At 67.3% G+C, this 57671-nt stretch carries 43 protein-coding genes and 2 riboswitches (2 of these 45 cut by a window edge); of the genes, 20 read left to right on the top strand and 23 right to left on the bottom strand.

The annotated features are described in order from the left end of the window. Both EGK76_RS01990 and EGK76_RS01985 read right to left on the bottom strand, forming a co-directional pair. Positions 1-395: the 5' portion of an O-succinylhomoserine (thiol)-lyase gene (locus EGK76_RS01990; RefSeq protein WP_123831471.1), read on the bottom strand. 847 nt of this gene lie to the left of the window's left edge; 395 of the gene's 1242 nt are visible here — the first part of the coding sequence; its start codon is at positions 393-395; the stop codon falls past the left edge of the window. Continuing rightward, a complete protein-coding gene (locus EGK76_RS01985; protein ID WP_123831469.1) occupies positions 392-1447 on the bottom strand; it encodes a homoserine O-succinyltransferase in 1056 nt (351 codons plus the stop codon). The genes EGK76_RS01990 and EGK76_RS01985 overlap by 4 nt, the downstream gene beginning before the upstream one ends. Positions 1448-1548: 101 nt before the next feature. Further along, positions 1549-1677, bottom strand: a riboswitch (SAM riboswitch). Positions 1678-2125: 448 nt separating this feature from the next. On the opposite strand from EGK76_RS01985, the gene EGK76_RS01980 reads away from it, so the two are divergent. From EGK76_RS01980 to EGK76_RS01960, 5 genes are all read left to right on the top strand, one after another. Further along, positions 2126-3028: a M23 family metallopeptidase gene (locus EGK76_RS01980; RefSeq protein ID WP_158613429.1), complete on the top strand. Its 903-nt coding sequence runs from the start codon at positions 2126-2128 to the stop codon at positions 3026-3028. 71 nt (positions 3029-3099) lie between these two features. Beyond that, positions 3100-4704, top strand: a complete 1605-nt coding sequence (locus tag EGK76_RS01975) for a peptide chain release factor 3 (protein ID WP_096299596.1) — start codon at positions 3100-3102, stop codon at positions 4702-4704. Positions 4705-4771: 67 nt separating this feature from the next. Beyond that, the gene (locus tag EGK76_RS01970) at positions 4772-5425 is read left to right on the top strand and encodes a hemolysin III family protein (RefSeq protein WP_096299598.1); all 654 of its coding nucleotides are present in this window, start codon (positions 4772-4774) and stop codon (positions 5423-5425) included. Positions 5426-5483: 58 nt separating this feature from the next. Next, positions 5484-5864 (top strand): hypothetical protein, encoded by a 381-nt coding sequence (locus EGK76_RS01965; protein ID WP_123831464.1) that lies wholly within the window; start codon positions 5484-5486, stop codon positions 5862-5864. 72 nt (positions 5865-5936) lie between these two features. Further along, complete coding sequence (locus EGK76_RS01960) at positions 5937-7910, top strand: AsmA family protein (RefSeq protein WP_123831463.1); 1974 nt, start codon at positions 5937-5939, stop codon at positions 7908-7910. A gap of 3 nt (positions 7911-7913) precedes the next feature. On the opposite strand, the gene EGK76_RS01955 is transcribed toward EGK76_RS01960, so the two are convergent. Together EGK76_RS01955 and mtgA are read right to left on the bottom strand one after the other, a co-directional pair. Further along, on the bottom strand, positions 7914-8903 hold the full coding sequence (locus tag EGK76_RS01955; RefSeq protein ID WP_233580131.1) for a glycosyltransferase family 2 protein: 990 nt from the start codon (positions 8901-8903) through the stop codon (positions 7914-7916). After that, the gene (mtgA, locus tag EGK76_RS01950; protein ID WP_123831459.1) at positions 8900-9658 is read right to left on the bottom strand and encodes a monofunctional biosynthetic peptidoglycan transglycosylase; all 759 of its coding nucleotides are present in this window, start codon (positions 9656-9658) and stop codon (positions 8900-8902) included. The genes EGK76_RS01955 and mtgA overlap by 4 nt, the downstream gene beginning before the upstream one ends. Before the next feature lie 71 nt (positions 9659-9729). Here mtgA and EGK76_RS01945 point away from each other — a divergent pair, with 71 nt between their 5' ends. From EGK76_RS01945 to EGK76_RS01930, 4 genes are all read left to right on the top strand, one after another. Further along, entirely contained in the window at positions 9730-10617 is an 888-nt protein-coding gene (locus EGK76_RS01945) for an Hsp33 family molecular chaperone HslO (RefSeq protein WP_199730865.1), read from the top strand. 101 nt (positions 10618-10718) lie between these two features. Next, positions 10719-11564, top strand: a complete 846-nt coding sequence (locus EGK76_RS01940) for a hypothetical protein (protein ID WP_123831455.1) — start codon at positions 10719-10721, stop codon at positions 11562-11564. 285 nt (positions 11565-11849) lie between these two features. Next, the gene (locus EGK76_RS01935) at positions 11850-14726 is read left to right on the top strand and encodes a TonB-dependent receptor (RefSeq protein ID WP_343205608.1); all 2877 of its coding nucleotides are present in this window, start codon (positions 11850-11852) and stop codon (positions 14724-14726) included. A gap of 513 nt (positions 14727-15239) precedes the next feature. Beyond that, positions 15240-18080 (top strand): TonB-dependent receptor, encoded by a 2841-nt coding sequence (locus tag EGK76_RS01930; protein ID WP_123831453.1) that lies wholly within the window; start codon positions 15240-15242, stop codon positions 18078-18080. Between the two features lie 542 nt (positions 18081-18622). Here the strand turns inward: EGK76_RS01930 and EGK76_RS01925 are convergent. Both EGK76_RS01925 and EGK76_RS01920 read right to left on the bottom strand, forming a co-directional pair. Further along, positions 18623-20359 (bottom strand): phosphoenolpyruvate carboxykinase (GTP), encoded by a 1737-nt coding sequence (locus EGK76_RS01925; RefSeq protein ID WP_123831452.1) that lies wholly within the window; start codon positions 20357-20359, stop codon positions 18623-18625. 190 nt (positions 20360-20549) lie between these two features. Beyond that, the gene (locus EGK76_RS01920; RefSeq protein WP_096299616.1) at positions 20550-21170 is read right to left on the bottom strand and encodes a TetR/AcrR family transcriptional regulator; all 621 of its coding nucleotides are present in this window, start codon (positions 21168-21170) and stop codon (positions 20550-20552) included. A gap of 194 nt (positions 21171-21364) precedes the next feature. Between EGK76_RS01920 and EGK76_RS01915 the strand changes: the two genes are divergently transcribed. Continuing rightward, entirely contained in the window at positions 21365-23839 is a 2475-nt protein-coding gene (locus EGK76_RS01915; RefSeq protein WP_096300682.1) for an acyl-CoA dehydrogenase, read from the top strand. A gap of 208 nt (positions 23840-24047) precedes the next feature. Here the strand turns inward: EGK76_RS01915 and EGK76_RS01910 are convergent, their stop codons facing one another. After that, the gene (locus EGK76_RS01910; RefSeq protein ID WP_123831450.1) at positions 24048-25409 is read right to left on the bottom strand and encodes an MFS transporter; all 1362 of its coding nucleotides are present in this window, start codon (positions 25407-25409) and stop codon (positions 24048-24050) included. Positions 25410-25528: 119 nt separating this feature from the next. On the opposite strand from EGK76_RS01910, the gene EGK76_RS01905 reads away from it, so the two are divergent. Then, the gene (locus tag EGK76_RS01905) at positions 25529-27133 is read left to right on the top strand and encodes a choline dehydrogenase (RefSeq protein ID WP_123831448.1); all 1605 of its coding nucleotides are present in this window, start codon (positions 25529-25531) and stop codon (positions 27131-27133) included. Here EGK76_RS01905 and EGK76_RS01900 read toward each other — a convergent pair. From EGK76_RS01900 to EGK76_RS01890, 3 genes are read right to left on the bottom strand one after another with little or no spacing between them, the layout of a single operon-like run. Beyond that, complete coding sequence (locus tag EGK76_RS01900) at positions 27130-28020, bottom strand: DMT family transporter (protein WP_123831447.1); 891 nt, start codon at positions 28018-28020, stop codon at positions 27130-27132. The genes EGK76_RS01905 and EGK76_RS01900 overlap by 4 nt on opposite strands. Positions 28021-28044: 24 nt before the next feature. Next, positions 28045-29991, bottom strand: coding sequence for a M48 family metallopeptidase (locus EGK76_RS01895; protein ID WP_123831445.1), 1947 nt, complete (start codon positions 29989-29991; stop codon positions 28045-28047). A 40-nt stretch (positions 29992-30031) separates the two neighbouring features. Beyond that, complete coding sequence (locus EGK76_RS01890) at positions 30032-30637, bottom strand: LemA family protein (protein WP_123831443.1); 606 nt, start codon at positions 30635-30637, stop codon at positions 30032-30034. A gap of 82 nt (positions 30638-30719) precedes the next feature. On the opposite strand from EGK76_RS01890, the gene EGK76_RS01885 reads away from it, so the two are divergent. Then, positions 30720-32144: a serine hydrolase domain-containing protein gene (locus EGK76_RS01885; RefSeq protein WP_123831442.1), complete on the top strand. Its 1425-nt coding sequence runs from the start codon at positions 30720-30722 to the stop codon at positions 32142-32144. 297 nt (positions 32145-32441) lie between these two features. Here the strand turns inward: EGK76_RS01885 and EGK76_RS01880 are convergent, their stop codons facing one another. The 7 genes from EGK76_RS01880 to EGK76_RS01850 form a co-directional block, all read right to left on the bottom strand. Then, positions 32442-32990, bottom strand: a complete 549-nt coding sequence (locus EGK76_RS01880) for a histidine biosynthesis protein HisIE (RefSeq protein ID WP_096299630.1) — start codon at positions 32988-32990, stop codon at positions 32442-32444. 820 nt (positions 32991-33810) lie between these two features. Continuing rightward, positions 33811-34206 (bottom strand): glycine cleavage system protein GcvH, encoded by a 396-nt coding sequence (gcvH, locus tag EGK76_RS01875; protein WP_096299632.1) that lies wholly within the window; start codon positions 34204-34206, stop codon positions 33811-33813. 69 nt (positions 34207-34275) lie between these two features. Further along, complete coding sequence (gene gcvT, locus EGK76_RS01870; protein WP_123831440.1) at positions 34276-35373, bottom strand: glycine cleavage system aminomethyltransferase GcvT; 1098 nt, start codon at positions 35371-35373, stop codon at positions 34276-34278. Between the two features lie 115 nt (positions 35374-35488). After that, positions 35489-35920, bottom strand: a complete 432-nt coding sequence (locus EGK76_RS01865) for an NfeD family protein (protein WP_123832033.1) — start codon at positions 35918-35920, stop codon at positions 35489-35491. A 10-nt stretch (positions 35921-35930) separates the two neighbouring features. Next, positions 35931-36902 (bottom strand): SPFH domain-containing protein, encoded by a 972-nt coding sequence (locus tag EGK76_RS01860; protein ID WP_123831438.1) that lies wholly within the window; start codon positions 36900-36902, stop codon positions 35931-35933. Positions 36903-37270: 368 nt separating this feature from the next. After that, the gene (locus EGK76_RS01855) at positions 37271-37408 is read right to left on the bottom strand and encodes a hemin uptake protein HemP (protein ID WP_233580187.1); all 138 of its coding nucleotides are present in this window, start codon (positions 37406-37408) and stop codon (positions 37271-37273) included. 131 nt (positions 37409-37539) lie between these two features. Further along, positions 37540-38511, bottom strand: coding sequence for an aldo/keto reductase (locus EGK76_RS01850; RefSeq protein WP_123831431.1), 972 nt, complete (start codon positions 38509-38511; stop codon positions 37540-37542). Positions 38512-39208: 697 nt separating this feature from the next. Here EGK76_RS01850 and EGK76_RS01845 point away from each other — a divergent pair. Genes EGK76_RS01845 through dusB form a run of 3 tightly spaced genes read left to right on the top strand, consistent with a single transcriptional unit; the run spans position 39209 to position 42562 of the window. Then, a complete protein-coding gene (locus tag EGK76_RS01845; protein ID WP_123831430.1) occupies positions 39209-40507 on the top strand; it encodes a nucleoside transporter C-terminal domain-containing protein in 1299 nt (432 codons plus the stop codon). A gap of 53 nt (positions 40508-40560) precedes the next feature. Next, on the top strand, positions 40561-41511 hold the full coding sequence (locus tag EGK76_RS01840; protein ID WP_123831428.1) for a ribokinase: 951 nt from the start codon (positions 40561-40563) through the stop codon (positions 41509-41511). A 55-nt stretch (positions 41512-41566) separates the two neighbouring features. Continuing rightward, complete coding sequence (gene dusB / locus EGK76_RS01835) at positions 41567-42562, top strand: tRNA dihydrouridine synthase DusB (RefSeq protein ID WP_123831426.1); 996 nt, start codon at positions 41567-41569, stop codon at positions 42560-42562. Positions 42563-42656: 94 nt separating this feature from the next. Here the strand turns inward: dusB and EGK76_RS01830 are convergent, their stop codons facing one another. Beyond that, positions 42657-43706, bottom strand: coding sequence for a metal-dependent hydrolase (locus tag EGK76_RS01830; protein WP_123831424.1), 1050 nt, complete (start codon positions 43704-43706; stop codon positions 42657-42659). A gap of 721 nt (positions 43707-44427) precedes the next feature. Here EGK76_RS01830 and metK point away from each other — a divergent pair. The 4 genes from metK to EGK76_RS01810 all read left to right on the top strand — a co-directional run bounded on the left by metK (position 44428) and on the right by EGK76_RS01810 (position 49150). After that, entirely contained in the window at positions 44428-45639 is a 1212-nt protein-coding gene (gene metK / locus EGK76_RS01825; protein ID WP_123831422.1) for a methionine adenosyltransferase, read from the top strand. 169 nt (positions 45640-45808) lie between these two features. Next, on the top strand, positions 45809-47221 hold the full coding sequence (locus EGK76_RS01820) for a circularly permuted type 2 ATP-grasp protein (RefSeq protein ID WP_096299652.1): 1413 nt from the start codon (positions 45809-45811) through the stop codon (positions 47219-47221). A gap of 125 nt (positions 47222-47346) precedes the next feature. Then, on the top strand, positions 47347-48354 hold the full coding sequence (locus EGK76_RS01815; protein ID WP_096299653.1) for an alpha-E domain-containing protein: 1008 nt from the start codon (positions 47347-47349) through the stop codon (positions 48352-48354). A gap of 64 nt (positions 48355-48418) precedes the next feature. Beyond that, positions 48419-49150 (top strand): peptidase, encoded by a 732-nt coding sequence (locus tag EGK76_RS01810; protein WP_096299655.1) that lies wholly within the window; start codon positions 48419-48421, stop codon positions 49148-49150. 195 nt (positions 49151-49345) lie between these two features. Here the strand turns inward: EGK76_RS01810 and EGK76_RS01805 are convergent, their stop codons facing one another. Then, positions 49346-51850 (bottom strand): prolyl oligopeptidase family serine peptidase, encoded by a 2505-nt coding sequence (locus tag EGK76_RS01805; protein ID WP_123831420.1) that lies wholly within the window; start codon positions 51848-51850, stop codon positions 49346-49348. A 200-nt stretch (positions 51851-52050) separates the two neighbouring features. Continuing rightward, the gene (locus EGK76_RS01800) at positions 52051-53838 is read right to left on the bottom strand and encodes a LysM domain-containing protein (RefSeq protein ID WP_123831419.1); all 1788 of its coding nucleotides are present in this window, start codon (positions 53836-53838) and stop codon (positions 52051-52053) included. 142 nt (positions 53839-53980) lie between these two features. Then, positions 53981-54094: riboswitch (S-adenosyl-L-homocysteine riboswitch) on the top strand. A gap of 37 nt (positions 54095-54131) precedes the next feature. Between EGK76_RS01800 and ahcY the strand changes: the two genes are divergently transcribed. Next, complete coding sequence (ahcY, locus tag EGK76_RS01795; RefSeq protein WP_096299661.1) at positions 54132-55586, top strand: adenosylhomocysteinase; 1455 nt, start codon at positions 54132-54134, stop codon at positions 55584-55586. 325 nt (positions 55587-55911) lie between these two features. Here ahcY and EGK76_RS01790 read toward each other — a convergent pair whose 3' ends face one another. The 3 genes from EGK76_RS01790 to EGK76_RS01780 all read right to left on the bottom strand — a co-directional run. Continuing rightward, complete coding sequence (locus tag EGK76_RS01790; protein WP_123831418.1) at positions 55912-56322, bottom strand: hypothetical protein; 411 nt, start codon at positions 56320-56322, stop codon at positions 55912-55914. A 23-nt stretch (positions 56323-56345) separates the two neighbouring features. Continuing rightward, positions 56346-57506, bottom strand: a complete 1161-nt coding sequence (locus tag EGK76_RS01785; RefSeq protein ID WP_123831416.1) for a zinc-dependent alcohol dehydrogenase — start codon at positions 57504-57506, stop codon at positions 56346-56348. A gap of 101 nt (positions 57507-57607) precedes the next feature. Next, positions 57608-57671, bottom strand: the end of a protein-coding gene (locus EGK76_RS01780) for a DUF3228 family protein (protein ID WP_096299667.1). The gene runs 494 nt beyond the window's last position; the window shows 64 of its 558 coding nt (coding positions 495-558); its start codon lies beyond the right edge, outside the window; it ends in the stop codon at positions 57608-57610.

The raw sequence follows: 57671 nt of genomic DNA, 5'->3' as shown, positions 1-57671 counted from the left end.
AGATCCGCGGTGACCAGTTTGAAATGGCCCTTGCGCGCGAGGGCATCGAACAGGCGCCAGCTGCCGCCGTAGGCATCGTGTGGCACGACCAGGCGATCGCCGGGCTCCAGCAGCGCGTTGAGCACGAGGGTGATCGCGGCCATGCCCGTCGCGGTGACCACCCCACCCGCGCCACCCTCGAGCTCGCTCAATGCGTCGCCGAGCAGATCGCGCGTGGGATTGCCGCTGCGGGTGTAGTCGTACTGCCGCTTCTCGCCGAAGCCGGCAAAGCTGAAGTTGCTCGACAGCACGATCGGCGGCGTCACCGCCCCGAAGGCCGGATCGCGATCGATGCCGGCGCGCACGGCACGGGTGGCGGGATGGCAGGGGGCGCCGGTCGGAACGTGGAAGCTCATGCGGATTCTCCAGGCAGTGGGGCGCGCAGCGCGGCCGCGAGCAGGTTGTCGATGCGATCGGTTTCCTTGAGAAAGGCGTCGTGGCCGAAGCTCGAGCGGAGTACCCGCAGGCGTCCGTTGCCGCCCAGACCTTCGAGCAAGGTCACCGCCTCGGACAGCGGCACCAAGCGGTCGCCCTCGACCGCGATCACCGTGGTCGGCACGTGGACCTGGCGCGGATCGACGCGATGCAGATCGATCGATTCCGACAGGCGCAGCCAGGCATTGACCGGGGTGCGCGCAGCGAATCTGCCGCCGGCGACATCGAGATAGTCCTCCGCCGCCACGCGGACGCGGCCGTTGACGAGCTGCGGCGCGGCGTCGAAACGCTCGGCGAATTCTTCCGGGGTGCGATAGCTCAGCATCGCGAACTGGCGCGCCAGCGCCAGTCCCTGTGCGTCGGCGCATTGCAGCTGGCCCAGCGCCACGGCCTGCCGCTGCAGCGCGCGCCACGCCGCTGCATAGGGATGGGCGCGGTGCGCGCCGCTGACCGCGACCAGCCGCTGCAGCCGTGCCGCATGTCGCACCGCCAGCTGCAGTCCGACCAGCGCGCCATAGGAATAGCCGACGAAGGCATGCAGGCGTGCGATGCCGAGCGCGTCGAGCAGCGCCACGATCGCGTCCGCCTGATCCGCGGTGTCGATCGGCGCGTCGAGTTCGCCATCGGCACCGACGAAGTCGAAGGCCAGCAATCGCAGCTGCGCCGGATCGAGCGTGCGGCCCGGCGCGACCAGGCCCTCCAGCCACCCGGCATCACCATCGGCGGCGTTCGCGGCCAGATGCCGGTTCGCCGAAATGCCGCCGGCAACGAAAACGACGGGCGCCGACGCCGGACCCTGCAGTTCGTAGCGCAGGATCAGGCGCCGGCTGCCCGCATGCCGCATCGGCAAACGCACATCCGCACTGCCGCGAAAGGCCGCGGGCAGTGCGGCGCAGGTGGAGCCAACGCCGAGCGGCCCGGCAGTCTCGTACGTGGGGTCGGTGCGGTGATGGGGGGTATCGACGAGGCTCATGACGCGGCTTCTTCCGGATGGACGGGGCCATCGCGTCGCGCGGAGATCGCCGGAAGCCGCCAATGGGCGGAATGCAATACCGGCATGCGGCCGGCACGGCATCACCATCTTCCGGTGGACACGCAGGTCCCCGCAGGACTTGGCACCGCGATGGACGCCGCGCGATGCGCGGATCCCATCAGGTTGCCCCGGCCTCAAAGGGCCTGTCCCTCAGCCGGTCTCGATGGATGGACGCAGGTTGCCTGCGCCCACGACACAAGTCAATCGCTTCATGCGGATGCAGAGATGGATACTTGCAGCCGCAAGTATCGGGCGGCTCAGAGGGACGCGCCGGCATACTCGGCGGATGCCTCACGCCCGCCACTTCGCAGCCAACTCGCTGACCGCCTGTTCCACCACGCTCGCCAGGCGCCCGCGTGTCCCGCACCGGTGTCTGGCCGGCAACTGCGGCGGGCGGACCGCTGATGCCCTTCGAGGCCGGGCGCTTCTCCGCGCGCTCCGCTGCCTTGCCGGGTCCCCAGGTCACTTGGCGTACGACCGCGGGGCGTTTTCCGTAAGGCGCGCTGTGCCCAGTCGATGACGGCACTTCGACCTATGCCTGCGACCTGCGCCACGTTGCCGCGAGCCCGCGCCTCCATCCCGACCGCCGGCGCCGAGCCCGCCTCCTCGAGGCATCGCTTGGGCATCGCCTGCGTTCTGCTGGCGATCTGCTTGCCGACGCTCGGCCACGCGCAGACGCCAGCGTGGCGCGAGTGGTCGGGCATGCGCACCGCTTCTTCGCCCGCTGCGCCGCCGCCCGCCCCGCAGCGCAGCGCGGGTTTGGCGCCGGTGGGCCTCGAGTTGCGCCCCCACGCCGGCGGCGTCGAGGCCATCGCGGTCAACCGCCTCGCAGGGCCGGTCGAAGTGATGCTGGTTGCCGACGGCGTTCCGCCATCCGCCCACCCGGAACTGCCCGCGCGCGCGATCGTTCCGGGCGGCGGCCGCGTGATCGTTGCCAGTCTGAAGGCCGGCACCGGCGGGGCGCGGCTGCGGCTGCCCGCAGTGCCCGGCCTGCCGACCGCGCGGCCGCGCGATGTCACGTATGTCTATCCGCTGCGCGATGCGCCCGTGCATGTCGGCCAGGGGTATGGCGGCGGTTTCAGCCACGCCGATTCCGAGAACCTGCATGCGGTCGACTTCGCCGTGGCACCTGGCACGCCGGTGCTGGCCGCGCGCGACGGCCTGGTGATGCAGGTCGAATCCGATGCGACCGCGCGCCTGGATCCCCGACTGGGCCATGACCTCGACGACGACCGCGCGCGCGGCAATTTCATCCGCATCCTCCACGACGACGGCACGATGGCGCTTTACGCCCACCTGCAGGCCGGCGGCGTGCTCGTCGGAGCGGGCACGCGGGTGCGTCGCGGCACGGTCATCGGCTTTTCGGGCAATACCGGCCTGAGCGCCGCGCCGCATCTGCACTTCGTGGTACAGGCCAACCGCGGGATGCGCCTGGAATCGCTGCCGTTCCGGATGACGGGACCTGACGGCCCGCTGCGTTTTGCCCGGGTCGGCGTGGACGCCGAGCCCGCCGCGCCCTGAGCCGAGCGCCTGCGGGCGTATAATCGTCGGCTCCCGGATTCCCGATCGCGCGCCCAGCGTGCGCTGCCCGCATGCCTGACGTCGCCACCGAAAGTTCCCGCCGCCGCACGTTCGCGATCATCTCGCACCCCGACGCCGGCAAGACCACGCTGACCGAAAAGCTGCTGCTGTTCGGCGGCGCAATCCAGATGGCCGGCTCGGTGAAGGGCCGCAAGGCCGCCCGCCATGCGACCTCCGACTGGATGGCGCTGGAGAAGGAGCGCGGCATCTCCGTGACCAGCTCGGTGATGCAGTTCCCCTACGAAGGCCGCATCGTCAACCTGCTCGATACGCCGGGCCACGCCGACTTCGGCGAGGACACCTACCGGGTGCTGACCGCGGTCGACAGCGCCTTGATGGTCATCGACGTGGCCAAGGGCGTCGAGGAACGCACGATCAAGCTGATGGAGGTCTGCCGGCTGCGGGACACGCCGATCATGACCTTCATCAACAAGCTCGACCGCGAGGGCAAGGACCCGATCGACCTGCTCGACGAGGTCGAAACCGTGCTCGGCATCCAGTGCGCGCCGGTGACCTGGCCGATCGGCATGGGCCAGCGCCTCAAGGGCGTGGTGCACCTGATCACCGGCGAAGTGCACCTGTACGAGCAGGGTCGCAACTTCACCCGCCAGGACTCGACGATCTTCCCGTCGATCGATGCGCCCGGACTCGCCGAGAAGATCGGCGACAAGATGCTCGCCGACCTGCGCGACGAACTCGAGCTGGTGCAGGGCGCCAGCCACGCCTTCGATCTGGAGGCCTACCGCGACGGACGCCAGACACCGGTCTTCTTCGGCTCGGGCGTCAACAACTTCGGCGTGCAGCCGTTGCTGGATTTCTTCGTCGAACATGCACCGCCGCCGCAACCGCGCCAGACCACCACGCGTGAAGTGGCGCCGCAGGAAGACAAGCTCACCGGCTTCGTGTTCAAGATCCAGGCGAACATGGACCCGATGCACCGCGACCGCGTGGCCTTCATGCGCGTGTGCTCGGGACGGTTCGAGGCCGGCATGAAGGCCTTCCATCCGCGTACTGGCAAGCCGCTCAAGCTGGCCAATGCCCTGACCTTCATGGCCAGCGACCGCGAGATCGCCGCCGAGGCGTATCCGGGCGATGTGATCGGCATTCACAACCACGGCACGATCTCGATCGGCGATACCTTCACCGAAGGCGAGAACATTGCCTTCACCGGCATTCCGAACTTCGCTCCGGAGCTGTTCCGCCGCGCGCGGCTGCGCGACCCGCTCAAGCTCAAGCAACTGCAGAAGGGTCTGGCGCAGCTTTCGGAGGAAGGCGCCACGCAGTTCTTCAAGCCGCTGATGAGCAACGACCTGATTCTCGGCGCAGTCGGCGTGCTGCAGTTCGATGTCGTCGCCTATCGGCTCAAGGACGAGTATGGCGTGGACGCGAGCTTCGAGCCGGTACAGGTCAGCACCGCGCGCTGGATCCGCTGCAGCGACGACCGCAAGCTCGAGGAGTTCCGCGACAAGCATGCGATGAACCTCGCGATCGATGCCGCCGGCCAGCTGGTCTATCTGGCGCCGACGCGGGTCAACCTGCAGCTGGCGCAGGAACGTGCCCCGGGCGTCGAGTTCCTGGCCACGCGCGAGCACGCGCACGCGGTTTCGGCAGACTGACCTCACGCCTGGGCCTACACCGGCGCAAGGCATAATCGGGGGAGTGGTCCCTCCCCCATCGGACGTCATGAACGAATCCACCCTGTCGCTTCGCCGCCGCCGCGAAGAACTCGCCAGCGCGCTGACCCACGGCCTCGGCGCCACCGCCGCGCTGGCGGGTGGCGCGGTACTGATCACCCTGGCCGCGCTCTACGGCAACGCCTGGCAGCTGGGCGCATCGATCGTGTTCGGCGTGTCGTTGCTGCTGCTGTATCTGGCGTCCACGCTGTACCACGCAGTCGAGCACCCCGTGGTCAAGGGCCGGCTCAAGGTCTTCGACCACTGCGCGATCTATCTGCTGATCGCAGGCACCTACACGCCATTCACCCTGATCGGCCTGCGCGGCACGCTCGGCTGGTGGCTGTTCGGCATCATCTGGACCCTGGCAATCGCCGGCGTCGTGTTCAAGCTGTTCTATACCGGGCGCTTCCGCGGCCTGTCGACGGCGATCTACGTCGCGATGGGCTGGCTGGTGGTCGTCGCGATCGTTCCGGTCGCCGCCGCCCTGGACACCTGGACGCTGAGCTGGCTCATCGCCGGCGGCGTGTTCTATACGCTGGGGACCTACTTCTACATGCGCGAATCGATTCCCTATGCGCATGCCATCTGGCACCTGTTCTGCATCGGCGGCAGCGTCTGCCACTACGTCGCGGTGCTCGCCCAGGTCGTGCCGGCGCGTTGACGCGGGGCGAAGGGGCTGCCCCGCTATCATGGCCACGTTGCCCCGACGGAGGTTCGCCATGCATCCGCTCCGCCCAATCGCCATTGTCGCCATTGCCGCCTGCGGACTGGCAGCCTGCTCGCCCGACGCGCCGTCGCCTCCGGAATCGCAGCCGCCAACCCCTGTTGCCGAGCCGTTACCCGAAACGGTGACAGCGCGTTACGACTGCCCCACCGTCGGTATCGTCGAGATCATCCGCGAGGGCCGCTTCGCCCGGGTGCGGATGATCGACGGACGCATCGTCAATCTCGGCGTGATCCAGGGCAGTCAACCGCCGGTATGGTCCGAGGTCGGCCTGCGCTTCATGACCGACCAGGCCGGCGCCGAGCTGTCCCAGGAAGGCGGTCGTACCGTCCGCTGCACGGCCGGCGAGCTGCCCCCGGGTGATCCGCCGGGCTGAGTCGAGCGTGAGCGCGTTCACCCGCAGTAGACCGGTCCGCGTCGACTGTGGATGCCCGCACAGGACCACCACATGACGTCGACGCCCCCCCAGAAAGTCTCCCCGCGCCGCCGATTCGGGCAGCTGACCGCATCGCGTCCCCTGCGCATCAGCGCGCTGGTCGTTTTCGTCGCGATCGTGCTGCTGGTCGTGATGTGGGACTGGAACTGGTTCAAGGGACCGGTCGAGCGGCTGGTCGAAGCCCGTACCGGGCGCGCGCTCGTGATCGGCGGGGATCTGGACGTGGACCTCGGCCGCACCACCACGGTGCGCGCCGATTCGCTGCGCTTCGCGAACGCGGACTGGTCCGAATCGGAGACGATGGCCTCGGCCGACCGGGCGGAGATCCGGATCGAGACCTTCCCGCTGCTGTTCAAGCGCGAAGTGCGCGTGCCCGAGATCCGCCTGGTGAAGCCGATCCTGCTGCTTGAGACAAATCCAGAGGGCGGCGCCGCCAACTGGGACATCGACTTCGGGGACGACAAGGAAGGCGGCACGCCGGCCCAGGTGCGCGGCCTGTGGGTCGACGCGGGCCATCTGCGCTACCTCGACGTGCCCGGACGCACCGACCTGGACGTGCGCCTGAGCAGCCGCGAATCGGCCGAGGCGGGACGCGCACCGGCGATCACCATCGAAGGCGGCGGTAACTGGACAGGCAACGAGTTCACGCTCGAAGGTGTTGTCGAGTCGCTGCTTGCGCTGCAGGACACCGACAAGCCGTATCGCATCGATCTGCGGGCACGTGCCGGCGCCACGCGCGCGCATGTCCGCGGCAGCCTCGTGGCACCGCTGCAGTTGCAGGATTTCGATGTCCAGTTCGCCCTGTCGGGCCGCAACCTCGCGCATCTCTATCCGTTGATCGGCATCGCGATGCCGGACACCCCGCCCTACGCACTGGATGGCCGACTCACCCGCGACGTCGACACGTGGCACTACGACGGCTTCACCGGCAAGGTCGGCCAGAGCGATCTGGGCGGTTCGGCGGCGGTGACGCTGGGCCGCGAGCGTCCGTTCCTCAAGGCCGACCTGGTCTCCAAGCGGCTTGATTTCGACGACCTGGCCGGTTTTGTCGGCGGCGCACCGGACCACGAGGACGGCGACGCGCTCGACCCCGAGCTGGTCGAGCGCGAGCGTCGGCTCGCCGCAAGCGGGCGCGTGATTCCCGATACGCCCTACGACCTGGGCAAGCTGCGCTCCATGGATGCGGACGTGCGACTGCGCGCGCAGCGCATCAATGCACCGGACCTGCCGCTCAACGACATGGACGCGCACCTGCTGCTCGAAGCGGGCCTGGCGCGACTGGACCCCCTCAACTTCGGCGTCGCCGGCGGCGATATCCGCTCGACGATCCGCCTCGACGCCCGCAAGGACACGATCCAGACCCGACTGCAGGCGACCGTGCGGCGGATCGACCTCGGCGGCCTGTTCAAACCCGACACGCTCGCCGGCGACGCCGTCGGGCGCATCGGCGGCGCGTTCAACCTCGTCGGCACCGGCAATTCGGTGGCAGCCATGCTCGGCAGCGCCGATGGCGATGTCGCGGTGGGCATGGGCGCCGGGCGGGTCAGCAACCTGCTGGTGGAGTTGGCCGGCATCGACATCTATGAAGCGCTCAAATACCTGATCGGCAAGGACCAGCAGATCCCCGTGCGGTGCGCGTTCGCCGATTTCGGCGTGCAGGACGGGGTCATGGAAACCCGCGCCCTGGCGTTCGATACCACCGATACCATCATCATCGGCGAAGGCACGATCGACCTCGGCGAGGAGCGGCTCGACCTGCTACTGCGCCCCCGTCCGAAGGACCGCAGCTTCCTCGCACTGCGCACGCCCCTCACGATCGGCGGAAGCTTCTCGCAGCCGAGCTTCCGCCCCGACTTCGCCCGCCTCGGGCTGCGCGGCGCATTGGCCCTGGCGCTCGGTTCCATTGCGCCGCCGGCCGCCCTGCTGGCCACGCTCGAACTTGGCGGCGGCGAGGACAGCGACTGCGGCGGTTCTTACGCGAAGTAAGGATCAGTCGGCGCCCGACATCGGGCCCGCCCCCGGTCCGGGCGCGGGATGTCGTGCGCTGACCAGATAGAGAGGCCGCTGTTTGGATTCCTCGTAAAGGCGCCCGAGGTATTCGCCGATCACACCCAGCGCCACCAGCTGCACGCCGCCCAGGAACAGGATCACCGCCATCATCGTCGGCCAGCCCGCCACGCGATCGCCGTACATCAGCGCCTTGCCGATCACGTAGAGCGCGAAGGCGAAGGCGCCGCACGCGGTGAATACCCCGACGTAGGTCGCCAGCCGCAGCGGCGCCGTCGAAAAACTGGTCACACCGTCGATGGCGAAATTCCACAGGCGCCAGAAGCCGAACTTGGTGCGCCCGGCGATACGCCGTTCCCGCGCATACGGCACCGCGACGCGGTTGAAGCCGATCCAGCCGAACAATCCCTTCATGAAGCGATGGCGTTCGCGCAGCTGCCGCAGCGCGGCCAGGGCGCGCTCGGAGAGCAGCCGGTAGTCACCCGTATCGGCAGGCACCGGCGTCTTGGCCAGGCGCTGGATCACGCGATAGAACACGTGGGCAGTGGAGCGCTTGAGCCAGCTTTCGCCTTCCCGGCTCAGGCGCGTGCCATGCACATCGTCATAGCCCTCGCGCCAGCGCGCGACGAACTGCGGGATCAGCTCCGGCGGATCCTGGCCGTCGGCATCGAGAATCATCGCCGCGCCGGAGGCGACCTGGTCGAGGCCCGCCGTCAGCGCGATCTCCTTGCCGAAATTGCGCGACAGCCGCAGCAGCGCCACGCGCGCATCAGCGGCCGCGATGCCCTGCAGCACCTGCCAGGTCGCATCGCCACTGCCATCGTCGACGTAGAGAACGCGCGGCACGATGCCGTCGGCGGCCAGCACATCCATCACCGCTGCAATCCGTGGGTGCAGGACCGGCAATGCACGCGCCTCGTCGAATGCCGCCACGACGATCGTCAGGTGCACATGAGCGATTTCGGCCGTCATTCGAGCAACTCCAGATAGGCTTCGCCGCCGATCTGGCGCGCATTGCGCTGGATCCATTGCGCCCTGCGCTGGACGTAAGGCCCGGGATGCGATGCGCTGTAGCGACGCGGGCTCGGGAGCACGGCAGCCAGCCGCGCGCTTTCGCCGGCACTCAGTTGCGCTGCGTCCTTGCCGAAATTCCGGCGCGCCGCAGCCTGCGCGCCGTAAATGCCGTCGCCGAACTCGGCGATGTTGACGTAAACCTCGAGGATGCGTGTCTTGGGCCACAACGCCTCGATCAATACCGTGTACCAGGCCTCGATTCCCTTGCGAATCCAGCTGCGCCCGCTCCAGAGGAACAGGTTCTTGGCCGTCTGCTGGCTGATCGTGCTCGCGCCGCGCGTGCGTCCGCCCCGTGCGTTGTGCGCGCGTGCCTGTTCGATCGCCTCCAGATCGAATCCCCGATGGGAGGCGAAGTTCTGGTCCTCGGCCGCGATCACCGAGATCGGCAGCGAAGGCGCGATGCGATCGAGGTCGCGCCACTCGTACTGCAGCCGGAAGTCGCGCTCTCCCCCTGTCCACGCCTGGACCTGGCGGATGGCCATGAACGTCGACAGCGGCGGGTCCACGAAGCGCAGCACCACAACCTGCAGCACCGACACCGCCACCGCCAGTACCATCAGCCACGCCAGCCGACGTCCCCATCGGCGTGCGAACAAGGGGCGTGCTTGCGGGGCGACGATGCCGTCCCCATTTCGGTTGGCTTGATCTTCCATGCGGCCACTCTATCGGTCGTCCCCGATACCGCCAATCGAATTTCCCAGTGAGCCCTATGACCGACCCCGCCTTGCACGACAGCGATCGCCTGTCCCGATTCCTGCTGCAGACCGCCGGTGTGCGCGGTGTCCGCGTGCATCTGCGCGACGCATGGCGCGCAGTGCGTGCGAACGGGCCGTATCCGCCCGCGATCGAGGAGCTGCTCGGCGAGGCCTGCGTCGCATCGGCGCTGTTTACAGGCCATGCCAAGGTGGACGGCCGGCTGTCGGTGCAGCTGCGTGCGTCCGGCCCGCTGCGGACCTTGTTCGCCGAATGCACCGCATCGGGCACGATCCGCGGTATTGCGCGCTACGAGGGTGACGGCACTGGCGTCTCGCGCGACCTGCGCGCGCTCGGCGATGACGCCCTGCTGGCGATCACGATCGAGAACCCCTCGCCCCACGGCGAGCCCAACCGTTACCAGGGCCTGGTTGGCCTGACTTCCGAGTCGCTGTCGGGCGCGTTCGAGGACTATTTCCGCCAGTCCGAGCAACTTCCTACCCGGGTCCTGCTTGCCGTTGATGGCGATGAAGCCGCCGGATTGATGCTCCAGAAGCTTCCGGGCGACACGGGCGACGACGACGGCTGGAATCGGATCAGCCTCCTCTTTGACACGCTCTCCACCGAAGAACTGCTCGGATGGCCTACCGATGTCCTGCTGGCCCGGCTCTTCCCTGAGGATGCGCCGCAGTTGCTCGGCGAACGCCCGCTCGTGTTCGGATGCTCATGCTCGCGGGCACGGGTGGAGGGCATGCTGGCATCGCTGGGGGCCGAGGAGGCGCGCGCTGCGGTGGTGGACGGCGAGGCGCGGGTGACCTGCGAGTTCTGTGGTCGCGTTTACGTCTTCACCGCCAGTGAGGTCGAACACCTGCTTGACCGACCGGTCGCCGACGTGGAGCCGCCGGGCCTGCTGCAGTAGGCAGCGTAGTTGCTGACGAGATTGTTAAAGAAACATAAATGTTCTAGAGTCCAAAACGAACGAATGGGGAACTTCCCGGCTTACCCCCGGTCACACGGCTCATGCGATTGCCTGTCTCACGCCTCTGTCTCGCCTTTGGTCTCGCGTTCACCGCGGCCTCGGGTGCGGCTGCCCAGGACAATCGCAACCAGACGGTTCTCCCCGTTCTGGACAGCTCGGGCAAGGTCGAAGCATTTCTCGTGCTTGAGCCCACCAGCGCTAACCAGTCCAGCCGGCGCTGGCGCATGGGCGAGAACCAGTTCGATGCGGCCTTCGGCCTCCAGGCCGGCAGCTCGCTCGCCCTGCTGTGCAGTCCCGGCAGCAGCTTTACCGGCGCGGTCAGCAATCTCGCCCGCAATTGCCAGCTTGCTTCCGTCGCCGACACGCAGGGCCGCCGTGCCACTGCGACCGCGAGCATGAGCCGCCCCGGCGGCGCCGTCGGCATGACGCTGGGCGAGGGCCGGGAGGCACTTCCGAGCTGGCTGAGCCCCTCTCGGGCCGGGTCGGCCGGCAATGTCGAATTGCATGATCTGACCGTCTTCGCGAAGAAGGATGTCGGTGACGATGCTTACGTTTCGCTGGCGGGCACGCTTGCCAAGGCCACGCTGATCCCCACCGCGGCCGCCCCCGCCACCCTGAGCGATCAGTGGACAAGCCGCAGTCTCAGTGTCGGCGGCGGCATCGGACGGTTCAGCGCGAATATCGTCGGCCAAGTGGTCGATACCCCGGGCCTGCCGAAATGGGAAGGCGTGGGCCTCGGCGTGAGCTGGCGGACGCCGTGGAGCGGACAGCTCACCGTGGGCGCCGACAATGTGATCACGCGTGGCAAGAATCCCTTCTCGAAGATGACCGAGAACGCGGATGACGAAGGCGCGGTGCCGTATATCCGGTATCAGCAGGATCTCTGAGCCCGCAAGCACTTCCGAAAAAGCCGCGGACCCCGCGGCTTTTTTTTTGCGCCTCGGCCGGACGTCCGAGGGTGGGTTAGCGGCTACCGCAGGCCGCTACTGGACAAGCCATGGAGGGGCCGGAGGATCCGGCAGAGACTGAATAGGGTTTGGTCCATAAACGCGCTTAACGCCGCTTTAATTTCTCTCATCCCCTCGCTAGTATCGGGCGGCACTTTGCTGAATCTGGCAAGTCAACTTGCCGTGACGGTTCAAGTGACATCCCCGACTCTGGAGAGAACGATGATGCTCAGAACCACCAAGCTGCGTGACGCTGTCACGCTCGCACTGTTCACGACCGCCACCCTGGCGGCGAGCACCGGCACCGCGCTGGCACAGAGCGAGCCGCAGGCGACAACCCTCGATCGTGTGGAAGTCACAGGTTCTCGCATCCGCTCGGTGGATGCGGAAACCTCCCAGCCGGTCCAGGTGATCGACAGGGCGACGATCGAAAAGCAAGGCCTGACCTCGGTGGCCGAGGTACTGCAGCGCATCTCTTCCAACGGCGCCGCCCTCAATCGCACGTTCAACAACGGCGGCGATGGCTCGTCCGAAGTCTCGCTCCGCAACCTGGGCTCGGCGCGCACGCTGGTACTGGTGGATGGCCGGCGCTGGGTGTCGACGCTCGGCGGCTCGGTGGATCTCAACACGATCCCCGCTGCGATCATCGAGCGGATCGAAGTGCTCAAGGACGGCGCCTCGTCCATCTACGGCTCCGACGCGATCGCGGGCGTCGTCAACATCATCACCCGCGAGAACTATCAAGGTGCGGAATTGCGTACCCACTACGGTCAGTTCAGCCAGGGCGACGGCGAGCGCAAGTCGGTCGAACTGACCATCGGGTCGAACGGCGAACGCGGCAATGTGGTCTTCAGCCTGTCCCGCGTGGAAGAGGAGGCTGTCATGGCCGGCGATCGCGCGTTCTCTCGCGACCCGGTCCGTGGCCTGGGCGCGTCCCAGTACAGCGGCTATTCGTCCAACGGCAAGATCTGGAACGCCGGCCCGCTCGACGACGGCGACGACGGCTGGAGCGAATATCTGATCGTCCCGCCCAACGCTACCGGTATCGGTCCGGCGGGACAGCAGCGCTACGGGCTTGACCAGACCGTGCCCTGGAGCGCCGCGTCCTACGCCTACAACTATGCCAAGGACAACTATCTCCTCACTCCGCAGACCCGTACCTCCGCCTATACCAAGGCTCGCTACGACCTGACCGACACCATCGCGGTGCGCGCCGAAGCGTTGTACAACGAGCGTCGCTCCCAGCAGCAGCTGGCCGGCTTCCCGTTGACAGGCGGCGCCGGCTTCGGCGATCCCGACGCGGCGATGAGCCCCGACAGCTACTTCAATCCCTACAACCCTGCGTACGGTGGAGACGGACGCGCGGTGGAATGGAGCCATCGTCTGACCGAGCAGGCGCGCGTCTACGACCAGAACGTCAAGACCTTCCACACCTATGTCGGCCTCGAAGGCACCTTCGATTTCGCCGATCGCTTTTTCAGCTGGGACGTCGGCTACAACTTCAACAAGTCCGACCAGACGGATCGCCAGATCGGCGACGCGAACATGCTCAACGTGGCCGCAGGCGTCGGTCCGTCCGAGCTTCGCGATGGCCGCGTGGTCTGTGTCACCGGCCCGGGCGGCGACATCATCGATGGATGCGTACCGTTCAACCCGCTCTCGCCCGCCGGCGGGGTGAGCCAGGAAATGCTCGACTACATCCTGTTCACTGCGCAGGACGTGTACCAGAACCGCACCGAAAGCTTCACCGCCAACATGTCGGGCGACATGTTCACGATGCCGGGCGGCACCGCCGGTTTCGCCGTGGGTATCGAATCGCGCAGGGAAAGCGGTTTCGATTCTCCGGATGCGTTCGTCGCGGCCGGCCTGACCTCGGGCAACGGGCGGAAGCCCACCGCGGGCTCGTACGACCTCGACGAAATCTATGCCGAGGTCCTGCTCCCCCTGCTGTCCGATGTCACCGGTGCGCAGCTGCTTGAACTCAGCCTGGCCAGCCGGTATTCCGACTACAGCAACTTCGGTGATACGACCAACAGCAAGGCCGGCTTCAAGTGGAAGCCCATCGACGACCTGCTGATCCGCGGCAACTGGTCGGAGGGGTTCCGCGCGCCTCCGATCTCGACCCTGTTCCGGGGTCTTGCAGACTCGTACACCCAGTTCGGCGACATCTGTTCGGCCGACTATGAGGGCCGCACGGGCACCATCGCCGCGAACTGCCTTGCCGACGGCGTGCCGGCCGACTTCATCCAGCGCACCAACACGGGACTGGGTTACTTCGGCCAGACGATCTTCCCGTTCTCCATCGGCGGCAATCCCAACGCAGGCCCGGAAACCTCCATCTCGAAGACCGCCGGCTTCGTCTACAGCCCGTCCTTCATCGAGAGCCTGAACATCACCGTCGACTGGTGGAACATCAAGATCGAGAACGCGCTCTCCACGCCGAGCGCCGCCTACATCCTCGATCAGTGCTACGCACAGGGTGATCAGGCCTGGTGCGACCTGTTCAGCCGTCGCGCTGCGGACAACCAGATCGACTTCATGTTGCTGGCACCGCAGAACCTCAGCGTCACCGAGGTCGAAGGCTGGGATGTCAACGTCAGCTACACGATGCCCGAGACCAACTTCGGCAACTTCGGCTTCGCCCTCGACACGTCCTATGTGTCGAAGTGGGATTCGCAGTTCACCCCGGAGTCGGAAGTGTCCAGCGCGGTCGGCAACTACTACGAGAGCGATCCGAACTGGCGTCTGCGGGCCAACGCATCGCTCGACTGGAGCTACGGCGACTTCTCGGCCAGCTGGATGACCCGTTACATGTCCGGACTCAACGAAGCCTGTGCGTTTCCGGGCAGGGGCCTGTGCACCGATGAAGACCGCCGCACGGCGGAAGGCCCGGCGCCACGCAACCGCCTCGGCGCGACGACGTACCACGACGTGCAGGTGCGCTACCAACTGCCGTGGAATGGCACCGTCAAGCTGGGTGCGAACAACGTGTTCAAGAAGGATCCGCCGTTCGCGACTCAGGCCTTCGCCAACTCGTTCGACTACCAGTACGACATCCCCGACAGCCGTTACATGTACATGGAGTACGTACAGCGCTTCTGATCGCACACCTGCGTTGCAAGACGGCCCCGCAAGGGGCCGTCTTTTTTTTGGCTGGCCTTGCGCCTGGGACCGACGCTCGTGCCGACGCGAGTGCACCCCGCAGCGACGTGGAGAGTTGGCCACGGTATGCGCCGCACGCGCAGAGAAGTGCCCCTCGTCGGCGCCGGTTCGCGCCCGAACCGGCAACTGCAACCGCAACCGCAACTGCCACGGCGCCGTAGCGGTGCAGCAGCGATCCGGTGGCGCTGCCGCTGTTATTGGGGGTGCGCGGTTAGACAACCCCAGCGACTTCCGCCGCGCGGGACGCCGTAGACGGCGTCTATTCATGTTGAATGCCGATCAGGGGAGTGCCGGCCTCCTTCTTCACGCCACCCAATCTTTTTCTTAACGAGACTTTAATTTGTGGATTGACGCGGTTAGTATCGACCCACCTTGCCGTTCTTGGCGTCTGACTTGGCGCCGCGCGGCCGGGCTCGCGGGGGATATCCCGAACACACTCGGAGAGAGAGAAGAATGATCCTGAAGTCCACCAAGCTGCGCGATGCCATCGGCCTCGCCATCATCGCCAGCACCACGACGTTTGCGGGCACCGCATTCGCGCAGAGCTCGCCCCAAGCAACCACGCTCGACCGCGTCGAAGTCACCGGCTCGCGCATCCGCCAGGTCGATATCGAGACCGCCCAGCCGGTCCTCGCCATTTCCCGCCAGGAGCTCGAAGCCCAGGGCTTCAGCACGATTGCCGACGTCCTGCAGAACATCTCCGCAGCCGGTTCGCCGACCTTCAGCCGCGCCTCGCCCCTGACCGCCAACCAGGAAGCCGGCGGCCAGTACATCGACATGCGTAACCTGGGCGCGCAGCGCACCCTGGTGCTGGTGAACGGCAAGCGCCTGGGTATCAGCCCCAACGGGTTCCAGGACCTCTCCGCGATCCCGATGGTGATGGTCGAGCGCATGGAGATCCTCAAGGACGGCGCGTCTGCCGTCTACGGCTCCGACGCCATGGCCGGCGTGGTCAACATCATCACCCGCAAGAACTTCGAAGGTGCGCAGGCGAATGCGTACTACGGCCAGTTCAGCGCGGGCGACGGCGCCAAGCAGAGCCTCGACTTCATGATGGGCTTCTCTGGCGACCGCGGCTCCCTGACCATCGGCGCCGACTACCACAAGGAAAAGGAAGTGTGGGCGCGCGACCGCTGGTATTCGCGCGATACCGCGCCCGGCTTCCCGGCAGCGAGCCTGACGACCGTCGGTCAGTGGGGTAACTGGCGCCAGTCCGGTGCAGCAGCAAGTGCGCCCTGGTTCGCACCCAACCGCGGCAGCGACGCTATCGGCGCGGGCGATTTCCATCCCCAGACCGCCGACGACACCAGCCGTTCCAACGACCAGATGCACCTGCTGACGCCGCTGGAGCGCCGCTCGCTCTACGTCAACGGCAACTACGACCTGACTGACAACGTCCGCTTCACCACGGACCTCGGCTACATGCGCCGCGAGTCTGGGCGCCAGATCGCGGGCTACCCCACCCAGTCGACCGCCATCGGCGCGCCGATGTCGCCGAACAGCTACTTCAATCCCCTGCCGGGCACCCAGGTGGACTGGCGCCGTCGCGGCTGGGAAGTGCCGCGTACGACCGACAGCACCGTCAGCACCTGGCGCTTCACCGCCGCGCTGGAAGGCTCGTTCGAAATCAGCGAACGTTTCTTCGACTGGGACGTGGGCTACATGTACACGGACAACGAGCAGAAGACCGTCAACAACGGCAACTTCTACATTCCGGGCGTCCGCGCGGCTGTGGGCCCGTCGTTCCTGAACAGCCAGGGTGTTGTCCAGTGCGGTACCGCTGCCGCCCCGATCGCCCTCACGAACTGCGTGCCGTGGAATCCCTTTGCCGGTTTCGGCACGGGTGCGGTGGCCAATTCGCTGGATGATCCGGCAGTCCTCGCGAAGCTGTTCCGTCAGGAGCATGCGCTCGGCGAGACCTCGACCCACAACTACTTCGCCAACCTGTCGGGCTCGCTGTACACCCTTCCGGCCGGCGATCTGGGCTTTGCGGTCGGCCTGGAGCATCGCAAGGAAGAGGGTGGCTACTATCCGGACGCGATCGCGCAGTCGGGTGACTCCACCAACCTCGCGTCGGGCCCGACGTTCGGTGCCTACTCGCTCGACGAAGTCTATGCAGAGCTGAACGTGCCGGTGCTGGCCGACATCACCGGCGCCCGCGAGCTGAGCCTGAGCCTGGCGAGCCGCTACTCCGACTACGACACCTTCGGCGATACGACCAACAGCAAGGCCGGCTTCAAGTGGCGCCCGATCGACGACCTGCTGGTCCGCGGCACCTGGTCGGAAGGCTTCCGCGCGCCGACCATCGGCAACCTGTTCGGCGGCGGTTCGCAGTCCTTCACTACGGGCTTCGTCGATCCCTGCGACAGCGTATACGGCGTCGCACGCGGCACCCCGCGCTGCCTGCAGGACGTGGCTGCGAACTATCGCCAGCTGCAGCAGGGCTTCATTCCGACCGTCAGCGCTGCCGCGCAGACGCCGGTTCCGTTCACCAGCGGCTCCAATCCGAACCTGCAGCCTGAAACCTCGGTTTCCAGGACGCTTGGCCTGGTCTACAGCCCGTCGTACGTGCAGGGCCTGAGCCTTGCCCTGGACTGGTGGAAGATCCGGATCGAGAACACCGTGGTCTCGGATGCGCCCAACACGATGCTCGCGGACTGCTACATCAACCTGATCGAATCGCGTTGCGCGGGCTTCACCCGCGACCCGGTGACCCAGATCGTCAACAACCTGACGTACGGCATGCGCAACGCCGGTTACACGGAAACCGAAGGCTACGACTTCGACGTCGCCTACAACGTGAGCACCGACTACGGTCGTTTTGGCGCCAAGTGGATGACGACCTATGTCAGCCGCTACGAATCCAAGGCAACCAACGACGCGACCGCGGTTCCGTCGCAGTCCGTCGGCTTCGGTGGCACCTTCCGCGTCCGTTCGAACGCAAGCATCAGCTGGGCGATGAACGACTGGTCGGTGAACTGGGGGACCCGCTACTACTCCGGTTCCATGGAGTCGTGCTACGTCAATACGCCCGAGTTCTGCAGCCGTCCGCAGTACGCTGCGCCGGATACGCAGGGTCGCATCTCGCCGCAGAACGACCTGGGCTCGAACACGTTCCATGACGTGCAGATCACCTACAGCGCCCCGTGGGACGCGAAGATCTCGATCGGTGCGAACAACGTGTTCAACCACGAGGCTTCGCCGTGGTACCGCCAGGCCAACTCGAACTTCTCCTACTACGGTGGGTTCGACAATGGCCGCTTCCTGTTCATGAAGTATCAGCAGAACTTCTGATCATCGAAGTGGTTTGAGTGACACGACTACGGCCCTTCGGGGCCGTAGTTTTTTGTGGCGGAGCGAGATCGGGAGATGCGCGCCCGCCCGCAAGGCATGCGATTGCGCCGGATACAGGCGCTGCACGGCTGCACAGCACGACGGTACACGAAGCACCGGTTGCAGCACACGAAGCGACCGGCGCGGGCGTACCCCGACACGGAGCCGCAGTGCGGCACGGGAAAACGGCGACCTGCTAGCGCCAGCTCCGGCCCGGCAACGCCGGCGGCCGATCATTTGATCTCACGCAGGGCGCCGCCACGGGGGCGACGGCCTTGCCGTGACGCCTCGCAGGCCACGGCTCACCACCGTCAACCGAGCGCAGGGAACCCCTGCCCCGGGCGCATGGCGGACGACTTCAGCCCGCCGCGCGAGGGGCAAGAATTGTTGGCGCTCAGCGGCAGACGTCGTCGCCCGATGCGCCCTGCCCGGCGCGCCATCTTCGGGCGACACGCAACAGGGCGAGTGGGTCTCGCGATCGCCCCTTGTCGGCAGGCGTGAGGTCAGGCCGGTACAGCGGTTTTCCGGGCCTGCCCCCAGCTCAAAGTCTGGTCGGCGAACTCGCGCTCCCAGTCGCCGGCGTCCACCTGCAAGGCGCGTTCGATCGTAGCCGCGGACATGTCTTCGCCCGCCCGGATCCCACCTTCGACGGGCATCAGTCCCGGCCCGGCATCACGCGCCTCTGCACGGCCCTCGACGCGGTCGATGATCCATTCGAGCACCCGCAGGTTCTCTCCGAAGCCGGGCCACAGGAAGTTGCCCTCGGCGTCCTTGCGGAACCAGTTGACGTGGAAGATCTTCGGCAGTTGCGCACCGGCGGTGTCGAACGACAGCCAGTGGGCAAAATACTCGGCGAAGTCGTAGCCGCAAAAGGGCTTCATCGCCATCGGGTCGCGCCGTACCAGGCCAACCTGGCCGGTCGCCGCTGCGGTCGTTTCCGAGGCCATCGTCGCGCCGACGAATACGCCGTGCGCCCAGTCCCGGGCCTCGAACACCAGGGGAATCGTGCTCGCGCGACGCCCGCCGAATACGATGGCACTGATCGGCACCCCGCCGGCATCCTCGCTGCGTGGCGACCAGCTGGGGCACTGCCGCGCGGACACGGTGAAACGTGCGTTGGGATGCGCGGCCGGGCCGTTTGCCGGGTCATATACCCGCCCCCGCCAGTCCAGCGCGGGCACCCGATCATCCAGCCCCTCCCACCACGGCTGCTTGTCCGCAGTCAGGGCGACATTGGTGTAGATCGTGTCGCGCTGGATCATCGTCAGCGCGTTGGGATTGGAACGCGCGGAGGTGCCGGGCGCGACGCCGAAATAGCCGGCCTCGGGGTTGATCGCCCAGAGTTTCCCGTCGGGGCCCGGACGCATCCAGCAGATGTCGTCACCGACCGTCCAGACCTTCCATCCCGCCTCGCGATAGGCCTGCGGGGGCACGAGCATCGCCAGATTGGTCTTGCCGCAGGCGCTGGGGAATGCCGCGGCAATGTAATGGACCTCACCCTGCGGATTCTCGATACCAAGGATCAGCATGTGCTCGGCCAGCCAGCCTTCTTCGCGGGCCTGCCAGGACGCGAGACGCAAGGCGTGGCATTTCTTGCCGAGCAGGGCGTTGCCACCGTAACCGGAACCGTACGACTTGATCGTCAGCTCCTCGGGAAAATGCATGATGAAGCGACGTTCGGGATCCAGTTCGCCGAGCGAGTGCAATCCCCGCACGAACGTCCCCTCCTGCTCGATCCTGCGCAGCGCTGGCGTCCCCATGCGGGTCATGATCCGCATGTTGACGACGACGTAGGGGGAGTCGGTGATTTCCACGCCGCAACGCGCAAGCGGCGAATCGATCGGCCCCATGCAATAGGGCACGACATACAGCGTCCGTCCGCGCATGCAGCCCGCGAACAGCGCGTCCATCTTCGCGTGGGCCTCGGCGGGCGCCATCCAGTGGTTGTTGGCGCCGGCCGCCGTTGCCTCGCGGGTGCAGACAAAGGTCAGGTGTTCGACGCGCGCGACATCGTCGGGGTGGGAGCGGTGCAGCCAGCACCCCGGGTGGGTGCCGGGATTGAGCGGAATCAGGCTGCCATCAGCCTGCATCATCTCGAGAAGCTTGCGGTTCTCTGCATCGCTGCCATCGCACCAATGGACCGCATCGGGCTGGGTCAGTGCAGCGACCTCCTGGACCCAGGCCGCAAGCGCCGCCAGCGATGTGCCCGTGGACGCTTCTGTTTTCAGCACTGCACTCATGACCACTCCCTACGCACATAGTGAGCGGAGTCTATTCGTCACGTATGCAACCAGTCGCGCTGCGCTGCGTCAGCCACCGGTGTCATGGCCAGCGGAACTGAACTTGGGCACCTACGCCCGCCCCCTGCCTAGGCAGTGTCCGCGGTGATCGCACCCTCCCGCCGCATGCACCCGACGGCGGGCGGGTCGGTCAGGCCGGCACCAGCGTCTGCGCCAGATGCTCGACATAGGCGTCGAATTCGTCCTGCTGCATGCGCGCCTGGTGCAGTTGGAGGTTCAGCTGGAGGAAGCCGACATAGGCCGCGTAGGTCAGCCGTGCGCGGTGCTGGGCGTCCTCGCGGCCGAGACCGGCCTGGCGGAACGAGGCGGTGAGGTAGTCGAGCCGGCGCTTGGACACGCGCTCGATCACCGGTTGCACGGTGGCGTGGTCCTGGGCCTTGAGCAGGGCACTGTAGATGACGTGCGATTTGTATTCACGCGCGACCATGTTGAACAGCGCGCGCAGGCGCTCGCGCGCATCGGGGACCTTTTCGAGCGCACCGAACAGCGCCTCCTGCTCGACGTTTTCCCAGCGCTCGAGCGCTGCCTGCAGCAGCGCGTCGCGCGAAGGGAAGTGCCAATAGAAACTGCCCTTGGTCACCCCCAGGCGCCGCGCGAGGGGCTCCACTGCCACCGCCTGCACGCCGGTTTCAGCGATCAGGTCGAGTGCGGCCTGCGCCCAGTCGTCGGCACTCAGACGGCCTTGCCGCTCGACGGGTGCCGCATTGGCGGTGGACGTCGCGGACGCCGGCTTGGCTGCGGTTCTGCTCATCGCCACAGTCTATCCATACGCCTCGGTCTGCAACAGTATCGACGCCCCCGACACGACGCCGATGGCAGCATTGACACGGGCCAGACTCGTCACCATACTCGAGCGTACGGTTAGCACAGGGCCCCGCCCTTGCAGCCGGCGCCGTCGCGGCGTCGGCTCCGTTTTCTCTGCTATGCCGACTGCCGGAGTTCATGATGAGCGTCGCGATCCCCTTCCTTGCTTTCCTGCTGGTGGGCGCTTTTGCCGCCTATCACCGTCTGCGTCTGGCGTACTGGGCGGCGATCACCGTCACCGTCCTGCTCGCCTGTTGGCTGCTGGGTGCCAATGGCGTCGCAACCGCGGTCGCCGCCTTGCTGGTTGCAGCGATCGCACTGCCGCTGCTGATCGCACCCGTGCGCAAGGCGCTGATTACCGCGCCGCTGCTGAAGTTCTTCCGCAAGGTCCTGCCGCCGCTGTCGCAGACCGAACGCATCGCACTGGAGACGGGCTCGGTCGGTTTCGAGGGCGAGCTCTTCACCGGTGACCCGGACTGGCAGAAGCTGCTCGACTATCCGAAGCCCCAGCTCACCGCCGAGGAGCAGGCCTTCCTCGATGGTCCGGTCGAAACCCTGTGCAAGATGATCAACGACTGGGAGATCACCCACGTCCATGCCGACCTGCCGCCCGAACTCTGGGACTACATCAAGGTCAACAAGTTCTTCGGCATGATCATTCCCAAGGCCTACGGCGGCCTTGGCTTCTCGGCGCTGGCCCACCACAAGGTCATCCAGAAGCTGTCGTCGATCTCGAGCGTCGTCAGCTCGACCGTCGGCGTGCCGAATTCGCTCGGCCCGGGCGAGCTGCTCAACCACTACGGCACCCAGGAACAGAAGGACCACTACCTGCCGCGCCTCGCGCTGGGCCAGGAAGTGCCCTGCTTCGGCCTGACCGGCCCGTTCGCCGGCTCCGATGCGACGTCGATCCCGGACTACGGCATCGTCTGCAAGGGCGAATGGAACGGCGCGAACGTACTTGGCGTCCGGCTGACGTTCGACAAGCGCTACATCACGCTGGCGCCCGTCGCCACGCTGATCGGCCTGGCGTTCCGCATGTATGACCCGGACGGCCTGATCGGCGACACCCAGGACATCGGTATCACGCTGGCGCTGTTGCCGCGCGATACCGCAGGCGTGGAGATCGGCCGCCGCCACTTCCCGCTCAATTCCCCATTCCAGAACGGCCCCATCCGCGGCAAGGACGTCTTCATTCCGCTCAGCCAGCTGATCGGCGGCGCCGAGATGGCCGGCAAGGGCTGGGCCATGCTCAACGAGTGCCTGGCGGTCGGCCGCTCGATCACCCTGCCCTCCACCGCTTCCGGCGGCGCGAAGGCCGGTGCGGTGGTCACCGGCGCATACGCGCGGATCCGCAAGCAGTTCGGCCTCTCGGTCGGCCGCTTCGAGGGCGTCGAGGAGGCGCTGGCACGCATTGGCGGCAAGGCATATGCGATCAGTGCGCTGTCGCAGGCGACCGCGGCCGCGGTCGACCGTGGCGACGTGCCGTCGGTGCCGTCGGCGATCGCGAAGTACCACTGCACCTCGATGAGCCGTGAGGTCATCAGCGATGTCATGGACGTGATCGGCGGCAAGGGCATCATTCTCGGCCCGAAGAACTTCGCCGGCCGCAGCTGGCAGGCGGCCCCGATCGCCATCACCGTCGAGGGCGCGAACATCATGACGCGCAGCCTGCTGATCTTCGGCCAGGGGGCGATCCTCTGCCATCCGTGGGTCATGAAGGAAATGAAGGCAGCGCAGGATCCGGACGAGAAGCGCGGCCTGGAGGAATTCGACAGCAACCTGTTCGGCCACATCGGATTCGCGATCTCCAACGCGGTGCGTTCGATCTGGTTCGGCCTGACCGGCGCGAAGATCGGCGCCGCACCCGGCGACGACTACACCCGCCGCTATTTCCGCAAGCTCGACCGGTATTCGGCGAACCTCGCGCTGATGGCCGATGTGTCGATGCTGACGCTCGGCGGCAAGCTGAAGTTCAAGGAGTCGCTGTCTGGTCGCCTGGGCGACGTGCTGAGCCACATCTACATGACCAGCGCGATGCTCAAGCGCTACCACGACGAGGGCGCGCCGCAGGCCGACCAGCCCTTGCTGGCCTGGGCATTCCACGACAGCGTGCACAAGATCGAGACCGCGCTGTCGGATGCGCTGCGCAATTTCCCGATCCGCCCGGTGGGCTGGCTGATGTGGGCGCTGATCTTCCCGCTGGGCCGTCGCGCCGAGGCCCCCGGCGACCGTCTGTCGCGCCGGGTCGCAGCGCTGCTGATGGCGCCGAACGAGGCGCGTGCGCGGTTGGCCGAGGGTGTCTTCCTCACTCCGGGCGAGAACAACCCGGGTGGCCGCATCGACAGCTACCTGGCCAAGGCGATTGCGGCCGAGCCGGTGGAGCGCAAGTTCCTCAAGGCGCTCAAGAGCAAGGGCATCGAGGCTCTGGACTACGCCTCGCAGCTCGACGAGGCGGTGCGCGAAGGCCACATCACTGCCGAGGAGCGCGCCCAGCTCGAGGAGCTGCGTGAGCTCACCCTGGACGTGATCACCGTCGATGATTTCGACACCGAGGAACTGCGCTCGGCGGGTTTCCGGACAGCGGCGCAGCAGTCCGAGTCGCGCGAAGCCGCCTGAGCACCACACGTGACATGAGACCGGCAACGGCGGGCGCAAGCCCGCCGTTGTCGTATCCGGCACTCCGATCGAGGCACTCCTCCACCTGGCGCAATGATGGCCGCAGCGGTGACGCCTCGATCCGCGTATCCGCGACCCCGGGGCCGGCTACTCGACATCCCTGCCTTCAAAGAAGCGCGCCTGTCGTCTCGGACATTACGCCGGGGCATCACCTGGCTGCGGGGCGTTCCGCCGACCGGTCCGGTGTCGGCTGAGTGGGCAGCCCGCGCTCGGCGCGGATCACCCGCCATGCGCCGAAGGTCATTCCCAGCGCGATGCCGATGCCGGCCACGAACACCATCTGCGAGCCCAGTGTGGCCAAGGCCTTGTGCACCCAGACGAAGGTCACGTCGCCGCCGCGGTAGACCGCGGTGTCGATCACCGCCTTGGCCTTGTAGCGGGATTCCCGGTCCACCCGGGTGTAGAGCGTCTCGCGCGCCGGCTTGGCCAGCGAGAACTCGCTCGAACGCGTCACCACCTGGACCATCGCGACCAGCAGCGGCAGCGGCGATGCCGAGAGCAGGGAGAAACCCAGCAGGATGGCGATCGCCGGCAGCAGCAACAGCGGCGCCACGCCATAGCGGCGCAGCAGCCAGCGGGTGAGCAGCAACTGCACGAGGATCGTCAGGCTTGCGATCGCCCAGTCGATCATCGAGTAGTAGCGCGTCGCCGCCTCGGCCGTCGGATACAGCCGACGCACGATGGCGGCCTGCTCGTTGTAGAGCAACGTGCCGACGCCGACACCGAAGAACATCAGCATCGCCAGGCCACGCAGCAGCGGGTCGGCCGCGATGAGCTTGAGTCCCGCCCAGATCGAACCGCCGATCGCCTGCTCGCCCTGCACAGCGCGTGAGCCCTCGTTGCGGAGGGCCCAGCTGCGCAGCCTGAGAATGCACAGCAGGCACACGCCGAGGAACCCTACGGAGACCAGGGTCAGATTGGCGACGCCGATCCGGTCGACCAGCAGGGTGGTGATCAGCGGACCGACGAATGCGCCGATGGTGCCCCCGGCGCCGATGTAGCCGTAATAGCGTTTGGCCTGCTCGTTGTCGAATACATCGGCCATGAAGCTCCAGAACACACTGACCGCGAACAGGTTGAACACCGCGATCCAGATGAAGAACAGCGCGCCGCGACCCTGGAGATCTGAATCGAAGGCCCAGCGGAACCCCAGCAGGCAGGCGATGAAGACCAGATACACGACCGGCAGGAACACCCGTCGCGGAAAGCGCGAGACCAGCGCGCCATAGAGCGGCTGCAGCAGCAGCATCACCACGAAGGTGCCGCTGAAGAGCGCCTGCAGGGTGAAGTCGCCAAGCGCGATGCCACGCGCCGTCGCCCAGTCGAGCAGGAACGACGGAAAGACCGCGGCCGCGTCGGACGAGGCTCCCATCGCGTCGCGCACCGGACGCAGGACGTAGTAGCCGCACAGCAGGCAGAAGAAATACAGCAGCGCCCACCACAGGGGCGGCGACTCCGCGAGCGCGGTGCGCAACCGGGGGCGCGGCGGCGTCATGACAGGGGGACGCATGGCAGGCTCGCAGACGGACGCGGCACGTTAACGCAACGCCCCGCCCGCGACCAGCGCGGCGCCCGGCACGATGGGGCGCGCGCGCATATCCTCTAGCCCCCTCCCCCACCGGTACACCGATGCCCCCGCGCCCCGCCCCCGTCTACGACTACATCATCGTCGGCGCCGGTTCCGCCGGCTGCGTACTGGCGCACCGGCTCAGCGCCGATCCCGACGTGCGTGTGCTGCTGCTCGAAGCCGGCCCCAACGATGCGCATCCCTTCATCCACATGCCGGCAGGGCTCGCGAGGCTGGTCAACCGCAAGGACGTGAACTGGAGCTACGACACCGCGCCCGAGCCTGCGCTCCAGGGTCGCAGCCTGTGGTGGCCGCGCGGCAAGGTGCTTGGCGGCTCGAGTTCGATCAACGCCATGTGCTACACCCGCGGCGCCCCTGCCGACTACGATGCGTGGGCCGCGCAGGGCGCCAGCGGGTGGTCGTGGGACGAGGTGCTGCCCTGGTTCCGGCGCAGCGAAGGCAATACACGCGGCGCCGATGCCTGGCACGGTGCGGACGGTCCGCTCGGCGTGACCGATCTGCGCCACGTCAATCCGTTGTCCCGGATGTTCGTCGAAGCCGGGGGCCAGGCCGGGCTCCCCATCAACGACGATTTCAACGGACCGTCGCAGCTGGGCGTGGGGCTCTACCAGGTGACCCAGCGCAACGGCGCGCGCTGTTCCGCAGCCGTCGCCTATCTCGACCGCGAGACGCGCGCCCGGCCGAACCTGACGATCCAGACCGGCGCGCTCGCCAGCCGGGTGACGTTCGAAAACGGACGCGCCAATGGGGTGGTCTATTCGACCGCGCGCGGCGCGTTCCATCAGCCGGCCACGCGCGAGGTGCTGCTGTGCGGCGGCGCGATCAACTCGCCGCAACTGCTGATGCTCTCGGGAATCGGCCCGGCAATGGACCTGCGCCGGCAGGGACTGGCTGTCGTCCACGACGCGCCGCAGGTGGGCGGCAATCTGCAGGATCATCTCGACATCTGCACGCTGGTCCGGTCCACCCAACGCATCAGCTATGACCGGATCAGTGAAGCGGCGGTCATCTGGGAATACTTCGCCCGCGGTCATCGCGGCCCCGGGACCAGCAACCTCGCCGAAGCCGGCGGCTTCTACCGCTCGCCGCTCGCCCCGGACGCGCGCGCCGACATCCAGTTCCACTTCGTGCCCGCACTGCTGGACGACCATGGCCGCAAGCGGCTGCCGGGCGACGGCTACACCCTGCACGCCTGCAGCCTGCGACCACGCAGTCGCGGCCGGATCTCGATCGTCAGCAACCGCATCGCCGACAGACCGCGCATCGAAGCGAACTATCTGGGCGACCCGGAAGGCTTCGACCTGCGAATGATGGTCGAGTGCGCGCGTATCTCGCGCACGATCCTGTCCCAGTCGCCATTCGACGGAGTCCGCGGCACGCCCCTGTTCCCGCCGCGCGCCGACCTGTCCGATGCCGAACTCGCCCAATTCGTGCGGGCCAGAGCGGAGTCGGTGTACCACCCGGCCGGGACCTGTCGCATGGGCAGCGACGATGACGCCGTCGTCGATCCACAGCTGCGTGTGCGGGGCGTCGAGGGCCTGCGCGTCATCGACGCCTCGGTCATGCCGACCCTGCCCGGTGGCAACACGAACGCACCGGTGATCATGATCGCCGAGCGCGCGGCCAGCCTGATCGCAGCGGGCTAGCGCGCGGTGGTGGCCGCCGGCCTGGCCACCAGCCAGACCCCGACAGCGGCGAGCGCGAACCCCGCAAGCTTGAGCGCGGTCAGGTGCTCGCCGAGGAACCAGGTGCCCAACAGCGCGGTCACCGGCGGCATCAGGAAGAACAACGCAGCAACGCGCGTCGCCGCGCCGCGCCGGATCAGCACGAACAGCAGGGCGAAGCCGCCGATCGAGTTGACCGCCACCGTCCACAGCATCGGCAGGTAGAAATCCGACGCATGGGCGAACCGGAACCCCTCGACCCACAGCGCGCCCGGCAGCAGCACCAGCGCGGCCGCAATGTTCTGCATGGCGAGCCCGGTGCGCAGGTCGACCGTTGATGCGTGGCGCTTCTGGTAGACGGTGCCCAGACTGATGCCGGCCAGACCGGCGAGCAGCGCGAGCCACGCCGCCCACGACACCTCACCGCCGATCCGGTCCGCCACCACCAGCGCGACGCCTGCGATGCCGAGCACCAGACCGCACCACTGGACCGCGCGCAGACGCTCCTGACCCGTCGCCACCGCGAGCACGGCGACCGCAAGTGGCATCGTGCCGATGACCAGCGCGGCGACGCCTGCACCCGCGCCCCGCTCCATCGCCATGTACACGCCACCGAACTGCAGGGCGAGCATCAGCACGCCCGCCACCGCGCTGTGCATGAGCGCGCGCGGGCGCCCCCAGGGCGCACGCGTGGCCAGCGCGAACACCGCGAACGAAAACCCTGCCAGGCCGAAGCGCCAGACGAGTGCGGTCAACGGGGCGGCATACGCCACCATCAACTTGCCGGCGATGTAGCCGGTGCACCACAGCAGTACGAATGCGGTGCCGAGCGTGGCACTGGAGGAAAGAAGGGAACGCGGATCGGTCATGGACGGCCGCAGCAGGCGTGTCCGCTATCGTCGGTCTGCGAGCGCGCCCCTGTCACTGCGACCTTGGCCCAAGCCGCCACCACGCGGCGACTGCTCCAGCGTCGGCGGCAGCGGGCAGTGCAGCACCCCGCAGATCGTGCGCAACAACTCGGATTCGGCCACGCTGACCTGCCCGTCATGGCTGATCGCGGCAGTGATCGCCTCGACCATGACCTGCTTGGCGAGGGGGTCGAGTGCATCGAGCGGTTCCCACACCGCGTCGAGCGCCTGCACCCCGGCGGCGGGCGGCGCGTAGGGCACGTGATCGCGGGGCAGCACGCGCTGCATGCCGGCAAGATAGGCGCGCTGCGCTTGGGCGGCATCGTCGGGATTACCCGCCTGCGCGACCACCGCAAGCAGGGTCGCGAATTCCGACTTCACATTGCCGGGCTTGCGCCGGCCGAACTGGATATGACGGCCGGGATCGAGCGCCTCGCGTAGTTGCACTTCCAGCAGCCGGCCCAGGCAGTATTCGAACAGCGAGACGCGATTGTCGGCATGGATGACGGCGTGGACGGTATCGAGGAACGTCCCGAGCTCGGGACGCGGGCGCCGACGCAACACCGGAAAGGCCATCGCCGCGAGCGGCAGGCGCAGCATCGGATGCAGCGTCAGCAGATAGGTCTCGCGCAGATGCGCCGCCTCGGTCGCCACCGAGACGCCAAGCCGGGCGACGATCTCGCTGTGCTGGCGCTCGCGCACATCGCTGCGCGCGTCGAGCAGCAACGCCAGCACCAGCGGCATGGCCGCTTCACGATGGGTGGCGACGTCGTGCAGGGCATCACTGATCGCCGAAACCAGCGCGTGCGCCCGTTCGTAATCTTCGTCGCGCGGCTGCGCCACCTGCGCCGCGACCATTGGCGGCGTGATCGAGAGCGCGCGATCCACACCCGGCAGAGCCTCGCCCGGTGCCACGAGGCCCAGCGCCACATCCTCCTGCAGACCGTCCGGTGGCAGGGACCGCCACTTCATCTGCAGGCGCGAGAGCTGTTCGGCGCGGAAGCCGGGGTCCAGCGCCTGGATCCGCTTGATCAGTGGCGGGTGCGTCGCGAACAGGCCACTGAGCCCGGCGCCCTCGCCGAACAGCATATGGCTGACTTCCTCGGCATCCTCGCGGTGGGCGAGTCGGGAGCCCGCATCGAGTCCGCCGATCTTCTTCAGAGCTCCGGCAATCCCGGCGGTCTGGCGCGTGAACTGCACGGCCGAGGCGTCGGCCAGCATTTCCCGAGACCGGCTCACCCCGGCCTTGATCATGCGACCGAAGAACATGCCCAGACTGCCGACCGCCATGGCCGCGAGTGCCGCGCCGATCACGGCGAGCGTCGCGCTGTTCCGGAAGCCGCGGCCATGCAGCAGGATCTTGCGCCCGATGATGCCGATCATCAGGATGCCGAACAGGACGCCCATCAGCCGGATGTTGAGCCGCATGTCGCCGTTGAGCACATGGCTGAACTCGTGTGCGACGACTCCCTGCAGCTCGTCGCGATTGAGCCGCTCGAGTGCGCCGCGGGTCACCGCGACGACCGCATCGGACGCCGAATAGCCGGCCGCGAAGGCATTGATGCCGGCCTCCTGTTCGAGCACGTAGATCTTCGGCACCGGCACGCCGGATGCGATCGACATCTCCTCGACCACGTTGCGCAGCCGGCGCAGATGCGGATCGCGAGTGTCTTCGGGCACCGGCACGCCGCCAAGCTGCAGCGCGACCGGCTCGCCCCCGCTGCGCAGCGACGCGATGCGGAACAGCGACCCCAGGCCGATCACCGCGACCGCGCCCAGCGCCGCCGCGAGCAGCGCGCCGGGGCGCGGGCCAACCATCAGCAGCACCAGCAGGTCGACCATCACCACGATGCCCAGTACCGCGAGCGCGAACAGCACGACCAGGCGCGTGCTGTTGCGTCGCGCCCGGGCCTGTTCTTCGAAGAAATTCATCAGGCTGCGACCCCGCGCGTCCCCCCGGCGCGCCCGCGGGTCAGAACGTCACCCTCGGCGCTTCGCGCACTTCGGCGCGGTCGGCCGGAATGTCGAGCAGCGCGGCCTGCTTGAAGTTGAACATGCCCGCGAGCACGCTCGAGGGGAACACTTCGCGCCGGTTGTTGTAGGCCATTACCGAGTCGTTGTAGGCCTGGCGCGCGAAGGCGACCCTGTTCTCGGTGCTGGTCAACTCCTCGGTGAGCTGCGTCATGTTCTGGCTGGCCTTGAGGTCCGGATACGCCTCCGACACCGCGAGCAGACGACCCAGTGCCCCGTTGAGCGCGCCCTCCGACTGCGCGAGTTGTGCCATCGCGGCAGGATCGCCGGGATCGGCTTTGGCGGCCGACAGGCCCGCCTGCGCCAGGTTGCGCGCCCGGGTCACCGCTTCGAGCGTTTCCCGCTCGTGGCTCAGGTAACCCTTCACCGTCTCGACCAGGTTCGGAATCAGGTCGAAGCGACGCTGCAGCTGCACATCGATCTGCGCGAACGCATTCTTGTATGCATTGCGGGCAGTCACCAACCCGTTGTAGATACCCACCCCCCAGAGCGCGAGGCCAGCGGCCACGGCGACGAGCAAACCCAGCACGATCAAAGCGCTAGCCATCAAACTTCCCCTTGTTCATGCAATCGAGATCGCAGGCGCTATCATCGCCGCAGCACCAGAGCATACGCAGGGGGCAGGTCCGATGAAAAGCCGACATCCTTCACGCCGGCCGTTGGCACGCCTGGGGCTGATCGGGCTGCTGTTGCCCGCTGCGCTGGGCTCGGCCGCGCAGGCGCCGACCGCCTCCGACATCATCGAAAGCGACGGCGAAGACGCCGTCACCGCCATCGTGCCGCTCGACGAGCAGCCCGGCAGGCCGGCGATCGTCAGCCGCGAGGATGCGGTCAAGCCGCGGCCGGTGGCACCCGGCCAGACCAGGCCCCTGGCGCCAAGCTTCGACGTCACCCTGCTCGAAGCCATGGCGCAGGACCTCGTCGCCAACCAGCGCGTGCCCGGCATGGCGATGGCGATCGTGCACAAGGGTCAGGTGCTCAGTGCCCGCGGCTACGGCATCACCGACGTCAAGGCGGCCGAACCGGTCGATGCGCACACCGTCTTCCGCCTCGCGTCGCTGTCGAAATCCTTCGCCGGCACCGTCACCGGCATGCTGGTCTCCGAAGGCGCCCTGCGCTGGGACAGCCACGTCGTCGATTATCTGCCCTCGCTGCGGTTCTCCGATCCGATGGCGGCGCAGCAGCTCACCGTTGCCGATGTGCTGAGCCACCGGGTCGGCCTGGGCCGCAACACCTACGACCGCGACATCGAACGCAACGCCGACTATCACGATCTGGTGCAGCGCCTCGCGTCGGCGCCGATGAGCTGCCAGCCCGGCAACTGCTATGCCTACCAGAACGTCGCCTTCAGCCTGGTCGGTGACGTCGTGTTCGCCACCTCGGGGCAGTTCTTCAGCGAGGCGGTTTCGCGCCGTATCTTCAAGCCTCTCGGCATGAACGATGCGAGCTACGGTCTCGAAGGCATCCAGGCGAGCACGCGCTGGGCCAAGCCGCACGTTCGCGCCGGTGGCGGCTGGACGTCGCTGATGCCCAAGCCCACCTACTATCGCCTGGCGCCCGCGGCCGGGGTCAATGCCAGCATCAGCGACATGGCGCAGTGGCTGGTCGCGCAGACCGGTCATCGGCCCGATGTGCTCCCGGCGCCACTGCTGGCGACCCTGCAGGCGCCCATCGTCGGCACCCCGCCGGAGATGCGCAATTCCTCGTGGCGCCGCGACCGTCTCGACGCCGCGGGCTATGGCCTGGGCTGGCGTGTCTACGACTACGCCGGCGAGCGGGTGGTCTTCCATGGCGGCGCAGTCCAGGGTTATCGCGGCCTCATGGCACTGATCCCGGGCCGCGACTTCGGCATGGTCGTGCTGTGGAACAGCGAAAGCAGCCTGCCCTCGGGCATGCTGCCGACGATCCTCGACCGCGCCATCGGCTTGCCGCCGCAGCGCTGGGTGGACGTGGACCCGAATCTCGAAACCCTGCATGCGCAGCGCACGCGGTCACCTGCCGCATCGCCAACGGGCGGCAGCACCACCCACCGCGCGGACGCGACGCCGGAGTAAGCGGGAAATCGTCGCCGCGGCGCGCGGCCACGTGCGCACCGCGACGGTCGTCCGCAAAGAGAACGAGGACGTGGTGCCGTGCGGGCGCGGCCGCCCTGGCCGGTGCTCCACCGCGCCCCGCGAGCGTCGGCGCGCACCACCACCGATCACCCGGCACGTGCGCATTCCTGACGGGTGATCGTCCCGCGTGCGCGCGGCCAGGCGGCATGGACTCGCGCCCTGCAAGACGGACATAAAAAAACTCCTCCTCCGCCTGGGCACGCGGAGGAAGAGCTTTCGAATACGAACTCTGTGACGTCAGATCAGCGGCGTCGGGATCGTCGGGATCACCACAGGTGCCGAGGACTTGCGGGCGCGCTTGGTCGGCGTACGCTTCTGCGCGGCCTTCTTTGCCGGCGACTTCTTGGCGACGGCCTTCTTGGTGACGGCCTTCTTCGTAGCCGTCTTCTTGGTGGCTGCCTTCTTGGTGGCCGACTTCGCGGTCTTCTTGGTGGCGGCCTTCTTGCTGGCGGTCGACCGGGTTGCCTTCTTGGCCGTGGCCTTCTTGGCGGTCTTCTTGGTCGCCTTCTTGGCCGTGGCCTTCTTCGCGGTCTTCTTCACGGCCTTCTTGGCGACGGCCTTCTTTGCGGTCTTCTTGGCCGTGGCCTTCTTCGCGGTCTTCTTCACGGCCTTCTTGGCGACGGCCTTCTTCGCGGTCTTCTTGGCCGGCGACTTCTTGGCGACCTTGGCGACCTTCTTCACTGCCTTCTTCGCGCGACTCACTGCCTTCTTGGCGGTGGATTTGGTAGCGGTTTTCTTGGCTGCCTTCTTGGCAGGCGCTTTCTTTGCAGCTTTCTTCGTGGCCATGGAATGGCTCTCCTCGTCAGTGGACTTGCAGGTACAACGGCCCAGTTCTCAAACGGCGCGCGGGAGTCGGACCCGCGCACAACCGCCGACGCGCACCGCGCATCGACCGGATTCGAAGGGAGGGTCGTCGACTGCACGACGTCGCCCTGGTGAAACGGTACCTCTGCGCCGGGTCGACGGCGCGGAGACGGAATGAAGGGTGGACGTGTTTCGCAGCGAAGACGATGCCCGCGTCCACCTTGTGATCGTGCTGGCGGAGTTTCGAGTTGTGCTGCGTGCTGGTGTCGTTCGACTCACTCGTTTGGCGGCAGACGTCTGTTGCGGCGAAACCTAATCACGGTTTTTTCCACTGTCAACAGGTGTTGATATTTTTCCGGCAAGGTCGAGCGCGCGCATGTCGCCTCACACCCGGGCATCGCGACAAGGTCATCGCATCGCGCAGGACCTCGCGGTGCACGCACTACGCGAAGCCGCTTTTGCGAAACACCACAAAACAAGGCATCAACTTCGCAAGGCCTGAAAATTTCAGACCCGAGCCCGACACAGGCAACGCCGATTCCAGTGCGGTGAAAAAACCATCACCGAACCTACCGCTACGTAAATCGTGCGATGACGAATGCCAAGGCTTTGCGCGGCTGCAGGATCGGTTTGCGCGAAAAATGCGCAGCCCTCGAACGACGTCGGGAGGTCGCGAACCGTCGACCGCATGTGCGATCAACGACGCCGCTTCGCATCGACCCGCAGCGAGCGAGCGCCCAAAAGAAACCGGCGCGTTCCTTGCGGAACGCGCCGGTCGGGAGACGCCACGTCTTGCGACGTCTCAGTCTTCCTCGCCCTCGAGCAATTCACTGTACTCGTCAGGCGGCAACAGCTCGTTGAGCTGCTCCGGCTCGCTGAGTTCGATGACGAACAGCCAGCCTTCGCCGAAGGCGTCCTCGTTGATCGTTTCCGGCTTGTCGGCCAGCGCTTCATTGACGGCGGTGATCGTGCCCGACACCGGCGCATAGACGTCGGACGCAGCCTTCACCGACTCGACCACCGCGACGCCGTTTCCGGCTTCGACCGTCTCGCCGACCGCGGGCAGCTCCACATAGACCAGATCGCCGAGCAGGCCCTGGGCGTGATCGGAAATGCCGACGGTGACCTTGCCGTCACCTTCGATACGGACCCATTCGTGGGACTTCAGGAACTTCAGGTCGCCTGGGATTTCACTCATGGTCGGCTCCGGGAACGCGTGCTGTCGGGAAGAGGAGGCTAGTGTAGCGACGATCGCGCGCGGCGCGCATCAGACGCCGTCGGCGGGCTGACCGTTGCGTACGAAAGGAAACTTCACCACGCGCACCGGTACCTGGCGGCCGCGGATGTCGACGGTCACAGCGCCGGGCTCGCCTGCGGGTACGCGTGCGAATGCGATCGCCTTGCCGATCGTCGGCGAGAACGTGCCCGAGAGGATCTCGCCGGGACCATTGGCGGTCGCCACAGCCTGGCCATGGCGCAGTACGCCCTTGTCGTCCATCACCAGGCCGATCATCTGACGCGGCGCTCCGCCGGCCTGCGTCTCAAGCAGCGCGCGCCCGTTGAATGCGCGACCTTCGTCGAGTGCGACCGTCCAGCCGAGCGCCGCCTCGTAGGGCGAGACGGTCTCGTCCATGTCCTGACCATAGAGGGCCAGGCCTGCTTCGAGACGGAGCGTGTCGCGCGCACCGAGGCCCGCCGGGGCGACGCCCGCTGCATGCAGCGCCGTCCACAGCGCAGTCGCATTTGCTTCGTCGACCACGATCTCGAAGCCGTCCTCGCCGGTGTAACCGGTACGGGCCACGAACAGATCGCCGAACGCCGTCCCGCTGAGCGCCGCGGCAGCAAACCGGCCGAGCTTGGCGACCTTTGCCGCATCGGCTTCGCCGAGCAGGCCGGCGACGATCTCCCGCGCCTTCGGTCCCTGCACCGCGATCATCGCCAGCTCGGGGCGCTCGGTGACGACGACATCGAACCCATCGGCCTGCGACGCGATCCACGCCAGGTCCTTTTCGCGGGTCGCCGCGTTGACGACCAGGCGGAACCAGTCGTCGGCCATGAAGTAGATGATCAGGTCGTCGACGATTCCGCCCTCGATGGTCAGCATGCAGGTGTAGAGCGCCTTGCCGGGGACCTTGAGCTTGTCGACGGAGTTGGCGACGAGCTTGCGCAGGAAATCGCGGGTGCCGGCGCCACGCAGATCCACGACGGTCATGTGGCTGACGTCGAACATGCCCGCGTCGCGTCGCACGTGGTGGTGCTCCTCGATCTGCGAGCCGTAATTGAGCGGCATGTCCCAACCGCCGAAATCGACCATGCGCGCGCCGAGCGCGCGGTGGGCATCGTTGAGGATCGTCTTGCGCGTCATCTGCCGGCTCACTTGCGGAAAGCCGGGATTATCGCAGGTCGCCGGCCGCCAGCAGGCCCGAGCCGCTCCTGCAGCCGGGGCCAGGCATGCGCGCCTGGCCCCGGCCGGATGACCGTCAGGCCATCTCGACGTGCAGGTTGACGCCGTCGGTCCCGACCACGCGGACCGGCGTGCCCACCGGCAGGTCGGGACCTTCGACGATCCAGAACGCGTCGCCGATCTTGATCCGGCCACGACCGGCGATGATCGGCTGGTCGAGTGGCGCCACGCGACCGATGTGCTGCGATGCGCGCCGGTTCAAGGTGGGATGGTCGCTCTGCGGTTCGCGGCCGCGGAACCAGGTGCGGTACACGAGCACCGACAGGAAGCTCAGCACCACGAACAGCGCCACCTGCACCAGCAGGCTGAGGCCAGGCAGGAACAAGGTGATCAGGAACACGGCCGCCGCGGCAAAGCCCATCCACAGCAGGAATGCACCAGGCACCAGGGTCTCGGCCGCCATCAGCAGCAACGCGATCGCGCCCCAGCCCACGACGTCCCAACGCAGCCAGTCCATGTCAGAGGCCTGCGCGTGACGGCGGCGGCGGGGGCTGCGCGCCGCGCGGCGCCGACTTCTGGTTGCTCAGGGCCTCGCGGGCAAGTTCGCCGATGCCGGCGATCGACCCGATGATGCCGCTGGTCTCCATCGGCATCAGCACGAACTTCTGGTTGGGCGCGGTCGCCAGTTCCTTGAACGCCTCGACGTACTTCTGCGCCACAAAGTAGTTGATCGCCTGCACGTCACCCTGGGCAATCGCATTGGAGACCATTTCGGTGGCCTTGGCCTCGGCCTCGGCCAGGCGCTCGCGCGCTTCGGCCTCGCGGAACGCCGCTTCCTTCTGGCCCTCGGCCTCGAGGATCGCAGCCTGCTTCTCGCCCTCGGCGCGCAGGATCGCGGAGCTGCGGTGGCCTTCGGCCTCGAGGATCACCGCACGACGCTCGCGCTCGGCCTTCATCTGCCGGGCCATCGAATCGATGAGGTCGCGGGGCGGCTGGATGTCGCGGATCTCGATGCGGGTGACCTTGATGCCCCATGGGTTGGTCGCCTGGTCGACGACGTTGAGCAGCTGGGCGTTGATCTTCTCGCGGTTGCTCAGCGATTCGTCGAGATCCATCGAGCCGATCACGGTGCGAATGTTGGTCTGCACCAGCGCGATCGTGGCGATCTCGAGATTCGAAACCTCGTATGCGGCCTTGGCCGCGTCCAGCACCTGGAAGAACACCACGCCGTCCACGCGCACCACCGCATTGTCGCGGGTGATCACATCTTGGCTCGGCACGTCGAGCACCTGCTCCATCATGTTGATCTTGCGGCCGACGCCGTAGACGATCGGCACCAGGAAATGCAGGCCTGGCGTCATTGAATGCGTGTACTTGCCGAAACGCTCGACGGTCCATTCGAAGCCCTGCGGCACCATGCGCACGGTCTTGAAGAGCACGACGACGCCGGCGAACGCAAGCACCACCGCAAGAAACAGCCCTGTCCCCATTCTTCTTCTCCCTGTATTGGTCGGCTGATGCCGCCGGGCCGAGTATAGGCGCCGGCCCCGTCGCGCACTCCGGGCCGGGGCTGGACGCATGGCGAGTTGTCCGTGGTGTATCCAACGGCCCGTACCGCCTCTATCCGGCGGCAGTGACATCGCCGCCGTCCCGACGGCCTGCGCCTTTGGCGAAAGGCCGGCGCGAGGCCATGCCGTGCACCCTGATCGTGAGGTGTAGGCCCGCGATCGGCCGCGTATCCCGGGGCTTCGCCCCTCCTCCGCGCATCGGCGCAGGCGTGCGCGCATCGATCCGCGCGTCGCGAACACGGGACGATCGAGCGAATGGCCCGGTAACCGGGCGCCAGCCTGGCTGGCGATTACTTGGTCAGGATCAGCTTGTCGTTGCGCGTATGGCGCAGGCGATAGACCTCGTTGCCATGGCGGATGCAGAGCTCGCGGTGTCCGCCGAGCAACTGCACGCTGTCGAGCTCCGGCACCTGGGGTGTATGCGCCAACGCATGGACGTTCCGGCCATCGCGGGCATTACGGGAGACGGCTGCATCCTGGAACGGGCTTGCACGCATGACGAATCCTCCGATCGGAAATCCGATGATAGTGATTCTCATTAACGGGTCAAGCGCCAAGTTCATGCACTCGTGGCTGCTTCGAGACGCCTCCACGTCGCCTCGTCCAAACGATCCAGCAACTCGATCGCCTGGAGGTTCTCGATCAGCTGCGCGGTGCGGCTGGCGCCGAGCAGTACGGTGGACACATGAGGATTGGTCAGGCACCAGGCGATCGCCAGTGGCGCGGGTGCCACACCGAGCTCGGCGGCGAGCGCGACGAAACGGCCTGCCCGCGTGAGCCGATCACCGTCGTCGCCCAGGACGCTGCGCTTCAGCCAGGCGAGTTCCGGCTGGGCGAGGCGGCTGTCCGCAGGCACACCCCCGGTGTACTTGCCGGTCAGCAGACCCGAGGCCAGCGGCGACCACACCGTGGTGCCCAGTCCGAGTTCGGCGTACAGCGGCGCGTATTCCAGTTCCACGCGGGCTCGCTTCAGCAGGTTGTATTCGGGCTGCTCCATGGTCGGGCCGTGCAGATGATGCGTGCGGGCGATCTGCGCAGCCTCGCGGATCAGCGTCGCCGGCCATTCCGACGTGCCCCAGTACAGGACCTTGCCCTGGCGGATCAGCGTATCCATCGCCCAGACGGTCTCGGCAACCGGCGTGTCCGGATCGGGCCGGTGGCAGAAGTAGAGGTCGAGATGCTCGACGCGCAGACGCTTCAATGCCGCGTCGCAGGCGTCGCGCACGTGTTTGCGCGACAGGCCACGCTGGGTGGGTCGCGGGTCGGCGGCGGCGCCGAAGAACACCTTGCTCGAGACGCAGTAGCCGTCGCGCGGAAGGCGCAGGTCGGCGATGACGTCACCCATGACCTGCTCGGCCGCGCCATTGGCATAGCCCTCGGCATTGTCGAAAAAGTTCACACCGTGGTCCCACGCGGTCGCCACGAGCTCGCGTGCTTCGCTGCGGCCGATCTGGCTGCCGAAAGTGACCCAGGCACCCAACGACAGGGCGGACAGCTGCAGGCCGGATGATCCGAGGCGGCGGTACTGCATGGAGACTCCTGGAACAGGCGACGGACGGGTGGACCAGTATGCCCGCCGGCTGCGAGCGGCCGCCCGGGTCGAGCGCCCGATGCTGCTGGCGATGACGACGGCCGTCGCTGCACCCAGCTGCGACTGGAGACGCTCCCGCCACGATCTGAAGACCAGCCAGCGGGCGTGGCTGCCGCAGCACGCGACGCGTCAACGCGATGGTGCGCGCTGACAAGAGCGCTCGGTGGCCTTGAAGCTGCCTGAGCCCGAGGGTTTCGGCGGCTCAAGCCGGTGCCGACCCGCGCCGGCTCTTCCGGGAGATCCCGTGCCGACGCAGTGCCTCTGCAGACGATGTTCAAAGAGGAAGAGCCCTGTCGCGGATCCGTGACCAAGCGTGCGTGCTGCGGCCCGGCGGGTGGCGCATGGGAGCGACTCGACCGTCCGGGTCCACCGCATGCTGCTGGCCTGCGGCCGGGCGTGGGGCGTCCGGGGGTGCTCCCTGGCAGGCGCCGGAGGCCACCGCATTTCCGACCTGTGCGCGACGCATCCGCCCTGCCCGGGCGGCGCGGGCGGGCGCCTGCAACAGGTCAGGCGTGGGGGCCGCGGCCGTGCGGAGGCGCATGGCGCCTGAATGACATGACTTTCACGCCCGGTATGGTTGCCGGGGCCGGCCCGCTGCACTAGGCTGCGCGACTTGGCGAATGGCCCGGGGGCCACGATGGATGACTTGACGCGGATCGGCTTCGGCCTGTTTGGACTGGCCGTGCTGCTCGCGATCACGTGGCTGTTCTCCAACAACAAGCGCAGGGTCGACTGGAAGCTCGTCGCCACCGGCGTGACGTTGCAGATCGCCTTCGCTGCGGTGGTGTTGCGCGTACCCGGTGGCCGCGAGGTGTTCGACGCGCTCGGCCACGGCTTCGTCAAGGTTCTCTCGTTCGTCAACGCCGGCTCGGAGTTCATCTTCGGCAGTCTGATGAACATCGAGACCTACGGCTTCATCTTCGCCTTCCAGGTGTTGCCGACGATCATCTTCTTCGCCGCGCTGATGGGCGTGATGTACCACCTGGGCATCATGCAGTTCATCGTGCGCGTCATGGCGTCGGCGATCACCAAGGTGATGCGGGTCTCGGGCGCCGAGACCACGAGCGTGTGCGCCAGTGTCTTCATCGGCCAGACCGAGGCGCCCCTGACCGTGCGCCCCTACATCTCGCGAATGACCGAATCCGAACTCATCACGATGATGATCGGCGGCATGGCGCACATCGCCGGCGGCGTGCTGGCCGCCTACGTCGGCATGCTCGGCGGCGGCAACCCGGAAGAGCAGGCGTTCTACGCCAAGCATCTGCTGGCCGCGTCGATCATGGCCGCGCCGGCGACACTGGTCATCGCCAAGATTTTGATTCCCGAAACCGCTGAGCCGCTGACCCGCGGCACGGTGAAGATGGAGGTCGAGAAGACCACCAGCAACGTCATCGACGCGGCAGCCGCCGGCGCCGGCGATGGCCTGCGCCTGGCGCTGAACATCGGCGCGATGCTGCTGGCCTTCATCGCACTGATCGCGATGGTGAACTACCCGCTCGAGTGGATCGGCGAGGTCACCGGCCTGGCCGAGGCCATCGGCAAGCCCACCAATCTGGCGACGATCTTCGGCTTCGTGCTCGCCCCGATCGCCTGGCTGATCGGCGTGCCGTGGCAGGACGCGTCGGTGGTCGGCTCGCTGATCGGTCAGAAGATCGTCATCAACGAATTCGTCGCGTACCTGCAGCTGGCCGACATCGTCAACGGCCGCGTCGACGGCGTGACGCTCAGCGAGCAGGGCCGCCTGATCGCGACTTATGCGCTGTGCGGCTTCGCCAATTTCAGTTCCATCGCGATCCAGATCGGCGGCATCGGCGGGCTCGCGCCCGACCGCCGCCAGGACCTTGCGCGCTTCGGCCTGCGCGCGGTGCTCGGCGGCACGATCGCCACGCTGATGACGGCCACCATTGCCGGCGTGCTGACCTACGTCGGTGCCTGATTTCGATTCTTTCTGAAGTCGCGCGAGCGGATACAGAACAGGGGAAGGTGCGCGTGAGCCATGTCGTCGTCGTCGGGTCGTTCAATGTCGACCATGTCTGGAACTGCGCCACACTGCCGCGTCCGGGCGAAACGCTGAGCGGCCGCTACCACACCGGCCCCGGCGGCAAGGGCTTCAACCAGGCGATCGCGGCCGCCCGCGCGGGTGCCCAGACGGGCTTGCTGTGCGCACTTGGCGGCGACGAAGGCGGCCGCCAGGCGCGTGCGCTGGCCCAGGCCGACGGCATCGACCTGCGCGTGCACGACAGCGCCCAGCCGACCGGCACCGCCGGCATCTATGTCGACGAAGCCGGCCAGAACACCATCGTCATCGGCGCCGGCGCCAATGCAGATCTCAGCGTCGCATGGCTGGGGCGGCAGGCCGCCGCGCTCGCTGGCGCGCGCGTGCTGCTGTCGCAGCTCGAGTCGCCGCTCGACAGCGTGCTCGAAGCGATGCGCCTGGCGCGCGCCGCGGGCACCATCACCATGCTCAATCCCGCGCCGGCGAACGCGCAGTGCCTGCGCGAACTGCTGGCCGCGGCCGACATCCTCACACCGAACGAAACCGAGTTCGCCGCGCTGCTGGAACGCCATACCAGCCATCGCATCGACAGGGACGAAATCGCCGGCGCGCCCGACGCGCAGCTGCACCGCCTGTGCCGCACCCTGCTGCCGCGCGGCACGGTGGTGATCACGCTCGGGGCAGCCGGCGCGTTCGTCTCGCACCGGGAAGACCTGCTGCGCGGCGACGATGCGCCGTTCTACCGCGTGGCCGCCGAGAAGGTGGAACCGGTCGACACCACCGGCGCCGGCGATGCCTTCAACGGCGCCCTTGCAGCCGCCTATGCCGCCGCGCCCGCGCAGCCGTTTGCCGCGCACGTGCGGTTCGCCAATCGCTACGCCGGCCTGTCGACCGAACGCGTCGGCGCCGCATTGGCGATGCCGCGGCTCACCCCCGGCGACTGAACCCCGGAATCGGCCGCACGCGGCCCCGCATCTCGCCGATCGGCGACAATGGCGCATGCAGATCGGCCCCTACCGCATCGAACCGAACGTGGTCCTGGCCCCGATGGCCGGGGTCACCGACAAGCCGTTCCGACAGCTTTGCAAGCGGCTGGGCGCGGGGCTGGCGATGTCGGAGATGACGATCAGCGACCCGCGCTTCTGGCAGACCGAGAAGTCGTTGCGTCGCATGGACCACGACGGCGAGCCCGCGCCTGTCGGGGTACAGATCGCCGGCACGGAGCCGGCGATGCTGGCAGAGGCCGCACGCTACAACGTCGACCACGGCGCGCAGATCATCGACATCAACATGGGCTGCCCGGCGAAGAAGGTCTGCAACGCCTGGGCCGGTTCGGCGCTGATGCAGGACGAGGCGCTGGTCGCGCGGATTCTCGACGCGGTGGTGCGCGCGGTCGACGTGCCGGTGACATTGAAGATCCGCACGGGCTGGTGCGCCGAGCACCGCAATGCGCCGACGATCGCGCGCATCGCGCAGGACGCCGGCATCGCCGCGCTGGCCGTGCATGGCCGTACCCGCGACCAGCATTACACCGGCACCGCCGAGTACGACACGATCGCCGCGATCAAGGCCGCACTGACGATTCCGGTGCTCGCCAATGGCGACATCGACTCGCCGGAGAAGGCACTGGCCGTGCTGCGCCATACCGGCTGCGATGCGGTGATGGTGGGCCGCGCCGCGCAGGGCCGGCCGTGGATCTTCCGCGAGATCGCGTACTTCCTGAGTTCGGGCACGCATCTGGCGCCGCCGACGCTGCCCGAGATCCGCGACATCCTGCTCGACCATCTTGCCGCGCTGCATGCCTTCTATGGCGAGACCTCCGGCGTGCGTATCGCGCGCAAGCATCTGGGCTGGTACGCCAAGGATCGACCGGAGAACGCGGCATTCCGCAACGTGGTCAACCGCGCCGAGACGGCGCAGGCGCAGATCGCGCTGACGCACGAGTACTTCGATGCACTGATCGCGGGCGACATCCGGCCGACGCTCGCAGCCTGACGCGGACGCCTGCTCGGGGTGCGCGCGCCCGTACTGACGATGTCCACGCCCCGGGATCCCTGCGCGCCCGCAGCGAGCAGACGCGTCCCTCCCCTCAGTGCGCCTCGACAGCCTCTTCGCTGCCGAGGCCCGGCAATGCGGGTTCGCGCCAGATCCGCGCCCACGTCGCCCGCAAGGTTCCGGCGATGTCACGCGGCATGCCGGCCTGCACCGGCGGCACCGCGCGCCAGGCGCCGTCGGCGCGCTCGGCCACCGTGAAGCGGAACAGGTAGTCCGGCTCGGCGCCCATGCGCAGGTCGCTGAGCTGCAGCCGGTCATCGACCACGGTCGCGCCCACGAAGCCGTGGTTGAACCACGCGAGACGCCGCACCGCCGGCAGTCCGGCATTGGCCTGCAGCGCGCGGGTGTCGGACGCGTACGCCGTGAAGCGCATCGGCCCCCGGTCGGCGGCCAGCGAGCGGAAGCCTTCGACATATCCGTCGGGGGTCATCGCCACCACACGCCACAGCAGGGTATTGGCCGGCATCGGCACCGAGAAGCGCGGCGCATCCGCCAGCCCCATGGTCGCAAGACTGCGCTCCGCCTCGCGGTCGACGATGGTCTTGGCGACCAGCGACCAGCCGATGTACGCGGTGCTCAGCACCAGGCCGAACACCAGTGCGCGCTTGCCGAGCGGGCGCGCCCCCGCAAACAGCGCGACCAGCACGCCTGCCAGCAACCAGATGGTGTACAGCGGATCGATGATGAAGAGGCTCGACCACATTGCCGGCGGTGGCCGCAGCGGCCACCACAGCTGGGTGCCGTAGACGGTGAACGCATCGAGCAGCGGGTGCGTGATCAATGCAAGCGCTATCGCCCAGAACCAGCGCACCGGCGATGCCGCGACGCGACCCTTGCCGAAACGCTTGAACAGCCACCAGATCGCGACGGCGATCAACGGCAACACCAGCAGCGAATGCGTGAGCCCGCGATGCAGGGTCATGCGCAGCACCGGGTCGTCGGTCATCAACGCGATCGGGATACCATCGAGGTCGGGCAAGGTGCCGAGGATGGCGCCGGCAGCGAGCGCGGCGCGGCGATCAGTGGCAGGAACGACAGCCGCGGCCACCGAAGCGCCGAGCACGATCTGGGTGAACGAGTCCATCGGCCGATGCTAGCAGCCGCTAACGACACGACGCCGGGGCGCGGGCGGGGCGCGACACCGCCTGGCCGTTGGGCTCGGTGCATGCAGGCAGCTCCGGCACTCCGCCCCGAGGCGAAGCAGACGCAGCCCGGAGGCGGCCGTCTGGCGCTTCGGCGAGTGCGGCCAGGCGGCCGACCCGTCGCCGTCGGTGCGTAGAGGACCCGCATGCTCGACCGTCGCCGCGCGACGGATCTGGCCGCAGACGATGCCATGGGACTACCCGGCCCATGGGCCGGACGGACTTGCCGGCGAGCGAAGCCTTCCGGGCCACGCCGGCGTAACCGCCGCACCGCACAGGGAGCTCCCTTGGCAAGCAGCCATGCATGCCGGGCGCGGGACGGGCGAAGCCGAGCCCCGGATGTGCCACTGCGAAAGCGGTCCACAAGTGGCTGCAGACCGCAGCACCTGGCGCGCTGCGGAGCGGCGCCCGTGGCAAGCGCGTCAGCCCTGCACAGCACGTCCCTTCCGGGCCCATGCCGAGCCTGTCGCGCACGCGCGCCGCCGGCCCGCAACTGCGCCGGGGCGCTGCGGTTGCAGCCGCCGCTCGGCGTGATGACACTTGTCCTGCACCGTAATCGCGCTTAACCGCGCTGCAATCCGGCGCAGTCCACAATGCAATTCCGCCGGCCGCTCTGTATGATTGCCGGCCATCTTTTCATCCGAATATAGGGATATAGGCCCGATGTCCAGCTATCTCTTCACCTCCGAGTCGGTCTCCGAAGGCCACCCGGACAAGATCGCCGACCAGATTTCCGACGCCGTGCTCGATGCGATCCTCGCCCAGGACAAGCGCGCGCGCGTGGCCTGCGAAACCCTGGTCAAGACGGGCGTTGCGATCGTCGCCGGCGAAGTGACCACCAGTGCGTGGATCGATCTTGAGGCGCTTACCCGCAAGGTGATCCTGGACATCGGCTACAACAGTTCCGACGTCGGCTTCGACGGCGAGACCTGCGGCGTGCTGAACCTGATCGGCAAGCAGTCGCCCGACATCAACCAGGGCGTGGACCGCAAGCATCCCGAGCAGCAGGGCGCCGGTGACCAGGGCCTGATGTTCGGTTACGCCACCAACGAGACCTCGGAATTCATGCCGGCGGCCATCCACTACTCGCACCGTCTGGTCGAGCAGCAGGCCAAGGTCCGCAAGAAGAAGAATTCCCCGCTGTCGTGGCTGCGTCCCGACGCCAAGTCCCAGGTGACGCTGCGCTACGAGAACGGCGTCGCCACCGCGATCGACGCCGTGGTGCTGTCGACGCAGCACGATCCGGGCGTCAAGCAGAAGGACCTGATCGAAGCCGTGCGCGAGGAGATCATCAAGCCGGTGCTGCCGGCGAAGTGGCTGCACAAGGGCACCAAGTTCCACATCAACCCGACCGGCAAGTTCATCATCGGCGGGCCGGTCGGCGACTGCGGCCTGACCGGGCGCAAGATCATCGTCGACACCTACGGCGGCTGGGCGCGCCATGGTGGCGGCGCGTTCTCGGGCAAGGATCCGTCCAAGGTCGACCGCTCGGCCGCGTACGCAGCCCGCTACGTCGCCAAGAACGTGGTCGCGGCCGGCCTGGCCGACCGTTGCGAAGTGCAGGTGTCGTACGCGATCGGCGTGGCCGAGCCGACCTCGATCTCGGTCACCACCTTCGGCACCGGCAAGATCAGCGATGACAAGATCGAAAAGCTGATCCGCAAGCATTTCGACCTGCGTCCGTACGGCATCATCCAGATGCTGGACCTGATCCACCCGGTCTACCAGCGCACCGCCAGCTATGGTCACTTCGGCCGCAAGCCGCAGGACGTGAGCTACGTCGACGGCGCCGGCGAGCGGCACACCGCGACCGCGTTCTCGTGGGAGAAGATCGATCGCGCCGACGCGCTGCGCACGGATGCGAAGCTGAAGTGACATCGCGCCGCGGCGGTTGCCGTGGTACATGGGCGTTACCGGACGGGCCGCGCAAGCGGCCCGTTCCGCGTCTGGCGGTTTGCCCTCACTTCGTGTGCATCGCCGAGTTCGCATGCTGTACCGGGGCGCAGCACAGCTCCGCCCCCAAGCCCACGGAGCCCGACTGACGATGCCGCCCAGTTACGACGAGATGCACGATGCCCAAGGGCAGGTGCGCCCCCATTACCACGGCTTCGACGATTGGCTCCAGGTGACTCCCGACGAACAGGTGGCGCACAAGCGCCTCGAGGCCGAGGTGTCCTTCCACCGCGTCGGCATCACGTTCTCGGTCTACGGCGAGGAGTCCGGCAACGAGCGCCTGATCCCGTTCGACATCGTCCCGCGCATCCTCCCCGCCCACGAGTGGAAGATCCTCGAAGCCGGACTGCGCCAGCGGGTGCATGCACTGAACCTGTTCCTGGGCGACATCTATGGCGAGCAGCGCATCCTGCGCGATCGCCGCATCCCGTCCGAGCTGGTGCTGGCCAACAGCGAGTACCGCAAGGAGATGCAGGGCCTGAAGGTGGCCTGCAACACCTACTCGCACGTGTCGGGCATCGATCTTGTACGCGCCGGCGATGGCGAGTACTACGTGCTGGAAGACAACCTGCGCGTGGCGTCAGGTGTGTCCTACATGCTCGAGAACCGCCGGATGATGGCGCGGCTCATCCCCGAACTGTTCGCCCGCCAGCAGATCGCGCCGGTCGAACGCTATCCCGATGCGCTGTTCGAGGTCCTGCGCCAGAGCGCGCCGGCCAACGTCGACAACCCGGTGGTGGCGGTGCTGACCCCGGGCGCGGCGAACTCGGCGTACTTCGAACACGCCTTCCTGGCCCAGCAGATGGGCGTGGAGCTCGTCGAAGGCGCCGATCTGTTCGTCCAGGACGACATGGTCTACGCCAAGACCACGCGTGGCGCCCAGCGCGTGCACGTGATCTATCGACGCATCAACGACGACTATCTCGATCCCACCGTGTTCCGGCGCGAGTCCATGCTCGGGGTCTCCGGGCTGTTCGGTGCATACCGCGCCGGGAACGTGACCCTCGCCAATGCACCGGGTACCGGTGTCGGCGACGACAAGTCGGTGTATCCCTACGTGCCCGAGATGATCCGCTACTACCTCAGCGAAGAGCCCATCCTGCACAACGTGCCGACCTGGCAGCTGCGCAATCCGGACGACCTGAAATACACCCTCGAACACCTGCCCGAGCTGGTGGTCAAGGAAGTCCACGGCGCCGGCGGCTACGGCATGCTGGTCGGGCCGGCCGCCACGAAGGCGGAGATCGAGGAATTCCGCGCGCGCATCCTCGCCGACCCGGGCAACTACATCGCCCAGCCGACGCTGTCGCTGTCCACCTGCCCCACCTACGTCGAGAGCGGCCTCGCGCCGCGGCATATCGACCTGCGCCCCTACATCCTCAGCGGCCGCCGCATCCATGTCGTGCCCGGCGGCCTGACCCGCGTTGCGTTGCGTGAGGGCTCGCTGGTGGTGAACTCCTCGCAGGGCGGCGGCACCAAGGACACCTGGGTGATGGAAGTATGAGTCGCCGGCCCGCCGTGTCCCCTGCCCCCGTCCCGCCGTCGCGCACCGCAGGTCGCGATGCCCTGACTGCCCGCTCCGTATCCGGCCGCTTCGCGCTGGCCAGTCCTTCGCACAGGCGCTGATCCATGCTCTGCCGCACCGCAAACGATCTCTACTGGGTAGCGCGCAATGTCGAACGCGCCGAGAACACCGCGCGCCTGCTCGACATGGCCCAGCGCATCGCGCTGCTCCCCGAACGCCTCGACCGGGGCAAGGCGCAGGCGGCGCCCTGGCGCCGCGCGCTCGATTCGCTCGGTCTGGTGGAGAGCTTCCAGCAGCGCCACGGCCGCATCGATGCCGAGGGTGTCGTGCAGCACCTGCTGCTCTCGCCCGACAACCCGGGCTCGATCTACAGCTGCCTGCGCACGGCGCGCGAGAACGCACGCGCGCAGCGCGTGGCGATCACTGCCGAGATGTACGAGGATCTCAACAGTTCGTGGCTGGAGATCCGCCGCTTCGATGCCACGCGCCTGCGCCAGCAGGGCCTGAGCAACGCGCTGGAATGGGTGAAGACGCGCTCGGCCGCGTTCCGCGGCATCACCATCGGCACGCTCGGCCGCGGCGAGGGCTATCGCTTCCTGCAACTGGGCGCCTTTATCGAACGTGCGGACTGGTCGATCCGACTGCTCGACATGATCAGCAGCGACGAAGAGTTGCCCGAGACAGGTGAAGTGCGCGACGCGACCCAGTACTTCCAGTGGAGCGCATTGCTCCAGGCGCTCTCGGCGTTCGAAACCTACCGTCGCCTGTATCGCGAGTCGGTGAGCCCCGCCGGCGTGGCCGCGCTGATGCTGCTCAACGACGACAATCCGCGCTCACTGCAGGCCTGCGTCGCCGCGATCCACCGTATCCTTCAATCGCTGTCGGGCGGCGAATCGGTGGAGGTCGCGCGTCAGGCCGGCGCACTGGCGGCGCAGGCCCGCTATGCGCGCATCGACGAGATCATTGCCGCTGGCCTGGAGACGTGGCTGCAGGACACGATGGGCAGGCTGTCGCGACTCGGCAACGAGATCCACCGCCAGTTCATGACCACCGAAGTGGTGCCGTTCTCCCCGCCCGGAATGTCGCAGTCACAATGGCAGCGTTCGTCTTGAGCTGTCGCTGCGCCGCCGCGCGGGGCACAATGCGTGCTGCAATTGCGCGCTGTCGCGGCACCTTATGACTTACTGCATCGGTTTGAACCTCGACGAAGGCCTCGTACTGGCCTCCGATTCGCGTACCAATGCCGGTGTGGACCACATCCGCCGTGCCGGAAAACTGCGGGTCTTCGCCCAGGATGGCGACCGGGTCGTGGTCACGCTGTCGGCGGGCAACCTCTCGCTGACGCAGAACGTGCTCAACCTCATCGAGCATCGCGCGCGTCACGAGACCGATCGCGTCGGCATCCTCAATGCGCAGTCGATGTTCCAGGTGGCGCAGGTGGTCGGGGATGCGATGCGCGAGATCCGCGCCCGTGACGAGAGCTATCTGCGCGACAGCGGAATCGATCCGAGTGGTTCGTTCATCGTCGGCGGCCAGATCCGCGGCGAGGCGCCGCGCCTGTTTCTTGTCTACTCGGAAGGCAACTTCATCGAGAGCTCGCGGGAGACACCGTTCTTCCAGAGCGGCGAGATCAAGTTCGGCAAGCCGATCCTGGACCGGGTGATCACCTCGCGCACCGACCTGGTCACCGCGACAAAATGCGCGCTGGTGTCGTTCGATTCGACGATCCGCTCGAACCTGTCGGTCGGCCCGCCGATCGATCTGCTGGTCTACTGCCGCGACAGCCTCCAGGTCCAGATCCAGCGGCGCTACGAGGATGGCGACGCCTACCTGCAGTCGATCCGGAGCCACTGGAACGAGAGCATGCGCCGCGCCGTCGCCGATCTACCGTTGCCCGACTGGGCCTGATCCGGCCGCTGCACGCGTGGCGCATGACCCACGGGGAACCGACGCGCCCGGCTCCCGCATCCTCCCCGGCCCTCCTCCGGGAGAGATTCGCGAAATGCGGATGATGCTCACCAGCGCAGACCCCCATACCTCTCATCCGAAGTGCTTGCGCGCATCGGCCCCTCCCGAAGGGAGAGGCCGATTGACGAGACGCGCTCAGCGCGCGGTATCCGCCGGTCGGTTCTTCACGTGCCGGTCCAGCCACGCCTCCGTTTCATGGAGCATGTGCAGGATCGACTCGCGGGCGCGGTAGCCGTGCGACTCCTTGGGCAGCATCACCAGACGCGCCGTGCCACCCAGACCCTTGATCGCAGCGAACATGCGCTCGCTCTGCATCGGGAAGGTGCCGGAGTTGTTGTCCTCCTCGCCATGGATCAGCAGGATCGGGTCCTTGATCTGCCCGGCATAGTTGAACGGCGACATCTTCAGATACGTGTCCTGGGCCTGCCAGTAGTTGCGCTCCTCGGCCTGGAAACCGAACGGCGTCAGCGTGCGGTTGTAGGCGCCGCTGCGGGCGATGCCGGCCGCGAACAGGCGCGAGTGCGCCAGCAGGTTGCCGGTCATGAACGCGCCGTAGGAGTGCCCGCCGATCGCGACACGGCGACGGTCGGCCACGCCGCGGCGTACCGCTTCGTCGATCGCGGCCTCGGCGCTCGCCACCAGCTGCTCGATGTAGGTGTCGTTGGGCTCCGCGTTGCCTTCACCGATGATCGGCATCGACACGTCGGCAAACACCGCATACCCCATCGCCAGGAACGCCTGCGGCCCCCAGTAGCCGATCGCATTGAAGCGGTGCGGCGAATCGGTGACCTGGCTGGCGGCATCGGCGGATTTGAACTCGCCCGGATACGCCCACATCAGCATCGGCAGCGGGCCGTCGCGCCTGGCGTCGTAGCCGGCCGGCAGGTACAGCGTGCCGCTGAGGTCCACGCCATCCTTGCGCTTGAAGCGCACCAGCTCCTTCTGCACGTCGCGCAGCTGCGGCGTGGGATGTTCGAATGCGGTCAGCGCCATCGGCGCCGCGTCGGGTGCATCGACCCGGCGCACGAGATAGTTCGCCGGGTCGACCTGGGTCTCGCGCGAGGTCAACAGCCGCGTGGCCTGGGCATCGAGCACCGCCACCGGGGCTTCGTAGTACGGCGCCTGCGAGTGGAACAGCCGCTCGGTGCTGCCGTCGGCGAGGTTCTGGCGATCCAGGAAGGGGCGATCGCCCTCGTCGGAGGCGCCATCACCGATGCGGTAGATGCTGGTGCCGTCGGCGGCGATCAGCAGCCGGCTGTTGCCGGTGGCGTCGGGCATCGTGACCGCGCTGCCGGGATCGGCATAGCGATCCTCGTAGGAACCGTCGCGCACGAGCACCGGCGCCGCCCCACCATCGGGCTGCAACCTCCACTCGCGGATCTTTCGGGTCTTCCACCAGTACTCACTGAGCAGGGCGAGATCGCCGGTGCCCCACTGCGTGCCGGCATAGCGCATCGACAGTTCGGCCAGCACCTGCGGTGCATCGCGGAACGGCGCAGCCTGCATGTAGACGATGTCGCGCACGTCGGCCTCACGCGACGGATCACCGCCGTCCTGCGCTTCCACCCACGCGAGCGTGGCGGGCGCATCACTGCGCCAGGCGACCGAACGCACACCGGTCGGCACCGCGTCGTTGCCGACCGGCAGGCCCTCGACCAGCGGCAGACGGGCGACGGTGTGCTGCACGGCGCCGTCCAGACCGACGACCTCGATCCGCCGCGGGAAGCGCGAATACGGAACCTGGTAGGAGAACGGCCGGTCGATCTGCTGGCGCAGGATGTGGCGTCCGTCGGGTGACGCGCTCGCGCTAGTGGTCATGCCCGGCGCGCCAATCGGCGTGATCCGGCCATCGAGCGCCACATACGCGAGCTGACTGGTCATGTAGTGCGCGAACACGCGCGCATCCGCCTCGCTGCGCAGCAGGTCCTGGTAGGTGCGCAGCTGCTGCACCGTGCCACCGGCGCCGGTGTCCTGCACATTCGGGCCGGCTGGCACCGCATCTTCCTGCCCCACCTCGCCCTGCCCTTCGGGCCGCAGGCGGACCAGCAGACTGCGGCTGTCGGGCATCCATTCGAAACCGTTGCCGACCACCGCATTGAGCGGCTGCGTGAGCAGCCGGCGCGCCTGACGGGTGGCGACATCGACGATCCACAACTGCACTTGCCCGGCGCGCATGTCGACCTGGCTGAAGGCGATATGGCGCTGGTCGGGAGACCACAGCAGCGAGGCCAGCGACAGTGGCTCGGGCAGTCCGGCGATACGCTGATCGCCACCGCCGTCGACCGGCCGCAGCCACAGGTCGGTGACGTACGAGGCACGGCTGCTGGAATAGGTCTTGGGGTTGATCCGGATGCCGGCCAGCTTGAGCTCGGGCTGCGCGACTTCGGCAATACCGGGCAATGCAGGCGTCTGCAGGAACACCGCCAGATCGCGATTCGGGCTCAGCAGCAGCCGCGGCGGGCGCGGTGCGTCGACGATCGCCTGCAGGGCCTCGGGCGGCAACTGGTAGCCGCTGGTGTTGGACGTCGCCGCGCCCGGGCCGTCCTGCGCGAGCAGGGGCGCGCTCCATGACAGGCTTGCGGCAAGCAGCGTGGCGGAAACGACCACGGAGAGGTGGCGACTGGTACTCGTTGAAGACATCGGCAGGCAATCCGGACATACGCGGGTCGTCGAGCATACCCGCCGCATCAGGGCCTACCCGCGCAATCGGACCGGGACCGTCGGGACTTGCAGCGAGACACGCGTTTGCGGCAGACGCATCACAACGGGACGCAAAAAAACGGGCCACCCGAAGGTGGCCCCGAAACTGACATCCATTCGATGCCAAACCGTGCAGCGGATCAGCGCGTCTGCACATCCGCATCGATACGGGCATAGCCGCGATTGGCGGTGTCGCCGTCGGCCCCTGCGGAAATGGTCTGCAGGCGCGCGGCGAAACCGTAGGGATCGCCGCCGAGATTGCGCGCCAGCGCCACCGCAAAGTCCATCGTGTCGTTGACCGGCGTGCCGCTGTAGTCCTCGACGAGAACGCGCAGGTCCGGATGCGCGCCGCCCAGCTCGTTGCCGTCGACGGTCGCGCGCGTCTGCGTGATCAGGGCCTGGAGCTGCGATTCGCTGAAGGTCAGCGTCACCGTCTCGCCGGCCCCGACCGGCCCCGCGCCATCGACGCCGCCGGTCAGCGCCCAGTTCAGCAGATCGGCGTTGGCCTGCTCTTCGCTGGCTTCGTTGCGACCGAGGATGTTGCGTTCGAACCAGTTGTAGGACGGTCGATCGGTATCGAGCTCGAAGGCGTAGCTGCGCTCGCCCGGCAGTTCGTTTCCTGCTGCGTCGAAGCGCTGCTCGATGGTCAGCGGTACGTTGCCTCCATAGCTCAGATCGGTGGTCAGTGACCGCGAGCCGTCCGGGTATTCGACCTGCACCGAACTGCCGAGATTGGCCTGCCCGCCGAGCGCCACGCTCAGGCTGTCGTAACCGGCACGAAGCTGGGTCTGCGAGGAATAGTCGATGCGCGAGATCGTGGCGACGTTGGCGACGCCCGCCGTCTCGTGCGCCACCTGTCCGGTCGAATTGAAGTGGGCATACGCGGCCTGGCCTTCGACGCTGGAGATGTCGAACTCGGCGGTCTGCAGGGTCGCGCCGTGCAGCTGGTCCTCGCGGCCTGCCATCACCGACAGATCGCCCGCGCGCAGGCCCACGCCGTTGAAGGCGTTGATCGTTTCGGTCGGGCCGCTGGTCACCCGCACCGTGTCGGCGTCCACGCGCTCGACCGTGTAGCTGACCCCATCGGACTCCTTGACCTTGGTCTCGGTGCCGATCATGCGGAACGAGCCGGCGAGCGCGGTCTCGGCGAACGCGCTGCTGTCGAGCGTGACGCTGCCGCCGACCGGGATCGTCGTCGGGTCGAAGGGATTCACCGCTGCCGCCGCCTCGACGCTGCGGTCCTCCCCGGGCAAGATGACCTTGTAGGTGGATTCGAAACCGGTTGCGGCGCTGGCCTCGACCTCGGCGCCGCCGCGGCCGCCCGCGTTCGCCTCCCCCGACACGCTGACCTGGGTGCCTGTGGTGACCGCAAACGACGTCGTGCCATCGCCGCTGCTTTTCTGCACTTCGACGGAGGACTCGCTGGCCACGCTGATCGACGCGCCGCGACTGCCAGCTGCCGCACCTTCGGCGCGGCTGTTCCCGAGTTGGACCTCCTGCTCGGCGGTGAGCTTCAACGCGGTGCTGTCGGGCTGCCAGGTGATGCTGCCATCGGCTGCCTTGGCGGACACCTTGATGTCGGTGGTGGAGTGGTTCGCATCTCCGCCCTCGACATCGCCACTGGCGCTCATCGGCGAGACGGGGATCTCGATGACATCGCCCGGCTGGATGACATTGCCGCCCTGCGCAGTCGGCGAGACCAGTTGCGGATTGGCCGCGTGGATCGCTTCGGGACTGACCATGTAGCGCTCGGCGAGCGAAGCCACGGTATCGCCGGCCACCACGTTGTGCCGGGTGGGATCGAGCGTAGGTGTGGGGAGGGTCCGCGCAATCGAGCCGCCGCCGTCATGTATTTGCATGTGCACGCGATCCACCTGGTCGTCGTCGAAGAGTCGCGCCATCGGCGCGTACTGCAGATGGTCCTGCATGCCGGACGCGCCGACCTACTGGGGTAAACCCGAGGCCATGCCCCCAGCCTGAACTTCTGTTCATTCGATGACCCCGAAGTGCCGTACCGGTGCGACCTCCCGGGATCGCCCGCCCGCGGCCTGCGATAGAATGGGCGTCCGCCTCGCCGAGGGGCGCTGCGACCGTCACGTGGGTCAACCACGCGCCACACTTCCAGTGCGGCTGTCCACGACGGCCAGGCTCGGCGCGGTGTCCTGCAAACGGCGCCCGTAATCGCGAATGCGCATCCCGCATTCCTGCTACGGAGCACGCAATGAACGCACAACTGAAGACCGAGCGCGTCTTTTCGACCGAGGGCGACTACAAGGTCGCCGACATCTCGCTGGCCGACTGGGGCCGCAAGGAAATCGACATCGCCGAGCACGAGATGCCGGGCCTGATGTCGATCCGCAGGAAGCACGCCGCCACGCTGCCGCTCAAGGGCGTGCGCGTGACCGGTTCGCTGCACATGACCATCCAGACCGCGGTGCTGATCGAAACGCTCAAGGACATCGGCGCCGACGTGCGCTGGGCCTCGTGCAACATCTTCTCGACCCAGGACCACGCGGCCGCCGCGATCGCGGCTACCGGCACGCCGGTGTTCGCGTGGAAGGGCGAGACCCTCGAGGAATACTGGGACTGCACCCTGGAGGCGCTGAGCTTCCCGGACGGCAAGGGCGGCCTGATCGGCCCGGAGCTGGTCGTCGATGACGGCGGCGACGTGACCCTGCTGATCCACAAGGGCTATGAACTCGAGAAGGGCGACGAGAGCTGGGTCAACAGCACCGGCGGCAGCCACGAGGAGCAGGTCATCAAGGCGTTGCTCAAGCGCGTGCGCGCCGAGCGTCCCGACTTCTGGACCCGCACCGTCGCCGAATGGAAGGGCGTCTCGGAAGAGACCACCACCGGCGTGCATCGCCTCTACCAGCTTGCCGAGGCCGGCACGCTGCTGATCCCGGCCATCAACGTCAACGACTCGGTCACCAAGAGCAAGTTCGACAACCTCTACGGCTGCCGCGAGTCGCTGGCCGATGGCCTCAAGCGCGCGATGGACGTGATGCTGGCGGGCAAGGTCGCCGTGGTCTGCGGCTATGGCGACGTCGGCAAGGGCTCGGCCGCCTCGCTGCGTGCCTACGGCGCCCGCGTGATCGTCACCGAGATCGACCCGATCTGCGCCCTGCAGGCGGCGATGGAAGGCTATGAAGTCACCACGATCGAGGAAACCCTCGGCCGCGGCGACATCTATGTCACCACCACCGGCAACAAGGACATCATCCGCCTCGAGCACATGCAGGCGATGAAGGACCAGGCGATCGTCTGCAACATCGGCCACTTCGACAACGAGATCCAGGTCGATGCGCTCTACGGCTCTGGCGCCACGCGTACCAACATCAAGCCGCAGGTCGACAAGTTCACCTTCGCCAATGGCAACAGCATCTTCCTGCTGGCCGAAGGCCGCCTGGTGAACCTTGGTTGCGCCACCGGCCACCCGAGCTTCGTGATGTCGAACTCGTTCGCCAACCAGACGCTGGCGCAGATCGACCTGTGGGCCAACAAGGACAGCTACGAGAAGAAGGTCTACCTGCTGCCCAAGCACCTCGACGAGGAAGTCGCGCGGCTGCACCTGGAGAAGATCGGCGTGAAGCTGACGACGCTGACCAAGGAGCAGGCCGACTACATCGGCGTGCCGGTGGAAGGGCCGTTCAAGCCGGATCACTACCGCTACTGATCGCCTCGCCGGTCACCGCGGTACGGAAAAAGGGCGCCGCAAGGCGCCCTTTTTTTGTGCGTGCGCTCAGCGTACGAAGCGCGAGCAAGACGCCTGCCACAATCGCCGGCGGGCCTCGAACACACGCGCCCCTGCAGGAGTGCGCGCTCGGCCATACCAGTCATTCGGTTGCGAGCGCGGCAACGGTGACTAGAAGCAGCCACGGCCTCCGCCCACTGCGAGCCCCGCTGCGACCGCGAGACAGGCGGACAGGCAAACCACACCGCCCGCGCAAGACCGGAACGGCGCCGCATGGCTCCGTTTCCGTTCTGCCAGGCTCCGGTGCTCAGTCGTCGCGCAGCAACCACCACGCGGCGAGCGCGGCGCCGATACCGACGGCTGCGAGCTTCGTCGGCGACCGACGCACGTCCTCGCACAGTCCTTCCACCACGTTGACGCGGTCGGCGGCGATCAGCATCAGCCAGTGGCCGATGTCGTTCTCGCTGCGCTTGAACGCGGCGCGCCGGATGACGCCGCTCAGCCCCTTGGGCGGCAGGCGCGTGCCGAAAGTGCGCGAATGTTCGGGCCGCTCGACCGATTTGAGGATTTCGACGGTCATCGGCTGCTGCGGCGGTGGATCGCTCCACGGCACATCGAGCCGCGGCGGGGTGCGCTCCATCGGCACCGCCGGGCGGTTTTCCCGCGGCAGGTCTGCGCCCCAGCCGGGGATGTGGGCGAACTTGCTTGCGTTGTCCATGGTCGTCTCCCGTTGGCCGGCCATCACACCGCACCGTGTGCGGAGGGCGGTATCAGCACCGGCTTGATGCAGTTGTCGCGCTTGTTGACGAAGATGTCGTAGGCGTCGGCCACATCCTCCAGCGGAATGCGGTGCGTGATGATGTCCCGCGGCGAAATATGCCCGGCGCGGATGTGCTCGATCAGCCGCGGCAGGTGGCGCTTGACGCTGGCCTGGTTCATGCGCAGCGTCAGCCCCTTGTTCACCGCGTTGCCGATCGGAATCATGTTGAAGGTCGGTCCGTACACGCCGACGATCGAGATGCGCCCGCCCTTGCGCACGCTGTTGATGGCCCAGTGCAGCGCGATCGGCGAGCCGGCCTGCATCAGCGCAATCTTTCCGGTGAAGGTGTGGAACGCACTGCCGCTGGCGTCGCAGCCCACCGCGTCGATGCAGACGTCCGCACCCAGCCAGTCGGTCATCTTCTTCAGATGCGTGGCCATGTCGTCGATCTCGCGGAAGTTCACCGTCTCGCAGTGGGCGAACTTCTTCGCGAACTCCAGGCGGTAGTCCTCGCAGTCGACCACGATCACCCGGCCCGCGCCGAAGAACCACGCGCTCTTGGCGGCGAACAATCCGACCGGGCCGGCACCGAACACAACCACCGTGTCACCCTCGCGGATGTCGCCCATCTCCGCGGCCTGGTAGCCGGTCGGAAACGCATCGGTCAGCAGCACCGCATCCTCGATATGGATGTCGTCGGGAATCACGGTGGGGCCGACATCCGCGAAGGGCACTCGCACGTACTCGGCCTGGCCGCCGTCATAGCCGCCGGCGGTGTGGGTGTAGCCGTAGAAGCCGCCCATCGCGCTGGCTTCGGAATTGACGTTGTGGCAATTGCCGTAGAGCTCCTTCTGGCAGAAGAAGCAGCTGCCGCAGAAGATGTTGAACGGCACCAGCACACGGTCGCCGACCTTGAGGTTGCGCACCGAGGGCCCGACTTCCTCGACGACACCGGTGAACTCGTGGCCGATGATCGACCCGACGCGCGTATCGGGCACCAGGCCGTTGTATATGTGGATATCGGAACCGCAGATGCAGCTGCGGGTCACGCGCACGATCGCGTCGTTGGGATGCTCGATCTCGGGCTCGGCGACGTGAGCGATGCGCATCGTGCGCGGTCGCCGGTAGGTGGTGGCCAGCATTCGATTCTCCGTGGGCGGCGGCGCCGGATTCGGCGGAGGCCAGACCATCGCGCGCCGCATGTGAAAGCGGCGCGGGGATCAGCGAACTTTCGGCAGCGTGTTCAGGGACGCCAGTTGGCGTTGCTGTCCCAGAACTCCACGCTCCGGCGATATGCCTGGCGATCG

The sequence above is a fragment of the Luteimonas sp. 100069 genome, from assembly GCF_003813845.1.
Taxonomy (GTDB): domain Bacteria; phylum Pseudomonadota; class Gammaproteobacteria; order Xanthomonadales; family Xanthomonadaceae; genus Luteimonas; species Luteimonas chenhongjianii.
Note: the sequence above shows the minus strand (reverse complement) of the source record. Positions and strands in the feature narration are given on the sequence as shown.

Bases quoted from the DNA above. Each gene is read 5' to 3' on its own strand.
- EGK76_RS01975 (WP_096299596.1), top strand. From the start codon at position 3,100: ATGCCTGACGTCGCCACCGAAAGTTCCCGCCGCCGCACGTTCGCGATC.
- EGK76_RS01925 (WP_123831452.1), bottom strand. From the start codon at position 20,359: ATGAGTGCAGTGCTGAAAACAGAAGCGTCCACGGGCACATCGCTGGCG.
- EGK76_RS01895 (WP_123831445.1), bottom strand. From the start codon at position 29,991: ATGAATTTCTTCGAAGAACAGGCCCGGGCGCGACGCAACAGCACGCGC.
- mtgA (WP_123831459.1), bottom strand. From the start codon at position 9,658: ATGGAAGATCAAGCCAACCGAAATGGGGACGGCATCGTCGCCCCGCAA.
- EGK76_RS01860 (WP_123831438.1), bottom strand. From the start codon at position 36,902: ATGGGGACAGGGCTGTTTCTTGCGGTGGTGCTTGCGTTCGCCGGCGTC.
- EGK76_RS01820 (WP_096299652.1), top strand. From the start codon at position 45,809: ATGCCGCCCAGTTACGACGAGATGCACGATGCCCAAGGGCAGGTGCGC.
- EGK76_RS01955 (WP_233580131.1), bottom strand. From the start codon at position 8,903: ATGACGGCCGAAATCGCTCATGTGCACCTGACGATCGTCGTGGCGGCA.
- EGK76_RS01940 (WP_123831455.1), top strand. From the start codon at position 10,719: ATGCGATTGCCTGTCTCACGCCTCTGTCTCGCCTTTGGTCTCGCGTTC.
- EGK76_RS01810 (WP_096299655.1), top strand. From the start codon at position 48,419: ATGACTTACTGCATCGGTTTGAACCTCGACGAAGGCCTCGTACTGGCC.
- EGK76_RS01830 (WP_123831424.1), bottom strand. From the start codon at position 43,706: ATGGACTCGTTCACCCAGATCGTGCTCGGCGCTTCGGTGGCCGCGGCT.
- EGK76_RS01805 (WP_123831420.1), bottom strand. From the start codon at position 51,850: ATGTCTTCAACGAGTACCAGTCGCCACCTCTCCGTGGTCGTTTCCGCC.
- EGK76_RS01985 (WP_123831469.1), bottom strand. From the start codon at position 1,447: ATGAGCCTCGTCGATACCCCCCATCACCGCACCGACCCCACGTACGAG.
- EGK76_RS01960 (WP_123831463.1), top strand. From the start codon at position 5,937: ATGACGTCGACGCCCCCCCAGAAAGTCTCCCCGCGCCGCCGATTCGGG.
- EGK76_RS01880 (WP_096299630.1), bottom strand. From the start codon at position 32,990: ATGGCCACGAAGAAAGCTGCAAAGAAAGCGCCTGCCAAGAAGGCAGCC.
- EGK76_RS01900 (WP_123831447.1), bottom strand. From the start codon at position 28,020: ATGACCGATCCGCGTTCCCTTCTTTCCTCCAGTGCCACGCTCGGCACC.
- EGK76_RS01790 (WP_123831418.1), bottom strand. From the start codon at position 56,322: ATGGACAACGCAAGCAAGTTCGCCCACATCCCCGGCTGGGGCGCAGAC.
- EGK76_RS01815 (WP_096299653.1), top strand. From the start codon at position 47,347: ATGCTCTGCCGCACCGCAAACGATCTCTACTGGGTAGCGCGCAATGTC.
- gcvT (WP_123831440.1), bottom strand. From the start codon at position 35,373: ATGACGCGCAAGACGATCCTCAACGATGCCCACCGCGCGCTCGGCGCG.
- EGK76_RS01785 (WP_123831416.1), bottom strand. From the start codon at position 57,506: ATGCTGGCCACCACCTACCGGCGACCGCGCACGATGCGCATCGCTCAC.
- EGK76_RS01930 (WP_123831453.1), top strand. From the start codon at position 15,240: ATGATCCTGAAGTCCACCAAGCTGCGCGATGCCATCGGCCTCGCCATC.
- EGK76_RS01885 (WP_123831442.1), top strand. From the start codon at position 30,720: ATGAAAAGCCGACATCCTTCACGCCGGCCGTTGGCACGCCTGGGGCTG.
- EGK76_RS01915 (WP_096300682.1), top strand. From the start codon at position 21,365: ATGAGCGTCGCGATCCCCTTCCTTGCTTTCCTGCTGGTGGGCGCTTTT.
- ahcY (WP_096299661.1), top strand. From the start codon at position 54,132: ATGAACGCACAACTGAAGACCGAGCGCGTCTTTTCGACCGAGGGCGAC.
- EGK76_RS01965 (WP_123831464.1), top strand. From the start codon at position 5,484: ATGCATCCGCTCCGCCCAATCGCCATTGTCGCCATTGCCGCCTGCGGA.
- EGK76_RS01845 (WP_123831430.1), top strand. From the start codon at position 39,209: ATGGATGACTTGACGCGGATCGGCTTCGGCCTGTTTGGACTGGCCGTG.
- dusB (WP_123831426.1), top strand. From the start codon at position 41,567: ATGCAGATCGGCCCCTACCGCATCGAACCGAACGTGGTCCTGGCCCCG.
- EGK76_RS01890 (WP_123831443.1), bottom strand. From the start codon at position 30,637: ATGGCTAGCGCTTTGATCGTGCTGGGTTTGCTCGTCGCCGTGGCCGCT.
- gcvH (WP_096299632.1), bottom strand. From the start codon at position 34,206: ATGAGTGAAATCCCAGGCGACCTGAAGTTCCTGAAGTCCCACGAATGG.
- EGK76_RS01800 (WP_123831419.1), bottom strand. From the start codon at position 53,838: ATGCAGGACCATCTGCAGTACGCGCCGATGGCGCGACTCTTCGACGAC.
- EGK76_RS01905 (WP_123831448.1), top strand. From the start codon at position 25,529: ATGCCCCCGCGCCCCGCCCCCGTCTACGACTACATCATCGTCGGCGCC.
- EGK76_RS01910 (WP_123831450.1), bottom strand. From the start codon at position 25,409: ATGCGTCCCCCTGTCATGACGCCGCCGCGCCCCCGGTTGCGCACCGCG.
- EGK76_RS01850 (WP_123831431.1), bottom strand. From the start codon at position 38,511: ATGCAGTACCGCCGCCTCGGATCATCCGGCCTGCAGCTGTCCGCCCTG.
- EGK76_RS01920 (WP_096299616.1), bottom strand. From the start codon at position 21,170: ATGAGCAGAACCGCAGCCAAGCCGGCGTCCGCGACGTCCACCGCCAAT.
- EGK76_RS01935 (WP_343205608.1), top strand. From the start codon at position 11,850: ATGCTCAGAACCACCAAGCTGCGTGACGCTGTCACGCTCGCACTGTTC.
- EGK76_RS01970 (WP_096299598.1), top strand. From the start codon at position 4,772: ATGAACGAATCCACCCTGTCGCTTCGCCGCCGCCGCGAAGAACTCGCC.
- metK (WP_123831422.1), top strand. From the start codon at position 44,428: ATGTCCAGCTATCTCTTCACCTCCGAGTCGGTCTCCGAAGGCCACCCG.